This is a genomic window from Streptomyces sp. NPDC093510, from assembly GCF_040683555.1.
Taxonomy (GTDB): domain Bacteria; phylum Actinomycetota; class Actinomycetes; order Streptomycetales; family Streptomycetaceae; genus Streptomyces.
Map to the genome: position 1 here is coordinate 1 of NZ_JBFBEE010000015.1, position 57,039 is coordinate 57,039.

Annotated in this window: 49 protein-coding genes, 1 tRNA gene, 1 pseudogene and 1 riboswitch; of the genes and pseudogenes, 28 read left to right on the forward strand and 23 right to left on the reverse strand. The window is 70.2% G+C overall.

Going from position 1 to position 57,039, the window contains the following annotated elements:
- Window positions 1-81: 81 nt before the first annotated feature.
- A pseudogene (locus AB0N81_RS24160) lies at window positions 82-525 on the forward strand (hypothetical protein); the annotation flags it as partial.
- Window positions 526-576: 51 nt separating this feature from the next.
- Here the strand turns inward: AB0N81_RS24160 and AB0N81_RS24165 are convergent.
- From AB0N81_RS24165 to AB0N81_RS24175, 3 genes are all read right to left on the reverse strand, one after another.
- Window positions 577-855, reverse strand: a complete 279-nt coding sequence (locus tag AB0N81_RS24165) for a hypothetical protein (protein WP_365361632.1) — start codon at window positions 853-855, stop codon at window positions 577-579.
- 235 nt (window positions 856-1,090) lie between these two features.
- Window positions 1,091-1,175 (reverse strand) — tRNA-Ser (locus AB0N81_RS24170).
- A gap of 54 nt (window positions 1,176-1,229) precedes the next feature.
- The gene (locus tag AB0N81_RS24175) at window positions 1,230-2,804 is read right to left on the reverse strand and encodes a trypsin-like peptidase domain-containing protein (RefSeq protein ID WP_365361634.1); all 1,575 of its coding nucleotides are present in this window, start codon (window positions 2,802-2,804) and stop codon (window positions 1,230-1,232) included.
- Window positions 2,805-3,003: 199 nt separating this feature from the next.
- On the opposite strand from AB0N81_RS24175, the gene AB0N81_RS24180 reads away from it, so the two are divergent.
- The 3 genes from AB0N81_RS24180 to AB0N81_RS24190 all read left to right on the forward strand — a co-directional run bounded on the left by AB0N81_RS24180 (window position 3,004) and on the right by AB0N81_RS24190 (window position 5,604).
- A complete protein-coding gene (locus tag AB0N81_RS24180; protein ID WP_365361636.1) occupies window positions 3,004-3,840 on the forward strand; it encodes a glycerophosphodiester phosphodiesterase in 837 nt (278 codons plus the stop codon).
- Between the two features lie 53 nt (window positions 3,841-3,893).
- On the forward strand, window positions 3,894-4,511 hold the full coding sequence (locus AB0N81_RS24185; protein WP_365361638.1) for an ATP-binding protein: 618 nt from the start codon (window positions 3,894-3,896) through the stop codon (window positions 4,509-4,511).
- Window positions 4,512-4,623: 112 nt separating this feature from the next.
- Window positions 4,624-5,604, forward strand: coding sequence for a DUF5926 family protein (locus tag AB0N81_RS24190; protein ID WP_365361640.1), 981 nt, complete (start codon window positions 4,624-4,626; stop codon window positions 5,602-5,604).
- 240 nt (window positions 5,605-5,844) lie between these two features.
- Here AB0N81_RS24190 and AB0N81_RS24195 read toward each other — a convergent pair whose 3' ends face one another.
- Together AB0N81_RS24195 and AB0N81_RS24200 are read right to left on the reverse strand one after the other, a co-directional pair.
- A complete protein-coding gene (locus AB0N81_RS24195) occupies window positions 5,845-6,396 on the reverse strand; it encodes a hypothetical protein (RefSeq protein ID WP_365361642.1) in 552 nt (183 codons plus the stop codon).
- Window positions 6,397-6,451: 55 nt separating this feature from the next.
- Window positions 6,452-7,129 carry a bifunctional DNA primase/polymerase gene (locus tag AB0N81_RS24200; RefSeq protein WP_365361644.1) on the reverse strand — a complete coding sequence of 226 codons (678 nt, stop codon included), beginning with the start codon at window positions 7,127-7,129 and terminating at the stop codon, window positions 6,452-6,454.
- A 515-nt stretch (window positions 7,130-7,644) separates the two neighbouring features.
- Between AB0N81_RS24200 and AB0N81_RS24205 the strand changes: the two genes are divergently transcribed.
- Both AB0N81_RS24205 and AB0N81_RS24210 read left to right on the forward strand, forming a co-directional pair.
- Entirely contained in the window at window positions 7,645-9,117 is a 1,473-nt protein-coding gene (locus AB0N81_RS24205) for a PP2C family protein-serine/threonine phosphatase (protein WP_365361646.1), read from the forward strand.
- A gap of 100 nt (window positions 9,118-9,217) precedes the next feature.
- Window positions 9,218-10,681, forward strand: coding sequence for an aminopeptidase P family protein (locus AB0N81_RS24210; protein ID WP_365361648.1), 1,464 nt, complete (start codon window positions 9,218-9,220; stop codon window positions 10,679-10,681).
- A gap of 120 nt (window positions 10,682-10,801) precedes the next feature.
- On the opposite strand, the gene AB0N81_RS24215 is transcribed toward AB0N81_RS24210, so the two are convergent.
- Complete coding sequence (locus AB0N81_RS24215; RefSeq protein WP_365361650.1) at window positions 10,802-11,350, reverse strand: carboxymuconolactone decarboxylase family protein; 549 nt, start codon at window positions 11,348-11,350, stop codon at window positions 10,802-10,804.
- A gap of 41 nt (window positions 11,351-11,391) precedes the next feature.
- Here AB0N81_RS24215 and AB0N81_RS24220 point away from each other — a divergent pair, with 41 nt between their 5' ends.
- Window positions 11,392-12,873 (forward strand): PLP-dependent aminotransferase family protein, encoded by a 1,482-nt coding sequence (locus AB0N81_RS24220; protein ID WP_365361652.1) that lies wholly within the window; start codon window positions 11,392-11,394, stop codon window positions 12,871-12,873.
- 27 nt (window positions 12,874-12,900) lie between these two features.
- On the opposite strand, the gene AB0N81_RS24225 is transcribed toward AB0N81_RS24220, so the two are convergent.
- On the reverse strand, window positions 12,901-13,362 hold the full coding sequence (locus AB0N81_RS24225) for an ATP-binding protein (protein ID WP_365361654.1): 462 nt from the start codon (window positions 13,360-13,362) through the stop codon (window positions 12,901-12,903).
- Window positions 13,363-13,600: 238 nt separating this feature from the next.
- Between AB0N81_RS24225 and AB0N81_RS24230 the strand changes: the two genes are divergently transcribed.
- From AB0N81_RS24230 to AB0N81_RS24270, 9 genes are all read left to right on the forward strand, one after another.
- Entirely contained in the window at window positions 13,601-14,515 is a 915-nt protein-coding gene (locus AB0N81_RS24230) for a hypothetical protein (RefSeq protein WP_365361656.1), read from the forward strand.
- 141 nt (window positions 14,516-14,656) lie between these two features.
- A complete protein-coding gene (locus AB0N81_RS24235; protein WP_365361658.1) occupies window positions 14,657-15,379 on the forward strand; it encodes a YcnI family protein in 723 nt (240 codons plus the stop codon).
- Between the two features lie 90 nt (window positions 15,380-15,469).
- Window positions 15,470-16,156 carry an SCO family protein gene (locus AB0N81_RS24240; RefSeq protein ID WP_365361660.1) on the forward strand — a complete coding sequence of 229 codons (687 nt, stop codon included), beginning with the start codon at window positions 15,470-15,472 and terminating at the stop codon, window positions 16,154-16,156.
- Entirely contained in the window at window positions 16,153-16,650 is a 498-nt protein-coding gene (locus AB0N81_RS24245) for a copper chaperone PCu(A)C (RefSeq protein ID WP_365361662.1), read from the forward strand. Before AB0N81_RS24240 ends, AB0N81_RS24245 begins: the two co-directional genes overlap by 4 nt.
- A gap of 14 nt (window positions 16,651-16,664) precedes the next feature.
- Complete coding sequence (locus tag AB0N81_RS24250) at window positions 16,665-18,689, forward strand: copper resistance protein CopC (protein WP_365361664.1); 2,025 nt, start codon at window positions 16,665-16,667, stop codon at window positions 18,687-18,689.
- A gap of 14 nt (window positions 18,690-18,703) precedes the next feature.
- Entirely contained in the window at window positions 18,704-19,948 is a 1,245-nt protein-coding gene (efeB, locus tag AB0N81_RS24255; protein WP_365361667.1) for an iron uptake transporter deferrochelatase/peroxidase subunit, read from the forward strand.
- 75 nt (window positions 19,949-20,023) lie between these two features.
- The gene (gene pheA, locus AB0N81_RS24260) at window positions 20,024-20,959 is read left to right on the forward strand and encodes a prephenate dehydratase (protein WP_365361669.1); all 936 of its coding nucleotides are present in this window, start codon (window positions 20,024-20,026) and stop codon (window positions 20,957-20,959) included.
- A gap of 570 nt (window positions 20,960-21,529) precedes the next feature.
- Window positions 21,530-22,807 (forward strand): serine--tRNA ligase, encoded by a 1,278-nt coding sequence (gene serS / locus AB0N81_RS24265; protein WP_365361671.1) that lies wholly within the window; start codon window positions 21,530-21,532, stop codon window positions 22,805-22,807.
- Window positions 22,804-23,628 (forward strand): HAD family hydrolase, encoded by an 825-nt coding sequence (locus AB0N81_RS24270; protein WP_365361673.1) that lies wholly within the window; start codon window positions 22,804-22,806, stop codon window positions 23,626-23,628. The genes serS and AB0N81_RS24270 overlap by 4 nt, the downstream gene beginning before the upstream one ends.
- A 49-nt stretch (window positions 23,629-23,677) precedes the next feature.
- On the opposite strand, the gene AB0N81_RS24275 is transcribed toward AB0N81_RS24270, so the two are convergent.
- The 4 genes from AB0N81_RS24275 to AB0N81_RS24290 are packed head-to-tail and all read right to left on the reverse strand — an operon-like array spanning window position 23,678 to window position 27,219.
- Window positions 23,678-24,397, reverse strand: coding sequence for an ABC transporter permease (locus tag AB0N81_RS24275; protein WP_365361675.1), 720 nt, complete (start codon window positions 24,395-24,397; stop codon window positions 23,678-23,680).
- 11 nt (window positions 24,398-24,408) lie between these two features.
- Complete coding sequence (locus AB0N81_RS24280; protein ID WP_365361677.1) at window positions 24,409-25,320, reverse strand: ABC transporter ATP-binding protein; 912 nt, start codon at window positions 25,318-25,320, stop codon at window positions 24,409-24,411.
- The gene (locus AB0N81_RS24285; RefSeq protein ID WP_365361679.1) at window positions 25,317-26,216 is read right to left on the reverse strand and encodes an ABC transporter permease subunit; all 900 of its coding nucleotides are present in this window, start codon (window positions 26,214-26,216) and stop codon (window positions 25,317-25,319) included. Before AB0N81_RS24285 ends, AB0N81_RS24280 begins: the two co-directional genes overlap by 4 nt.
- Window positions 26,206-27,219, reverse strand: coding sequence for an ABC transporter ATP-binding protein (locus tag AB0N81_RS24290; protein WP_365362064.1), 1,014 nt, complete (start codon window positions 27,217-27,219; stop codon window positions 26,206-26,208). Before AB0N81_RS24290 ends, AB0N81_RS24285 begins: the two co-directional genes overlap by 11 nt.
- Window positions 27,220-27,478: 259 nt before the next feature.
- Here AB0N81_RS24290 and AB0N81_RS24295 point away from each other — a divergent pair, with 259 nt between their 5' ends.
- From AB0N81_RS24295 to AB0N81_RS24315, 5 genes are all read left to right on the forward strand, one after another.
- Window positions 27,479-28,330: a M24 family metallopeptidase gene (locus AB0N81_RS24295; RefSeq protein WP_365361681.1), complete on the forward strand. Its 852-nt coding sequence runs from the start codon at window positions 27,479-27,481 to the stop codon at window positions 28,328-28,330.
- Complete coding sequence (locus AB0N81_RS24300) at window positions 28,327-30,138, forward strand: SDR family oxidoreductase (RefSeq protein ID WP_365361683.1); 1,812 nt, start codon at window positions 28,327-28,329, stop codon at window positions 30,136-30,138. The genes AB0N81_RS24295 and AB0N81_RS24300 overlap by 4 nt, the downstream gene beginning before the upstream one ends.
- Window positions 30,135-31,046: a metal-dependent hydrolase gene (locus AB0N81_RS24305; protein ID WP_365361685.1), complete on the forward strand. Its 912-nt coding sequence runs from the start codon at window positions 30,135-30,137 to the stop codon at window positions 31,044-31,046. The genes AB0N81_RS24300 and AB0N81_RS24305 overlap by 4 nt, the downstream gene beginning before the upstream one ends.
- A 46-nt stretch (window positions 31,047-31,092) precedes the next feature.
- A complete protein-coding gene (locus tag AB0N81_RS24310) occupies window positions 31,093-32,025 on the forward strand; it encodes a MerR family transcriptional regulator (protein ID WP_365361687.1) in 933 nt (310 codons plus the stop codon).
- 141 nt (window positions 32,026-32,166) lie between these two features.
- On the forward strand, window positions 32,167-32,724 hold the full coding sequence (locus AB0N81_RS24315; RefSeq protein ID WP_365361689.1) for an RNA 2'-phosphotransferase: 558 nt from the start codon (window positions 32,167-32,169) through the stop codon (window positions 32,722-32,724).
- A 35-nt stretch (window positions 32,725-32,759) separates the two neighbouring features.
- On the opposite strand, the gene AB0N81_RS24320 is transcribed toward AB0N81_RS24315, so the two are convergent.
- Window positions 32,760-33,671 (reverse strand): LLM class flavin-dependent oxidoreductase, encoded by a 912-nt coding sequence (locus AB0N81_RS24320; RefSeq protein ID WP_365361691.1) that lies wholly within the window; start codon window positions 33,669-33,671, stop codon window positions 32,760-32,762.
- Window positions 33,672-33,778: 107 nt separating this feature from the next.
- On the opposite strand from AB0N81_RS24320, the gene AB0N81_RS24325 reads away from it, so the two are divergent.
- Window positions 33,779-34,795: a Cof-type HAD-IIB family hydrolase gene (locus AB0N81_RS24325; protein WP_365361693.1), complete on the forward strand. Its 1,017-nt coding sequence runs from the start codon at window positions 33,779-33,781 to the stop codon at window positions 34,793-34,795.
- A gap of 2 nt (window positions 34,796-34,797) precedes the next feature.
- On the opposite strand, the gene AB0N81_RS24330 is transcribed toward AB0N81_RS24325, so the two are convergent.
- From AB0N81_RS24330 to AB0N81_RS24350, 5 genes are all read right to left on the reverse strand, one after another.
- Entirely contained in the window at window positions 34,798-35,853 is a 1,056-nt protein-coding gene (locus AB0N81_RS24330) for a M23 family metallopeptidase (protein ID WP_365361695.1), read from the reverse strand.
- A gap of 186 nt (window positions 35,854-36,039) precedes the next feature.
- Window positions 36,040-37,776 (reverse strand): GAF domain-containing protein, encoded by a 1,737-nt coding sequence (locus AB0N81_RS24335; RefSeq protein ID WP_365361697.1) that lies wholly within the window; start codon window positions 37,774-37,776, stop codon window positions 36,040-36,042.
- Window positions 37,777-37,914: 138 nt separating this feature from the next.
- Window positions 37,915-41,424, reverse strand: coding sequence for a thiol reductant ABC exporter subunit CydD (cydD, locus tag AB0N81_RS24340; RefSeq protein WP_365361699.1), 3,510 nt, complete (start codon window positions 41,422-41,424; stop codon window positions 37,915-37,917).
- Window positions 41,425-41,472: 48 nt separating this feature from the next.
- On the reverse strand, window positions 41,473-42,477 hold the full coding sequence (gene cydB, locus AB0N81_RS24345; RefSeq protein WP_365361701.1) for a cytochrome d ubiquinol oxidase subunit II: 1,005 nt from the start codon (window positions 42,475-42,477) through the stop codon (window positions 41,473-41,475).
- Window positions 42,478-42,496: 19 nt separating this feature from the next.
- A complete protein-coding gene (locus tag AB0N81_RS24350) occupies window positions 42,497-44,047 on the reverse strand; it encodes a cytochrome ubiquinol oxidase subunit I (protein WP_365361703.1) in 1,551 nt (516 codons plus the stop codon).
- Window positions 44,048-44,301: 254 nt separating this feature from the next.
- Here AB0N81_RS24350 and AB0N81_RS24355 point away from each other — a divergent pair, with 254 nt between their 5' ends.
- Window positions 44,302-44,676 carry a cyclophilin-like fold protein gene (locus AB0N81_RS24355; RefSeq protein ID WP_365361705.1) on the forward strand — a complete coding sequence of 125 codons (375 nt, stop codon included), beginning with the start codon at window positions 44,302-44,304 and terminating at the stop codon, window positions 44,674-44,676.
- Between the two features lie 12 nt (window positions 44,677-44,688).
- Here the strand turns inward: AB0N81_RS24355 and hisC are convergent, their stop codons facing one another.
- Window positions 44,689-45,771 (reverse strand): histidinol-phosphate transaminase, encoded by a 1,083-nt coding sequence (hisC, locus tag AB0N81_RS24360; RefSeq protein ID WP_365361707.1) that lies wholly within the window; start codon window positions 45,769-45,771, stop codon window positions 44,689-44,691.
- A 471-nt stretch (window positions 45,772-46,242) separates the two neighbouring features.
- Between hisC and AB0N81_RS24365 the strand changes: the two genes are divergently transcribed.
- The 4 genes from AB0N81_RS24365 to AB0N81_RS24380 all read left to right on the forward strand — a co-directional run bounded on the left by AB0N81_RS24365 (window position 46,243) and on the right by AB0N81_RS24380 (window position 51,076).
- Entirely contained in the window at window positions 46,243-47,364 is a 1,122-nt protein-coding gene (locus AB0N81_RS24365) for a LacI family DNA-binding transcriptional regulator (protein WP_365361709.1), read from the forward strand.
- Window positions 47,365-47,605: 241 nt separating this feature from the next.
- On the forward strand, window positions 47,606-48,664 hold the full coding sequence (locus AB0N81_RS24370; RefSeq protein WP_365361711.1) for a metallophosphoesterase: 1,059 nt from the start codon (window positions 47,606-47,608) through the stop codon (window positions 48,662-48,664).
- A gap of 180 nt (window positions 48,665-48,844) precedes the next feature.
- Window positions 48,845-49,738 carry a hypothetical protein gene (locus tag AB0N81_RS24375; protein ID WP_365361713.1) on the forward strand — a complete coding sequence of 298 codons (894 nt, stop codon included), beginning with the start codon at window positions 48,845-48,847 and terminating at the stop codon, window positions 49,736-49,738.
- Between the two features lie 651 nt (window positions 49,739-50,389).
- The gene (locus AB0N81_RS24380; RefSeq protein ID WP_365361715.1) at window positions 50,390-51,076 is read left to right on the forward strand and encodes a DUF4234 domain-containing protein; all 687 of its coding nucleotides are present in this window, start codon (window positions 50,390-50,392) and stop codon (window positions 51,074-51,076) included.
- A 77-nt stretch (window positions 51,077-51,153) separates the two neighbouring features.
- Here the strand turns inward: AB0N81_RS24380 and thiC are convergent, their stop codons facing one another.
- The gene (thiC, locus tag AB0N81_RS24385; RefSeq protein WP_365361717.1) at window positions 51,154-52,953 is read right to left on the reverse strand and encodes a phosphomethylpyrimidine synthase ThiC; all 1,800 of its coding nucleotides are present in this window, start codon (window positions 52,951-52,953) and stop codon (window positions 51,154-51,156) included.
- Window positions 52,946-53,101, reverse strand: a riboswitch (TPP riboswitch). Its footprint overlaps the gene before it by 8 nt.
- Before the next feature lie 71 nt (window positions 53,102-53,172).
- On the opposite strand from thiC, the gene AB0N81_RS24390 reads away from it, so the two are divergent.
- Window positions 53,173-54,594, forward strand: a complete 1,422-nt coding sequence (locus tag AB0N81_RS24390; protein ID WP_365361719.1) for a YibE/F family protein — start codon at window positions 53,173-53,175, stop codon at window positions 54,592-54,594.
- 144 nt (window positions 54,595-54,738) lie between these two features.
- Here the strand turns inward: AB0N81_RS24390 and AB0N81_RS24395 are convergent, their stop codons facing one another.
- The 4 genes from AB0N81_RS24395 to AB0N81_RS24410 all read right to left on the reverse strand — a co-directional run bounded on the left by AB0N81_RS24395 (window position 54,739) and on the right by AB0N81_RS24410 (window position 56,978).
- Window positions 54,739-55,176 (reverse strand): SsgA family sporulation/cell division regulator, encoded by a 438-nt coding sequence (locus AB0N81_RS24395; protein WP_365361721.1) that lies wholly within the window; start codon window positions 55,174-55,176, stop codon window positions 54,739-54,741.
- A gap of 101 nt (window positions 55,177-55,277) precedes the next feature.
- On the reverse strand, window positions 55,278-56,069 hold the full coding sequence (locus AB0N81_RS24400) for a helix-turn-helix domain-containing protein (protein WP_365361723.1): 792 nt from the start codon (window positions 56,067-56,069) through the stop codon (window positions 55,278-55,280).
- A 180-nt stretch (window positions 56,070-56,249) separates the two neighbouring features.
- Window positions 56,250-56,471 (reverse strand): DUF5326 family protein, encoded by a 222-nt coding sequence (locus AB0N81_RS24405; protein WP_365362066.1) that lies wholly within the window; start codon window positions 56,469-56,471, stop codon window positions 56,250-56,252.
- A 189-nt stretch (window positions 56,472-56,660) separates the two neighbouring features.
- Complete coding sequence (locus AB0N81_RS24410; protein ID WP_365361725.1) at window positions 56,661-56,978, reverse strand: cupin domain-containing protein; 318 nt, start codon at window positions 56,976-56,978, stop codon at window positions 56,661-56,663.
- Window positions 56,979-57,039 lie beyond the last annotated feature (61 nt).

A 57,039-nucleotide genomic window follows, 5' to 3' on the forward strand; every position in this document is an offset into this window, starting at 1 on the left:
CTGCTTGAGCCGTGTGCCGCGACGAGTGGCACGCACGGTTCTGAGGGGGGCCTCGTCCCGAGAGGGACGGGGCCTACCCGACAGATGCGCCGCCATGCCGACGACATCCCCCGGAGTGAGCGGAGCCTTCTGACCGCCTACTGGGCACTGTCCGGCTATGGCCTGCGTGCCTCCCGGGCGTTGGGCTGGCTCGTCGCCGCCATGCTCCTCACCATCTTGCTCCTGATGGGCTTCGGACTCCCCAGCAACGCCCCGAAGCAGGTAGCCACCGGCACCGTGCCGCCCGGCGGTGGGAGAGTGACTTTCGAGATCGGCAAGGGCGATCCCCACCATCTCACCGGACAACGGGTCACCGGGGAGCGCTTCGAGAAGGCCCTGAACGTCACGCTCAACTCGGTCGTCTTCCGCTCCGCCGACCAGGACCTGACTACCACCGGCACCTACATTGAGATGACCTCCCGGCTGACCGAGCCCGTTCTTCTGGGCCTGGCCGTCCTCGCCGTCCGCAATCGCGTCAAACGCTGAATCCACTGAAACGATCGGTGCGCCCGAACCGACGCGGGCCAGCGCGCGGCTTTAGAACGGCGGAAGCCCGTCGACGGAAATAGGCAAAGAGGTGAACTCCTCTTCGGATTCGTGCGGGACGTCACGTGGCCAGATGGTGCGCTCTTGACCATCCGGCAGACGGATCCGACGATCATCGCTGTCATGGAGCGCATGAATCAGATGAGTCGGGACGTCGTGCAAGGTTCCGTCCCAGTGAGGATCATCGCGGCGGCCGTAAGCCCTTAGATGGGCCGATACCTCGATCAGTTGCTCACCCACAATGAGCGTGGCGTCGCCGTGGTAGGTCATGCCCCCAGGGTGCTCCTCGTACGCGGCAAGTCGCTACAGGCGTACCGACCGGTGGCCGGCACTTGGCTAAGCCCCTGATGACAGGCCGCCTATCAGCTCCATCGTGGTCCACGCCTGGTCCACACACCTTGATCAACAGCGCGACAGACCCGGATCAAGGTGAGACACGTCCCCACGAAAAAGGGTGCCCCTCAACGAGAGACACCCTTTGACCAGCACACACGCTGACCTGCTGCGGTGGGTGTGGGATTTGAACCCACGGTGGCGTGAACCACGACGGTTTTCAAGACCGTTCCCTTAGGCCGCTCGGGCAACCCACCCCGCGCCGTCCGCCGGAAACGGAATCAGGACCGCGCGGGGACAAGACTAGCGGGTCAGCTGTCTCCCTTGCGCTGGCCCAGGGTTACGTCGACCGTGTGTTCCTTGCCGCCGCGCTCGTAGGTGATCTTGACCTTGTCGCCGGGCTTGTGGGTCCAGATCTGGCCGATCAGGGTCGGACCGCTGTCGATCACCATGTCGTCCAGCTTCGTGATGACGTCGCCGGGCTTCAGGCCGGCCTTGTCCGCCGGGCCGTTCGGCGTGACCGGCTGTGAACCGCTCACGCCTTCCCGGGAGATCGTCGCGCCGTTCGCGCCCTCCTGCTGGAGGGAGACCGAGGCGCCGATCACGGGGTAGACGGGCTGTCCGGTCTTGATCAGCTGCTGGGCGACCTGCTTCGCCTGGTTGACCGGAATCGCGAAGCCCAGGCCGATGGAGCCGGACTGGCCGGAGCCGCCGAGGCCGCCGCCGCTCTCGGCGGGCTTGATCGCGGAGTTGATGCCGATGACCGCGCCGCGGGAGTCCAGCAGGGGGCCGCCGGAGTTGCCCGGGTTGATGGAGGCGTCGGTCTGCAGTGCGCTCATGTACGAGCTCTTGCCGCTCTGCCCGCCGTCGCTGGAGGTCACCGGGCGGTTCTTGGCGCTGATGATGCCGGTCGTCACGGTGTTCGAGAGGCCGAAGGGGGCGCCGATCGCGATGGTCGAGTCGCCGACGGCCACGCGGTCGGAGTTGCCGAGCTTGAGCGGCTGGAGGCCGTCGGGGGCGCTCTTGAGCTTTATGACCGCCACGTCGTACCCCTCGGCGCGGCCGACGACCTCGGCGGCGTACTTCTTGCCGTTCGAGAACGTCACCTGGAGCTTGCCGCCCTCGGCGGCCGACGCCACCACGTGGTTGTTGGTGAGGATGTGGCCCTGTGTGTCGTAGACGAAGCCGGTTCCCGTGCCGCCCTCGCCGCCGCCGCTCTGCGCCTCGATGGTGACGACGCTGGGCAGCGCCTTGTTCGCGGTGTCGGCGACCGAGCCGGGCTCGCGCTTGAGGTCGGCGGGGGTGTCGGGAGCGGCCACCGTGGTCGAGTTGGTGTCGCTGTCGTTCCGCTCGGCCGCCCAGTACCCGACGCCGCCGCCGATGCCGCCCGCGAGCAGGGCGGCCGCGAGCACCGCGGCGACCAGGCCGCCGCGCCGGCCGCCGGGCTTCGGCTCCTGCGGGTGGTACGAGGCGCCCCAGCCGGAACCGGAGCCGCCCCCCGTGGCGTACGACGGCATGGCGGGCGGCTGCGGAGGCGGCCAGTTCCCGACGCCGGAGGCACCCTGCCCGGCGCCGGGCGCGCTCTGTCCAGCGCCCTGTCCGGCGCCCTGCCCACCGCTTTGCGGAGCACCCTGCGGAGCGCCCGCGGCAGCATGAGCGGGAGCGTGCGGGGCGTGCGCGGGAGTGGCGTACGCCTCCTCGTGTCCCTGCGGACCGGCCGACCCGGCCGACCCAGCCGACCCGGCGGCACCGGCCGACCCGGCGGAACCGGCCGACCCGGCCGAACCGGCTGCATGGGAGTCGGCGGGAACAGCGGGAGCGTCCACCGGCGCGGGGGGCGCGGACGGGGCCTGGGGTACCTCGTTGCCCTCGTTCTCGGTGCTCACAGCTCTTCTCCTCGGTCCATGCTGTCGTTACGTGCGTTCTCGGTCACGGCCTGGGGGTGCCAACTGTGCACGGCATCTGTCTGCAGTCAGCTTTTCCCATGGGCTGTCAGGGCACCATAAGCCGATCCTGTGTGTCCGGCGCTCCGGCAGGGCGTCGTCCGGCGAGCCGCCGGGTACCCCGTGATGGCACCATGACGCGGTGACCCTCGCACGACAGCACCAGATTCAGGTCATCGCCCACCGCGGAGCCTCCGAGGATGCCCCCGAGCACACGCTGGCCGCCTACAAGAAGGCGGTCGAGGACGGTGCCGACGCCCTCGAATGCGATGTGCGGCTGACCGCGGACGGCCATCTCGTGTGCGTCCACGACCGCCGCGTCAACCGTACGTCGAACGGCCGGGGAGCCGTCTCCGCCCTCGAACTCGCCGACCTCGCCGCCCTGGACTTCGGCTCCTGGAAGAGACATCACGGCGAGGCCGAGGAGGACCCGGACTGGGAGGGCTCCGCAGGCGATGACACCTCCGTCCTGACCCTGGAGCGGCTGCTCGAGCTGGTGGCCGAAAGCAATGCCTCGGGGCGGCGGGTGCGGCTGGCCATCGAGACCAAGCACCCGACACGCTGGGCGGGCCAGGTGGAGGAGCGCCTGCTCCTGCTGCTCAAGCGCTTCGGCCTGGACACGCCGCCCGCGGAAGGCCCCTCCCCGGTACGGGTCATGAGCTTCTCGGCGCGTTCACTGCACCGTGTCCGGGCCGCCTCCCCGACGCTGCCGACCGTCTATCTGATGCAGTTCGTCTCCCCGCGCCACCGCGACGGCCGGCTCCCCCAGGGGGTACGCATCGCTGGTCCGGGCATGCGGATCGTGCGCAACCACCCGTCGTACGTGGCGAAGCTGAAGCGCGCGGGGCACGAGGTGCACGTCTGGACCGTGAACGAGCCGGAGGACGTCGAACTCTGTGCCGAACTGGGTGTCGACGCGATCATCACCAACCGCCCCAAGCAAGTTCTGACCCAACTGGACCGCCTGGGACTCCGGTAACTCCGGTTACAGGGAGTGCACCGGCGCGTTCGGTACGTATTAGATCGTCACGAGTGCGTCACCGGACGGGGATTGGCCGGTTTCCGGTCCAGTCCAATGGGGCATCCACACCGTGGCGTGGGGCGAAGGAGGTCTCGGGGGTGGCGTTGGTGGTGGCACGGGAGGTGCCCACGTCGTCGAGCATGGCCGTACCCCATGGCCCTGCGGGCGTGGGGGAAGCAAGGCACCGTATGCGCAATCAGCTGCGCATGAGCGGGGTGGCGGACACGGTCGTCGACGATGCCGTACTGATCCTGTCGGAGTTGCTCAGCAATGCCTGCCGGCACGGCAGGCCACTGGGCCGCGGGATGGTCGGCGACGGTGATGTGCGGGCGGCATGGCACGTCGACAAGGCGGGCCGGCTGACGGTCGAGGTGACGGACGGCGGCGGCCCGACCCGCCCGGTTCCGGCCACTCCGTCGGTCACGGCGCACGGCGGCCGCGGGCTGAACATCATCACCGCGCTCGCCGACGCCTGGGGCGTCCGGGACGACGTCCACGGCGAGGTCACCGTGTGGGCCGTCGTGCAGTCGGCGCACCACCACGAGGATTTCGCTACGCGCGTCGCCGCCCCGTCGGCGGCCGCGCTGTCCGAGCTGGCCTTCGTGGACCCTTTCGACGAACTGGACTGAGAGCCTGTGCCATGGCCCTGGCCCTGGCCGGGGCTGTGGCACGGGCTCCGAATGACCGAGCGGCTAGGCTCGCGCCCGTACGCAAGAGAGCCGTAGCCGGGAGACACCCAAGATGGCCAAGAAGCGCCCCCAGCCCAAGGGCAAGCAGCAGCCGCAGCTCCAGGGCGGGCCCGGAGGCGGGGAGATCCCCGTTGTCGGCGCCCGCGAACCCTGCCCCTGCGGTTCGGGCCGCCGCTACAAGGCCTGTCACGGCCGGGCCGCCGCGCACGCGGTGACCGAGCTGGTGCAGCGCCCCTTCGAAGGCCTGCCCGGCGAGTGCGACTGGGTCGCGCTGCGCGAGCTGGTGCCCGCCGCCACGGTCGAGCTGACGGTCAAGGGCGGTCTCCCCGAGGGCGTTCCCTCGGTCTCCCTCGCCACCGTGCTGCCGATGGCCTGGCCCGCGCTGCGCCGTGACGACGGTTCGGTCCTGCTCGGCCTGCAGAACGACACCGCGTCCGGCGACATCAGCCGCGACCTCGCCGACACCCTTCAGCGCGCCCTCGAGGCCGAGCCGGGTACGCCGGTGAAGGGCCGTCGTGCCCCGGCGGACGGTCCGCGTCTGCAGGATCTGCTCGACCCGGAGGGCACGTTCGAGCCGGTCGTGCACCCCGGCTTCGAGTTCTGGGTGCCGGACGCGGAGAACGCCACGCCGGAGGTGTCCGCGTCCCTGGAGCGGGCGAACGACGCCGCCATCCCGACGGCGAAGCTGACCGGTGTGGACGCCGCGTACTGGTGCGAGACCCCGGAGAAGAACCACCTGCGCTGGGTCATGCCGCACCCCGAGGAGAAGCTCCTGGACGCGCTGGCCCGGCTGCACGCGGCCGGTACGTCGAGCCTCGGCGAGGGCACGCGTCTGGTCGGTTCCTTCCGGGCGCACGGCCTGACCGTGCCGGTGTGGGACCTGCCGACCGGAGTCTCGGCCGCGGACGTCGAGAAGCCCGCGGCGGAGTTCGCGGAGCGGCTCGCGGCGGCGCTCGCGTCGGACGCCCCGCTCACCGCGGACGAGCGCCGGGCGCGCGGCGGTCTCACCAACCGCCAGGTGACGCTCAGCTGAGTCGGCCGCCCAGGTGACTCGTGTCGTACCGACTGACCCACCAGTCAGTCGGTACGGCCCGCGAGGGCCGAGTGACTCGTGTCACAACTCCCCGTGGTCACCGTCGAATCCATGTCCGGATAACTGGGATCGAATTTGCCAGGAGCCGATCTCTTGTTACCGTTCAGGTAGCCCGGTTGCTGGTGCATCCCCCGTCGCCAGCAACCGGGCGCTTTCATGCCCGGAAGACCGGTTCAGGTCTCAACTGCCCTGCGCAGAAGCCGAGTTGCTTCCCGAGCGCAGCAGCAGTCCGTCCGCCTCGCCCGCCGCGTACTCCGCCACGGCCGAGTACTCCGCCACGTCGCCCGCCGACCGCTCGCGCGGCGTCTCGCAGGCCGCGGGTTCGTCCCCCGCCCCCACCTCACAGTGCATCTGCACGGTGCGCGCGTCCGGGCCCATCAGGGTCAGCACCGCGGCCAGCTCCTCGCCGGTGGCATTGCGGTAATAGGTACGCGCCCACGTGTCGCGGCCCCGCGTGAGGACACAGGTCTGCGCCTCGACGCCGCCGGGCGAGGAGAGTTCGGGGCCGCACCGGGCGGCGGTCGTCGCGCCGAGACCCGCGAGCAGCGAGGGCCGCGAGCCCTTCTCCGCCGACCGGTTCTGCCCCGAAGAGACGTTCGAGCGGTCGGGGGAGGGAGAGGGGAGGGGCGACTTCGCGTCACCGTCGCCCACGGGCCCCGCGGACGCGCCGGCGAGCGGCAGGAGGGCCGTGACGGCCACAACGCCCAGGAGCACGAACAGGCGGGGTTGCATGAGCCGAAGATATCGACAGTGGGCGCGCGGCCCGCTCGCCGCGCGCCCGATTCCCCTACATCTCGGGCGCGCTCACACCCGTACGAGTGAGGGCGTCCACGACGGCGTCCACGACCGCTTCGACGTCCGGCACCCAGGGGGCGGCGGAGCCGGGAAGCGGGGCACGCTCCCAGCGCACCCGGCCCTGTCCCGTGTCGGAGGGGGGCAGGGCGATATAGCCGCCCTCGCCGTGAAAGCGGAGCGCGCCGGGCACGTAGTCCTTCGCGTAGAGGAGCTCGCCCAACTGGGCCATGGAGTACGGCGCGACGAGGAGATGGAGTCTGGCCTCGGTGGCGACCACCGGGCCGAGCCTGATGCCGGCCTCGTCGAGCGCGGCGAGGGCGCGCACGCCCGCGCCCACGGGGAGGCTCACGGCGCACGGGGCGCGACCTCCGGTGGCGAGTACGACGGGTGCGCCGGGTCGGTTGGTCCACCACCAGCGGACCATCCGCTCGTCGGTGGTGGCGGCAAGGAGACCGGGGTCGAGGGGATGCGCGCCCGGTACCGCGCAGTCGGGGTCGGGGCAGGAGCACCGGCTGCCGTCGCGCCGGTCGAGACCGACTCCTGGCAGTACGGGCCACCGCCATGCGGTCGCGAAGGTCAGAGCCGCGCCGAGCTGTCCGGCGCTCCGGCCGGGCTTCCTTCCGATTCGCCAGGACAGGAGCCTGCGTCGCCTTCCGAGGATCTCGCGCATGAGCGCTCGTTCCTTTCCGTTGCACGCCGGCGTTAGCCGGGGAGACTGCGGGCCACATCACACCATGTGTGGATCACTTCGCTGTACGTACGAGCTGGCACATCTGACCCCAGCCTGTGGCATGGGGAACCACTCTGAACCGAGCGTTGACGTGGCGTGGGGTGGCGGCGCCTGGCGTTTGCCGTCCCGCGATATTGCTTGCCGCCTCCGCCACGGGAGGATGGGGCACGGTCGTCGTGAGTTAGGACGTCCGGGTCCTTGGTCAGGTTCCGGACGGACCCCAACTGCCCCTGGTCATCACTGAGTACGTACCCAGCGCGACCACTGCAACGCTCTACCGAACAACGTCAGTCGACCCTAATATGCCCTAACCCGGCGCTGTTTTCAGCCAACTTAACAAGATCTTTTACAGTTCCCCGAAATACCACGGACACCAGGAATCCCAGCAGGACAATGCTGGACATCCCCTCACCAGTGCGTGTACATCTGGAGCATTGCTAGCGGCGCATAATGACATGGGGGTTTGCGATGCTATTGAGCATTACGCACCGGCCGGAAAGCCGTCAGCCATGAACGCCCCGCACCTTCCGAAAGTGGCCGGAATCGATTCCACAGTTCCGCCACCGGCACACACTGCCCCGCCCGCCGCGCAGACCGCGCCCGCCGCGTCACGCACAGAGGGCACTTCCGTACCGAGCGCACCCGGCGCCCTGATCCAGGACCGGCTCGCCGGCTGGGTCTCCGACCTCACCACGCTGCACGAACTCACCGAGCGGCTCGCCCGCACGGGCACCCTCGACGACGCGCTGCGGGAGCTCCTGCGCGCCGGTGCCGCCCTGGTGGGCGCCCGGCGCGGGCTCGCCGTCGTGGAACCCGCCGACGGGCTCGGCCCCGAGACCACCGTCGGCCTCGGCCTGGCCCGCGCCGACCTCGGCCACATCGAGACGGTGCCGCGCGCCGCCACCTCGTACGGCAGGATTCTGGACGCCCCCGAAGGTCTGCCCGACGCCGTGCCCGGGGAGATCGCGCAGCCCGATCTGCTCGCCGATGACGGCCTCGACCCGCTCCACCGCGAAGTCGCCTCCCGCCTCGGGTACGCCGCGAGCTACGCCCTGCCCCTCGCCACCGAGACGGCGGGCCGGGTCGGCGCCGCGGTCTGGCTGTACGACGAACCCGCCGAGCCGGACGAGCGCCGCCGCCACCTCGTCGGGCTCTACACGCGCCAGGCGACCGAGCACGTGGCGCGGCTGCTCGAACTGGACCGCGCCCGCACCACCGACGCCACCCTGCGCGAGGAGCTCATGCCCTCACGGCTGCCCCGGGTCGCCGGGGTACAGCTCGCCGCCCGGCACCGCACGGGCCCGCGCGGCGGCGGCGACTGGCACGACGCGCTGCCGCTGCCCGACGCGGCCCTCGGCCTCGCGGTCGGCTCCGTGACCGGGTCGGGGCCGAGCGCGGTGGCCGCGATGGGACGGCTGCGGGCCTCCCTGCGGGCGTACGCCGTGATGGAGGGCGAGGACCCCGTCGCCGTGCTCTCCGATCTGGAGCTGCTGCTGCGGCTGACGGAGCCCGCGCGGTCGGCGACCGCCCTCTTCGCGTACTGCGAGCCCGCCCTGCGCAAGATCGTGCTCGCCGGTGCCGGGCACAGTCCGCCGCTGATCGTCGGGGAGCGCCGCACGGAGTTCGTGGAGACGTCCCTGTCCGCGCCGCTCGGCATGCTCGCCTGCTGGGAGGCGCCGAGCGTGGAGATCAGCCCCGAGCCCGGAGAAACGGTGCTGCTCTACACCGACGGGCTTCTGCACCGCACCGGCGACCCGATGGACCGGGCCTTCGCGCGTCTGCACGCGGCCGCGGCGAGCGTGCCCAGAACCATCAGGGACGACCCCGGGGCGATCGCCGACCACGTGCTGCACGCCGTCCTGCCGGACGGGCTCGACGCCGTGGACAGCGAGGAGGACGTGGTGTTGCTCGCCGCCCGCTTCGAGTGAGGCCACGGACACTGTAGGTAAGTGGCCTTCCGGCCCTGGGACCCCTTCCGTACGCCCGTACGATGGAGGGCGGCCCAGTGTCGTACATAGGAGGCAGATCGTGTCGGAGGCGCTCAACCCGGCGAACCCGGAAGAGACCGAAGAAGAGCCGATCAAGCAGCGCAAGAACGGCCTGTACCCGGGCGTTTCCGACGAGCTCGCCGAGAACATGAAGTCCGGCTGGGCCGACACCGAGCTGCACGACCTGCAGCCGATCGCGCAGGCCGAGCACACCGCCGCCCGCCGTGCCGCGCTCTCCGCGCGCTTCCCGGGCGAGCGCCTGGTCATTCCGGCGGGCAACCTCAAGACCCGTTCGAACGACACCGAGTACGCCTTCCGCGCCTCTGTCGAGTACGCGTACCTGTCCGGCAACCAGACCGAGGACGGCGTCCTCGTCCTCGAGCCGAAGAACAGCGGCGGCCACGACGCGACCATCTACCTCCTGCCCCGCTCCGACCGCGAGAACGGCGAGTTCTGGCTGGACGGCCAGGGCGAGCTCTGGGTCGGCCGCCGGCACTCCCTCACCGAGGCCGAGAAGCTGTACGGCATCCCCGCCTCCGACGTGCGCGAGCTGGCCGGCGCGCTGCGCGAGGCGACCGGCCCCGTCCGTGTCGTGCGCGGCTACGACGCCGGCATCGAGGCGGCCCTGACCGACAAGGTCACCGCCGAGCGCGACGAGGAGCTGCGCGTCTTCCTCTCCGAGGCCCGGCTGGTCAAGGACGAGTTCGAGATCGGCGAGCTCCAGAAGGCCTGCGACTCGACCGCCCGCGGTTTCGAGGACGTCGTGAAGGTCCTCGACAAGGCCGAGGCCACCAGCGAGCGTTACATCGAAGGCACGTTCTTCCTACGCGCCCGCGTCGAGGGCAACGACATCGGCTACGGCTCCATCTGCGCCGCCGGCCCCCACGCCACCACCCTGCACTGGGTGCGCAACGACGGAGCTGTCCGCTCCGGAGAGCTGCTGCTGCTCGACGCCGGCGTGGAGACGCACACGTACTACACCGCGGACATCACGCGGACACTGCCGATCAACGGCCGCTTCGACGAGCTGCAGAAGAAGATCTACGACGCGGTGTACGAGGCCCAGGAGGCCGGCATCGCGGCGGTGAAGCCGGGCGCCAAGTACCGCGACTTCCACGACGCGGCGCAGCGCGTGCTCGCCGAGAAGCTCGTCGAGTGGGGCCTCGTCGAGGGCCCGGTCGAGCGCGTCCTGGAGCTCGGTCTGCAGCGCCGCTGGACGCTGCACGGCACCGGTCACATGCTCGGCATGGACGTCCACGACTGCGCCGCCGCGCGCACCGAGACGTATGTGGACGGCACGCTGGAGCCCGGCATGTGCCTGACGGTCGAGCCCGGTCTGTACTTCCAGGCCGACGACCTGACCGTGCCGGAGGAGTACCGGGGCATCGGCGTCCGGATCGAGGACGACATCCTCGTCACGGAGGACGGCAACAAGAACCTGTCGGCCGCTCTGCCGCGTACGTCCGAGGACGTCGAGGCGTGGATGGCGCAGCTCAAGGGCTGAGTCCCACCTGACATACAGCGAAGGGCCGGTTCCCCCGGAGGGGAGACCGGCCCTTCGTCGTTCAACTTCTTCATCGCTCCGGCTTGAGAGAGGTGGCCATCAGCTTGAGAGAGGTGGCCATCAGTCGGCCACTCGCTCGTCCTCGCCCGCGACCTTGGCGGTGCTCAGGGCGATGCGGTTCCAGGTGTTGATGGTGAAGATCAGGGCGAGCACGCGGGCCAGTTCGGGCTCGTCGAAGTGCCGGGTGGCCTCTACGTAGACGTCGTCCGGGATGCCACCCTGGGAGACGAGCGTGACCGACTCGGTCAGGGCGAGGGCCGCCTGCTCCTTCTCCGTGAAGAAGTTACGGGCCTCGCGCCACACGCCGATCATGTGCAGCCGCGCCTCGTCCTCACCGGCCTTGCGGGCGTCGGAGGTGTGCATGTGGAGGCAGTAGGCGCAGCCGTTGAGGAGCGAGGCGCGGATCTGGATCAGTTCGACCAGCGCGGGGTCGAGGCCGTCGCGGGCGGCGGCGTCGAAGCCGATCAGGGCTTTGAAGGCCTTGGGGGCGGCCTTGGCGAAGTTGAGGCGGGGGGCGGTGGATGCGGCGGAGGCGGAAGCAGCGGGGGCAGGGGCGGTGGCGGTGGTCTGCGTGTTGTTCGTGGTGTTCGTGTTGTTCGTCATGACCATGAATCTAGGGCCGGGAAAGACCTCGTATAGGGTGCATTTCCATGCCGGAATCATGGGTCAATTTGGCGGAGCGCATCGGCAGTGACCTGCATGTGGACCTGTCAGGTCCGGGCAGTCGCCGCGCCGTTCTGATCCGCGCGCTGCGGGACGCCGTACGCGACGGTCGCCTCGCCCCCGGCACCCGTCTGCCGCCCTACCGCTCGCTCGCCGCCGACCTCGGCCTGGCCCGCAACACGGTCGCCGACGCCTATGCGGAGCTGGTCGCCGAGGGCTGGCTGACGGCGCGCCAGGGGTCGGGTACGCGCGTCGCGGAGCGCGTGGCATCGCCCAAGCGCCCGCGCACGCCCAAGCCCGCCCCGGCGCGGCCCGCCGCACCCGCGTACAACCTGCGCCAGGGCACGCCGGACGCCGCCTCGTTCCCCCGTACGGCCTGGCTCGCGGCGGCCCGGCGCGCGCTGGGCGCCGCACCCAACGAGGCCTTCGGGCCCGGCGATCCACGCGGTCGCGTCGAGCTGCGCCGGGCGCTCGCCGACTATCTGACGCGGGCCCGCGGAGTACGCGCAGACCCCGAACGGATCGTGGTCTGCTCCGGGTTCGCGCACGCGCTGCGGCTGCTGTTCGCGGGGTCGCGCGGCGCGGGCGGCGGGGTGCTGCGGGGCCCCTTCGCCATGGAGTCGTACGGGCTCGGGTTCCACCGCGAGATCCTGGAGAGCTCCGGTGTGCGGACCGTGCCTCTGGGCCTTGACGAACAAGGCGCCAGAATCGAGGAGTTGGCGCGGGGCCTGAAGGTCCGTGGCGTACTGCTCACGCCCGCGCACCAGTTCCCGACCGGTGGACCGCTGCATCCCTCACGGCGCGCCGCGGTCGTCGACTGGGCCCGTGCCGGCGGCGGCCTGGTCCTGGAGGACGACTACGACGGGGAGTTCCGCTACGACCGTGAGCCGGTCGGCGCCGTACAGGGCCTGGGCCCCGAACGGGTCGTCTACCTCGGGTCGGTCAGCAAGAGCCTGTCCCCCGCGGTCCGCATCGGCTGGATGGTGCTGCCCGAGCACCTCGTCGACGACGTGCTCGCCGCCAAGGGGGAGCGGGAGGCGTGGGCGAGCGTCCTCGACCAGCTCACGCTCGCCGACTTCATCGCCTCCGGGCAGTACGACCGGCACATCCGCCGGATGCGGCAGCGCTACCGGAACCGTCGCGACCGGCTCGTCACCGCCCTCGCCGAACGCGCCCCGCACATCACGGCCACCGGCATCGCGGCGGGCCTGCACGCGGTGCTGCGGCTGCCGCCGGGGACGGAGGCGTCCGCGGTCAAGGCGGCGGCCTGGCAGGGGATCGCGCTGGACGGGCTCGCCGCGTTCCGCCACCCGGGGGCGGTGATGCCGGCCGGGGACGGTCTCGTCGTCGGGTACTCGACGCCGTCGGAACACGCGTACGGGGCGGCGGTGGAGGCACTGCTCCGCGCGCTGCCGCCTTCCGACGGGGAAGCAGGCCCGGCCGATGGGGAGACAGGTCCGGATCATTGACGCCGGCCCAGTCGGCGCGGCGCGTCCTCACGCCGTCATCAGCGGCGCGTCCTCACGCCACTTGAGGATCTTGTCGAAGCTGATCACCGCGCCACTCCTGCCCGGCTTGTTGCCGAGGTGGACATGGTCGGCGAGTTCTCTGATGAGGCACAGGCCGCGGCCGTGCTCGTCCGTGTCGGCGGCGCGCGGCCGGGGCGCGGGACAGCCACGCGACGTACCGGGGAAGCCGGGCCCGGAGTCGTCCACCTCGATGCGGCACTTCTCGCCGTCGAGGTAGGCGGTGACCCGGTACCCGCCCGTCACGCCCCCGGGCACGCCCGCGCCGCCGTGCTCGACGGCGTTGGCGCACGCCTCGCTGAGGGCGACCGACAGGTCGTAGGAGATGTCCGGGTCCACGCCCGCCGTCTCCATCGTGCCGATCAGCAGACGGCGGGCGAGCGGAACGCTCGCGGCCTCGCGCCGCAAATGGAGAGACCACCAGATGCTCATGCTCCAGCCTCCTGGCTGCGGCTCGACATACCGATACGTATTGCCGGGTGCGCCCCCGAATAAGCGCCCGAAGGACGTGATGCCGCCCATACGGCGGACGCGCGGCCCCCGTCGGGCGGTGTAGGACACCCTGTGTACGGACCCCCTCAGGTCGGCCAGACCGCACCCATCGCCCGGAACAGGACCTTCCGGACCTGCCGTATGCGCCGGGTGGCCCCAGTGCGATGATGACCCCGCCATGACTGCCCCCCACCAGCGCCGACCGCGCGCCGGAGCCGACCTCCGGCTGCTGAGGGCCGCGACGTTCGCCGCGGTCTGCGTCGTGCTGTCCGCCGGGGGCCATGTGCTCGCTTCCTGCGTCGCCGTTCCGCTGTGGACGCTGGGCGTGGGCTTTCTCGTCGTCCTCGCGGTCGCGCTGCCGCTCGCCGGGCGGGCCCGCTCGCTGCCCGGCATCGCCGCGCTGCTCGCGGTGGGACAGCTCGGTCTGCACGCCCTGTTCGGCCTCGGCCAGCACGGTTCGGCCGCGGTGAACGCAGCGACCGCGACAAACAGTGACGCCTCCCTGGTGGAGCGGGCCGCTCGACTGGTCTGCGGTGCGGGCGCCGCGACGATCACGCCCGCCCAGGCCCACCGGATCCTCACCACCGCCGGGCTCGGCCCCGGCGGCGCGGGCGCTTCCGGGGCCGGTCGGTCCGGCGGGCACCGGCACGGCGGGTCCGCCGCCGCTGCCGCGGACACCGCGCTCGACTCGGTCTCGTCGGCCGCGACCGGCGGGCCGCATGCCGGGAGCATGGGGTCGATGGGTGCCATGGCGCTCGTACCGTCCCTGCCCATGCTGCTCGCCCATGTCCTCGCCGCCGTCGCCGCCGGCTGGCTGCTCCGCCGCGGCGACCTCGCGCTGCTCCGCCTCATCCGGCTCGCCGACGGGGCGCACGGAGTCGCGGAAGGGGCGCTCGTACGTTCGCTGCGCTCGGCCCTCACCCTCGTACGCGCCCTGCGGGCAGGTCTGCCCGGCGCGCCCGAGACGACCGGGCCGCGGGCTCCGCGCACCGCGCTGCTCGCGCCGCCGAAGCCGCGCACGGTCGCGCTCGAGGACGCGGTGATCAGGCGCGGTCCCCCGGCCGGTCCCCGAGACGTCGAACTCGCCGCCTGACGCGACACACTCCACGCCGCAGTACGGAGAGCACTCCAGACCGCAGTACGGAGGGGTCGCTCGGCGCGCGCACGCGCGTGCCCGCTCGGCCGCGCTCACCCACGTACTGATCACCACTGACGAAAGTGGAGTGTTCCTGTCATGAAGATGTCCCGTATCGCCGCCGCCGGCACTGTCGCCGCCGCCACCGTCATCGTGCTTTCGGCGCCCGCGTTCGCGCACGTCAGCGTCTCGCCGGAGGGCCAGGCCGCCAAGGGCGGATACGCCACGGTCAACTTCAAGGTGCCGAACGAGATGGACGACGCCTCGACCAACAAGCTCGAGGTCTCCTTCCCCGCCGACCACCCGCTCGCCTCCGTGATGACGCAGCCCGTCCCCGGCTGGACCGCGAAGGTCACCAAGTCCAAGCTCGACAAGCCGCTGGAGATCCACGGCGAGAAGATCGACGAGGCCGTCTCCAAGGTCACCTGGACCGCCGACGGCAAGGGCATCCAGCCCGGCACCTTCCAGAAGTTCCCCGTCTCCATGGGCCAGCTGCCCGAGGACGCCGACGAACTCGTCTTCAAGGCCGTCCAGACGTACGACAACAAGGAAGTCGTCCGCTGGATCGAGCCGCAGCAGAAGGGCCAGGAGGAGCCGGAGCACCCGGCGCCCGCCCTCCCGCTGAGCGCCGCCACCGACGGCCACGGCGCCGCGGCCGACGACACCAAGTCGGACGGCAAGCACGCCGAGACCGAGAACGCGTCGTCCGACTCCGACAGCAGCGACACCACCGCCCGCGTGCTCGGCATCGTCGGCATCGTCGTCGGTGCGGCGGGTGTCGCCTTCGGCCTGGTCGCGAGCCGTCGTCGCGTCGCCGGCTGACCCACCGGCCGAGCCACCCTCGGGGTGCGCCGACGCGGCACACAGCCGCCCCGGTGCACCCCGGCCCCCTCACATCTGGGACATTTTCGTATGCGCACCAAGAGCTCGAAGAGCTACGCGAAGAGCACCGACAAGAAGCTCGCCGCCGCTGCCCTGCTGGCCGTGGCCGCCCTCACCCTGACCGCCTGCGGCAGCGGTGACGACAACAAGAAGCCGGTCGCCGAGGTCTCCGTGGAGACCGACTCGGGCAAGGCCGCCACGGTCCTGGACAAGCCGTACAAGAAGCCGAACCTCGTCCTCACCGACACCCACGGCAAGAAGTACGACCTGCGCGAGGAGACCAAGGGCAAGCCGACGCTCATCTACTTCGGCTACACGCACTGCCCCGACGTCTGCCCGCTGACGATGAACAACATCGCGGTCGCCAAGAAGGCCCTGCCCAAGGCCGACCAGGACAAGCTCAAGGTCGTCTTCGTCACCACCGACCCCGACCGCGACACCCCCGCCGAGCTCGGCAAGTGGCTCAAGGGCGTGGACTCCGACTTCGTCGGCCTGACGGGCGACTTCGACACCATCCAGGCAGGTGCCCGCCAGCTCGCCATCAGCATCGAGCCCTCCAAGAAGGACAAGAAGGGCAAGATCGTCTCGATGCACGGCACGCAGGTCTTCGCCTTCTCCCCGAAGAACGACGCGGGATACGTCCTGTACAGCGACAAGGCCACCGCAGGCGACTACACCAAGGACCTGCCCAAGATCGTCAAGGGACAGACCCCGTGAACCACCGCACCACCAAGCACCGCGTGCTCGCCACCGGCGCCCTGGCGCTGACCGCCGCGCTGGCCCTCGCGGGCTGCGGCGGCGACTCGGACTCCGGTTCCGGGGACGCCGAGAAGAAGCCCGAGCTGAAGGTCAGCGGGGCCTACATCCCCGAACCCACCATGGACGACATGGCGGCGGGCTTCTTCAAGCTGACGAACAAGGGCGGCGCCGACAAGCTCACCTCCGCCACCAGCGACATCGCGGGCTCCGTCACGCTGCACAGCACCAAGGGCGGCGCGATGAAGGAGGAGAAGTCCTTCGACGTGCCCGCGAACGGCGAACTCGACTTCGCGAGCGGCGGCAACCACCTGATGCTCGAGAAGCTCGAGCGCAAGCCGAAGCAGGGCGAGAAGATCGCCATGACCCTGCACTTCCAGAAGTCGGACCCGATCACCGTCGAGGTCCCGGTCAAGGAAGCGACGTACAGCCCCGAGCAGCACAAGTCGCACTGAGGGACGGATCGTTGATGCAGACCATCGCTCCCCGCTCCAGGGTCGTTTCCCGGACCGGTACAGCCCCCCGCCTCTGGCGGCTCCTTCTGGTGCTTCTCGCCGCGACCGGCGCCTTCCTCGCCGGTGCCGCGCCCACGTCCGCGCACGCCGCGCTGACCGGCAGCGACCCGAAGCAGGGAGCGGTGGTCGACAAGGCCCCCGACCAGGTCAAGCTCACCTTCTCCGAGAAGGTCGCCATGTCGGACGGCTCGGTCCGGGTCCTCGATCCGTCCGGCAAGCGGGCCGACACCAAGAAGACGACCGACCTGGGCGCCAACACGTACGGCGTGAAGCTGCGCCCCGGCCTGCCCGACGGCACCTTCACCGTCGCCTACCAAGTGGTCTCCGCCGACAGCCACCCGGTCGCCGGCGCCTTCACCTTCTCCATCGGCGCACCCTCCGACACCAAGGTCGTGCTGCCCGACCAGGAGGCCGGCGGCGGCCTGGTCGGCCTGCTCTACGACATCGCGCGCTACTTCTCGTACGCCGGGTTCATCCTGCTCGTCGGCGGTGCCGCCTTCGTCCTGGGCTGCTGGCCGCGGGGAGCCGGTGAACAGTCCGTGCAGCGGCTCGTGACCTCGGGCTGGGTGACGCTGGCCGCCTCCACCCTCGTCCTCCTGCTCCTACGCGCCCCCTACACCGGCTCCGGGAAGCTCGCCGACGCCTTCGACATGGCCAAGCTCGGCGACGTGCTCAACACCAAGACGGGCGCGGCGCTGGTCTCCCGGCTGCTGCTGCTCGCCGCCGCCGCGCTGTTCATCGCGGTGCTCTTCGGCGCGTACGTGAAGCGCGAGGGGCCCGATCAGGCCGCCGAGAAGAAGGACCTCACGTTCGGGCTCGCCATCGGCGGCACCGTGGTGTCCATCGGCATCGCGGCGACGTGGGCGATGGCCGAGCACGCCTCGACCGGCATCCAGGCGGGCATCGCGATGCCCGTCGACGTGCTGCATCTGCTGGCCGCCGCCACCTGGCTCGGCGGGCTCGCGTCGCTGCTCGTCGCGCTCTTCCGGACGACCGCGGTGGACGCGTCGGCCGTGCGGCGGTTCTCGGCCGTGGCGTTCACCAGCGTCGTCGTGCTGGTCGCGACCGGCACCTACCAGTCGTGGCGGCAGGTCGGTTCGTGGTCGGCGCTGACCGGCACGTCGTACGGGCAGCTGCTCCTCGTCAAGATCGGCCTGGTCGTCGTCCTGGTGGGCGTCGCCTCCGTCTCGCGGCGGTGGACCGGGCGGATCGCCGCCGAGGCGGGCGGCATGGCTCCGGAGACCGCGGCCGCCGTGGTCGTCGAGCAGCGCGAGAAGCAGTCGGTGAAGCAGGCGACGAAGCAGACCTCGAAGCAGCCGGCGAATCAGTCGGCGAATCAGCCTTCGAAGAAGCCGCAGCAGAAGCCGGTGACCGTACCGGCCTCCTCCGGAGACACGGTCGAGGACCCCAAGCGCTCCGCCCAGCTGGCCCGCCAGCGGGCCGCCATGGACAACGCCCGCGAGAAGCGCGTCCGCGACGCCGACCCGCACCGGTCGGGCCTGCGCCGCTCGGTGCTCACCGAGGCCGGTGTCGCCGTCGTCGTGCTGGCCGTGACGACGATCCTCACCACCACCGAGCCGGGCCGCACCGAGGAGGAGGCCGCCAACGCCACCTCCGCGGCGGCGGCGCAGCGTTCGGGACCGCTCCAGCTGAAGGTGCCCTTCGACACGGGCGGCACCGACGGCAAGGGCACCGTGCAGCTGGATCTCGACCCCGGCCGCAGCGGCAGCAACACCCTGCACGTGTACGCGAAGCGTCCCAACGGCAGCGCCTTCGACGTCCCCGAGGTGAAGGTCTCCTTCACCCTCGAGTCACAGGACGTCGGCCCGCTGCCCGTCGCCCCGGACCACATCGCCACCGGACACTGGAGCGCGAACGGCGTGCAGGTTCCGATGGCAGGCAATTGGAAGATCGCGGTGACGGTGCGGACATCCGACATCGACCAGGTCACCGTGAAGAAGAACGCGCAGATCGGCTGAACGGAACAACCACCATGGCGGACAACGGGATTTCCAGGCGGCGACTGCTCGGCACCGCCGGTGCGACGGGTCTCGCGCTCGGCGCGGCGGGCAGCGCCGTCGGGTACGCGGCGGCCCCGGACGCCTCGGCGGACTCCGCGGGATCGTCCAGGACGGAGCTCGCGTCCCTGGGCGCCGAACAGGTGATGTTTCACGGGAAACATCAGCCCGGCATCACCACGCCCCTCCAGTCCCGCGGCCACCTGGTCGCCTTCGATCTGGCGGCGGGTGCGGGCCGCAAGGAGGCGGCGGCCCTGCTGCGCCGCTGGTCGGCGGCTGCCGAGCGGCTGATGGCGGGCGAGCCCGTAGGCGGCGAGGACACTGCGGTCGCCCGGGACGCGGGACCGTCCTCGCTCTCCGTCACCTTCGGCTTCGGTGCCTCCTTCTTCTCCCGCACGGGGCTGGAGAAGCAGCGCCCGGCGGCCCTGGACCCGCTGCCCGACTTCTCGTCGGACCACCTCGACAAGGCCCGCAGCAACGGCGACCTGTGGGTGCAGATCGGTGCGAACGACCCGCTCGTCGCCTTCCACGCCCTGCGCGCGATCCAGAAGGAGGCGGCCGGGACCGCGCGCGTCCGCTGGCAGATGAACGGCTTCAACCGCTCGCCGGGAGCCACCGCGCGGCCCATGACGACCCGCAACCTGATGGGGCAGGTCGACGGCACGAACAACCCCAAGCCGACGGAGAAGGACTTCGACGAGCGGATCTTCGTGCCGGGCGACGGCGACCCCTCCTGGATGGCGGGCGGCTCCTACGTAGTCGTACGCCGTATCCGCATGCTCCTTGACGACTGGGAGAAGCTCGGTGTGAAGGCGCAGGAGGCGGTCATCGGGCGGCACAAGTCGGACGGCTCCCCGCTCACCGGCGGCACGGAGACGACCGAGCCGAAGCTGGACAAGGCGGGCCCGGACGGCAAGGTCGTCATCCCCCTCGACGCACACGCCCGCATCACCCGGCCCGACCAGAACGGGGGCGCCGCGATGCTGCGCCGCCCGTTCTCGTACCACGACGGCTTCGACGCCAAGGGTGACCCGGACGCCGGGCTGCTCTTCGTCTGCTGGCAGGCGGACCCGATGCGCGGCTTCATCCCGGTGCAGCGCAAGCTCGACCGGGGCGATGCCCTGTCGGAGTTCATCCGGCACGAGGCGAGCGGGCTCTTCGCGGTGCCGGGCGGGGCGGCGAAGGGCGGATACGTGGGGCAGGGGTTGCTGGAGGGGTAATAGCTGCCCGAGGGGCAGGGTGCCGGTCTGTGAGACGCGTGAGCCGCGCCACGTCGGGCCCATTAGGGTGACGGTATGTCGGCGACGCGCTATACGTACCTGGGCCCCGAAGGCACCTTCACCGAGGCCGCTCTCCGCACGCTGCCGGAGGCGGCCGCCCGGGAGCTCGTTCCGATGGTCTCCGTGCCGGCCGCGCTGGACGCGGTCCGCGGCGGCGAGGCGGCGGCCGCGCTGGTGCCGATCGAGAACTCCGTCGAGGGCGGCGTCACCACCACCGTCGACGAACTCGCCAAGGGCGAGCCGCTGATGATCTACCGCGAGGTCGTCCTGCCGATCGCCTTCGCCCTCCTCGTACGGCCCGGCACGCAGCTCAAGGACATCAAGACGGTGACCGGCCACCCGGTGGCCCAGCCGCAGGTCCGCAACTGGCTGGCCGCGCAGCTGCCCGACGCCCTGTGGGAGTCGGCGGCCTCGAACGCGGACGGGGCCCGGCTGGTCCAGGAGGGCCGTTTCGACGCGGCCTTCGCGGGCGAGTTCGCTGCGGCGACGTACGGTCTCGAACCGCTGGTCAGCGAGATCCACGACGCGGCGAACGCCGAGACCCGCTTCGTGCTGGTCGGCCGCCCGGCCCGTCCCGCCGCGCCGACGGGGGCCGACAAGACGTCCGTCGTCATCTGGCTGGGCGACGACCACCCCGGCGCGCTGCTCGAACTGCTCCAGGAATTCGCCGTACGCGGCGTCAACCTCATGCGCATCGAGTCGCGCCCGACGGGCCAGGGCATCGGCAACTACTGCTTCTCGGTGGACGCCGAGGGGCACATCACGGACCGCCGCGTCGGCGAGGCCCTGATGGGGCTCAAGCGGATCTGCCCGCAGGTCCGCTTCCTCGGCTCGTACCCGCGGGCCGGGGTGTCCACGGAGGACGTCCGGGCGCCGCGGCCCGGCACGACGGACGGCGAGTTCATCGCCGCGTCGGACTGGCTGGCGCACTGCCAGGACGGCCGTTTCTAGTCCTACCTGCAGATTTACGTTGTCCACAGAAGTTATCCACAGGCACGCGTCTCGACCTGGGGACAAGTCGACAACGAAGCGCGACATGGTCGACAAATCGGCCCACAGCCCCCAAGTCCGTCCACAGCCCCGCACGTCACCCCTCGTCCACTCTTTTCTATTGATCAACTCTTTGGAGCGAGTCATTTCCACTCGAAAGTGGGTGTGCGGGTGGTTTGGGAAGGGATTCCACGGACGCGTGAGAGGCATTCGGAACGGCCTCCTCCGGCATCCACAGATCTTTCGCACACCCTGTGGATAACCGTCCGGAGGCACTGATTCCTGTGGACAACCACAGTGGACAGGCACCCCAAGTCCCGCTTCCCACAAGGGGTTCCGGTCAAGGCCACAGGCACGCTCTGCCCCCTTTCGGGGAATAGTGCCCTTTTCATTGACCGAAGACCGAGGCGTTCGGAGATGAGCTTTTCCGGCCGTTCCGAGTCAGGAATTCACATTCCGGCAAACCGGGCATAACGTACACAATGGAATATCGAGTCGTGGGCCGGAAGCGCGCGACGGTAGCCTTGAGGGGTGATTGACCTTCGCCTGCTCCGTGAGGACCCCGACCGTGTTCGCGCCTCCCAGCGCGCCCGTGGAGAGGACGTCGCGCTCGTCGACGCCCTGCTCTCCGCCGACGAGCGGCGCAGGTCGTCCGGCCTCCGCTTCGACGAACTCCGCTCCGAGCAGAAGGCGCTCGGCAAGCTGATCCCCAAGGCCGCGCCGGAGGAGAAGCAGGAGCTCCTGAAGAAGGCGGGCGAGCTCTCCGCCGCCGTCAAGGCGGCCGACGCCGCTCAGGACGAGGCCGAGGACGAGACCAAGAGCCTCCTGCAGAAGCTGGGCAACCTCGTCCACCCGGACGTCCCGGTCGGCGGCGAGGAGGACTTCGTCGTCCTCGACACGATCGGCACCCCGCGCGACTTCGCGGCCGAGGGCTTCGAGCCGAAGGACCACCTGGAGCTCGGCGAGGCGCTCGGCGCCATCGACGTCGAGCGCGGCGCGAAGGTCTCCGGCTCGCGCTTCTACTACCTCACCGGTGTCGGCGCCCTGCTGGAGCTCGCCCTGGTGAACGCCGCGATCGCGCAGGCCACCGAGGCCGGGTTCATCCCGATGCTGACGCCCGCGCTCGTCCGCCCGCGCGCCATGGAGGGCACCGGCTTCCTCGGCCAGGCCGCCGAGAACGTGTACCACCTGGAGAAGGACGACTACTACCTGGTCGGCACCTCCGAGGTCGCACTCGCCGGTTACCACATGGACGAGATCATCGACGCCGACAAGCTGCCCCTGCGGTACGCGGGCTTCTCGCCCTGCTTCCGCCGTGAGGCCGGCACGTACGGCAAGGACACCCGCGGCATCTTCCGCGTCCACCAGTTCGACAAGGTCGAGATGTTCTCGTACGTCGACCCGGACGACGCGGAGAACGAGCACAAGCGCCTCCTGGAGTGGGAGAAGCAGTGGCTCACCGGCCTCGGCCTGCCCTTCCAGGTGATCGACGTGGCGACGGGTGACCTCGGCTCCTCGGCCTCCCGCAAGTTCGACTGCGAGGCGTGGATCCCCACCCAGGGCAAGTACCGCGAGCTGACCTCGGCCTCGAACTGCGACGGCTTCCAGGCCCGCCGCCTGTCGATCCGCATGCGCGACGGCAAGAAGATCCAGCCGCTGGCGACGCTGAACGGCACCCTGTGCGCCGTCCCGCGCACGATCGTGGCCATCCTGGAGAACCACCAGCAGGCCGACGGCTCCGTAGTGGTGCCCGAGATGCTGCGTCCGTACCTCGGGGGACGAGAGATTCTGGAGCCCATCGCCAAGTGAGCCACCCTGCTCCAGTCACGCCCTCCTTCCCGTACAAGCTGGTCGCGACCGACCTCGACGGGACGCTGCTGCGCCCCGACGACACGGTTTCGGAACGTACGCGCCAGGCGCTCACCGCGGCCACCGCGGCGGGCGCGGCGCACATCATCGTCACCGGCCGTGCGGTGCCCTGGACCCGCCACGTCCTCGACGACCTCGGCTACGACGGTCTCGCGGTGTGCGGCCAGGGCGCGCAGGTCTACCACGCGGGGGAGCACCGCCTGCTCACCTCCGTGACGCTCGACCGCCAGCTGGCCGGTCTGGCGCTCGCGAAGATCGAGGCGGAGATCGGGCCGCTCGCCCTCGCGGCGAGCCGCGACGGCCTCGACGGCGAGGTCATCATCGGTCCGGGATACGCGGTCCAGGGCGGCCCGCTCCGGGCCGTCCCCTTCACGGACGTCGCCGACCTGTGGGCCGCCCCGCTGAACAAGGTCTACATCCAGCATCCCGGCCTGAGCGACGACGCTCTCGCGGAGGTGGCGCGCAAGGTCGCGGGCGACCTGGTCGGCGTGACCATGGCGGGCGAGGGCATAGTCGAACTCCTGCCGCTCGGCCTCTCCAAGGCCACGGGCCTCTCCCTGGCGGCGCGCCGACTGGGTGCGAAGGCCGTGGACACGATCGCTTTCGGCGACATGCCGAACGACATCCCGATGTTCGCCTGGGCCGCACACGGCGTAGCCATGGCCAACGCCCACGACGAGCTCAAGGCCGTCGCGGACGAGGTGACGACGTCGAACGAGGCGGACGGCATCGCGGTGGTGCTGGAGCGCCTCCTCGCCTGACCGAGGCACGCGACCGCGCCCCGGGTCCCGCCCGGGGCGCCTGCCCTGCCTACTCCTCCCCGGCCAGCGTCAGCGACCGCAGCTTCTGTCCCGCGTACCAGGTGGCGAGCGCGGTGACCGCGACCAGCAGGACCGTCGCGGCCGGCAGGCCGACGTCCGAGGTGATCAGGTCGCCCTCGCCGACCTTCTGGGCCACGGCGAGGGACCACTGCTGCACGCTGAGCGTGCGGGCCCCGGAGACCAGCGATCCGAAGAGGGCCTCCCACACCAGGGCGTAGACGAGGCCGAAGACCACGGCGTGCCGGGTGATCGTGCCGAGGAGCAGGAAGATCGCGGCGTACGTGATGGAGGCGACCAGCGCCGCGATGGTGTAGGCGATGGCGATCTGCTGGCCGTTGCCGTTCAGGATCATCCCCGAGACGAAGGTGGGGATCGCCGAGAAGGCCATGGTCACCGCTATGGCGACGATCAGCTTGGTGAAGATGATCGTGGGGCGCTTGACCGGTTTGGAGAGCAGGTAGACGACCGAGCCGTCGTCGATCTCCGGGCCGATGGCGCCGGTGCCCGCGATGACGCCGATGATCGGCACCATCGTGGCGAGCGCGAAACCGCCGAGGACGTCGACGGCCACTTGGTCGTCGGCGCCGCTGAAGCCGCGTACCGCCGCGGAGATGGCGATCAGCAGGACGGGCAGGGCGAAGAGGATGAGTGCCCGGCGGCGGCCGAGCAGGGCCCGGTAGGTGAGCCGGGCGACAGTGGGGTCGTACACGATGGCTCCCTTCAGGCCGCGACGAGGTAGGAGAAGACCGACTCGAGGGACTCGTCCGAGGGCGAGACCGTCAGGAGCCGGATGCCGTGCTCGCGGGCGACCCGGGGCAGCAGCGTCGTGAACCGGCCGAAGTCGACCGCCTGAATGCGCAACGCGCCCTCCTTGAGGTCGACTTCGATACCGGCTGTGGAGGGGTCGGCGATCAGTGCGGCGGCCAGGGCGCGGTCGTCGCTGGAGCGGATCAGATAGCGGTGGGGCCGGTCGGTCATCAGCCGGCGGATCTTACGGAAGTCGCCGCTCGCCGCGTGCCGTCCGGCGACGATCACCTCGATGTGCGAGGCCAGTTGCTCGACCTCTTCGAGGATGTGTGAGGAGAACAGGACCGTGCGGCCCTCGTCCCCCATGGTCCGCAGGAGGTCCATCAGCTGCATGCGCTGACGCGGGTCCATGCCGTTGAAGGGCTCGTCGAGCAGCAGCACGGCCGGGTCGTGGACGAGGGCGGAGGCCATCTTCACGCGCTGGCGCATGCCCTTGGAGTACGTGGAGATCTTCCGGTCCTGCGCGTACTCCATCTCGACCGTGGCCAGCGCCTTCTTCGCGGCCCGTTCGTCCAGGCCGTGCAACTCGGCGTTGGCGACGACGAATTCGCGGCCCGTGAGGAAGTCGTACATGCCCTCGCGCTCGGGGACGATGCCGATGTCCTTGTAGATGCGCTCGTTACGCCAGATCGGCTTGGCGTCGAGGGTGACGCTGCCCGTGGAGGGGGCGAGGAAGCCGCCCATCATGTTGATGAGGGTCGACTTGCCCGCGCCGTTCGGACCGAGGAGCCCTGTGACGCCGGGGCCGATGTTCATGGTGATGTCGTTGACCGCCACCACGTTCCCGAACCAGCGGGAGGTGTGGTCGATGTTGATCGTGCTCACAGCCCGACCTTTCGGTAGCGGCGCATCAGTGCGCCGTAGCAGCCCGCGATGAGGCCGAGGACGACCAGTACGTAGACGACGCCGACGCCGGACGAGGGGCCTTCCCCTCCGGGGAAGGCGGAGGTCGCGCCGAGGAACGCGGTCTGCACGCCGTCGATGAGGGTGATCGGCGAGAAGAGCCCGAGCCAGGCGATGGCGTCGGTGCTGCCCTGTTCGTAGGCGATCGCCTGGACGGTGGACACCGCTCCGTAGGTGATGGTCAGGACGGCGATGACGGCGGCGATGCCGAAGCCGCGGCGGGGTGTGATCGCCGAGATGACGAGCGCGATGCCGGAGAAGAGCAGGGAGAGGACCGTCACTGAGACCAGCCCTTGGCCGAAGCCCTTCGTCTGGTCGGCGAAGTCGAGCTTGGCGAGCAGCGCTCCTACGTAGAGCACGAGGAGGGGAGCGGCCGTGAGGACGAAGAGGGCGGAGGTCATCGCGGCGAACTTCGCCACTACGTAGTCACCGCGCTCGATGGGCCGTGAGAAGTAGAGCGGCACGGTCTTGAAGCGCAGGTCGCGGGAGACGGTCTGCGGGGCCTGGGCCGCCAGGAAGAGGCTGATGACGGCCTGCAGCACGATCGCGTAGCGCGTGTAGTCCAGGGGGAGGTCCTTGGCCTTGGTGGCCACGGCGACCGCCACCATGATCGCCGCGGGCAGGCACATCACCGCGAAGAGGATCATCGGCAGGACCTTGGACTTGGCGGAGCGCCCGAGACCGTACGCCCCGCGCAGGCTCTGGGAGAAGAGCGAGCGGCGGGCGTAGGCACGGCCGAGGCGCGGGCCGTCGTAGTTCCGGTAGCCGATGTTGTGGATCTGGGTGGACTCGGGGATCCGGGTGGCTTCAGTGCTCATCGCGCCGGCCTCCTGTCTGCTGTGCGGCGGCGGTGGCCGCCCGGGCGGCCACGCGCTCGGAGACGGGCTCCTGGTGCGGCTCGTCCTTGAAGACCTCCGCGATGTGGTGCCTGCGCTGTTCCATCCGGACCAGGCCGAGACCGAGGTCGGCGACGAGGTCGCGCACGATGTCGTACGTCTCCTCGCCCTCCGCGGTGAGCAGGATCGTGTGTCCCGCGCCGGGCAGCTCACCGCCGGTCTCCGTGCCGATGTCGCGCGCCCGCAGCGCGTCGCGCAACGCCCGGGTGCCGTCCGGGTGTTCGTCGCTGTCCGTGACCTCGACGGCGAGTGTCGTGGTGGTCTGGGTGAAGTCGGTGGTGGAGCTGGAGCGCAGGAGTTTGCCGCCGTCGACGACCACGACGTGGTCGCAGGTGCGCTCCAGCTCGCCGAGGAGGTGCGAGGTGACCAGGACCGAGATGCCGAAGTCGGTGTGGACGCGGCGGATCAGGCCGAGCATCTCGTCGCGTCCGACCGGGTCGAGGCCGTTCGTCGGCTCGTCCAGGAAGACCAGGCGGGGGTCGTGGACGAGGGCCTGGGCGAGCTTCACGCGCTGCTTCATGCCGGTCGAGTAGCCGCCCATGGGGCGGTACCGCTCTTCGTAGAGCCCGACGTGGCGCAGGGTGTCCGCGGTGCGCTCCCGGGCCGCCGTGGGCGGGAGGCCCGACATGCGCGCCATGTGGACGACGAACTCGGTGGCCGAGACGTCGGGCGGCAGGCAGTCGTGCTCGGGCATGTACCCGACGCGCTCGCGGATCTCGCCGCCCTGGGTGGCGACGTCGAGGCCGAGCACGGCGGCGCGGCCCTCCGTGGCGGGGGACAGACCCAGCAGGATCTTGATCAGAGTGGACTTGCCGGCTCCGTTGGCCCCGACGAGTCCGGTCACGCCGGGCCCGATATCCATGGAGAGCCGGTCAAGCGCGGTCACCCTCGGGAACCGCTTGCTCAGGCTTTCGGTCACGATCACAGTCACGTTTCGACGGTAGTGGCGCAGACCACACCGCGCGTCAGACCAAGGGCCTGCCCTGCCCTCACTCTGGAGTATTACGGGCCCGTAGGGGTCGTCCGGAAGTCGCCCCCTGGGGGATCTCCCGGACCTGTCCCGCAGGGTCGGGCAGAACTATTGACGTAGCCGCCGGGCATTGTCACATTCATCAGTGTCAAGTTACGACCGCGTACGGCGATGGACCGGACACGGGTGGACCGGACTCGGGACGGACGGTGGCATGACTTCAGCAGTGGCAGGTGAACTCTCCGCGGAACTGCGGGGGTTCAGGGAAGTGCAGACCCTCGCGTACGCGTGCGCGGAGGCGGTCGCGGCCCAGCTCAAGCCCGGTGTGACGGAGCGTGAGGCCGCCCGGATGCAGCGCGAGTGGCTGCGCGAGCGAGGTGTGCGGGACTGGTTCCACCTGCCGTTCGCCTGGTTCGGGGACCGCACGGCGTTCGTGAACTTCCGGGTCCCGCTGCAGTTCTTCCCGACCAACCGCAGGCTGGAGCCGGGGATGCCCTTCATCCTCGACATGGCTCCGATTCACAAAGGGTTCACGGCCGACATCGGCTATTCCGGCTGTCTCGGTCTGAACCCCGTGCACGACCGGCTCCTCGCCGACCTGGAGGCGCACCGGGAGCTGATCCTGCGCGAGGTGCGCGAGCGCCGGCCCCTGCGGGAGATCTACGAGAACGTGGACCGGCTCATGGTCCGCCAGGGCTATGCCAACCGTCACCGCGCCTATCCGTTCGGCGTGATCGCGCACAAGGTCGACCGCGTCAAGGAGCGCCGACTGACCCCGCATCTCTTCGGGTTCGGCACGCAGTCGCTGAAGGGCCTGGCGAGCGACGCCCTCCGCGGCCACCGGGACGGCTGGTCGCCGCTGTGGTCCCCGTACAAATTCTCCGACCACCCGCCCCGTAAGGGGCTCTGGGCGGTCGAACCGCACCTCGGTTTCCGGGGTACGGGCGCGAAGTTCGAGGAGATCCTGGTGGTCACCGACTCCAAGGACCCCGAACAGAGCGCGTTCTGGCTGGACGACGACCTGCCGCATGTGCGGCGCTGGGCTGAGGAGAGGGCCGCCGCATGACGACCGGAGACAGCACCGAGAGCACCGAGGGCGCGGAGGGTATCGGTAAGAGCCTGCGGGACGCGCGCGAGCGCTGGGTGCGCACGGGCGGGGTGGAGCTGTGCGTCGCCGAGCTCGGCGACCCCGAGCGGCCCACGGTCGTGCTGGTGCACGGCTATCCGGACTCCAAGGAGGTGTGGTCCGAGGTGGCCGAGCGCCTCGCGGACCGCTTCCACGTCGTGCTGTACGACGTCCGTGGGCACGGCAGGTCGACGGCGCCGCGGCCGCTGCGCGGGGGCTTCACCCTGGAGAAGCTGACCGACGACTTCGTGGCGGTCATCGACGCGGTCAGCCCGGCCGAGCCGGTGCACGTGGTCGGGCACGACTGGGGCTCGGTGCAGTCCTGGGAGTTCGTCACCGTCAAGCGGACGGAGGGCCGCATCGCGTCCTTCACGTCGATGTCGGGGCCCTCACTCGACCACTTCGGCCACTGGATCAAGAACCGCATGTCCCGGCCCACGCCCCGCAAGGTCGGCCAGCTCCTCGGCCAGGGCGCCAAGTCCTGGTACGTGTACATGCTGCACACCCCCGTGCTCCCCGAGCTCGCCTGGCGCGGCCCCCTCGGCAAGCAGTGGCCGAAGATCCTCCAGCGCGTCGAGAAGGTCCCCGCGGGCGACTACCCGACGGCGTCGCTGCCCCAGGACGCAGCGCACGGCGCCTGGCTCTACCGCGACAACATCCGCGCGAGGCTGCGCAGGCCGCGCCCCGACGCGTACGCGCACGTGCCCGTGCAGCTCATCACGCCCTCCGGAGACATCTTCCTCTCCGAGCGGCTCTACGACGAGCTTGAGCTGTGGGCACCCCGGCTCGTGCGCCGCACCCTGCCCGCCAAGCACTGGGTTCCGCGTACGCGGCCCGATCAACTGTCGGCGTGGATCAGCGAGTTCGTCACGTCGAACGAGGACGGTCTCCCCGCCAGGGACAGTGGCGCCACCGGGAAGCACGCCGACCGGTTCGGTGGCCAGCTCGTCCTGATCACCGGGGCGGGCAGCGGCATCGGACGGGCCACGGCCTTCGCGTTCGCCGAGGCGGGCGCACGCGTGGTGGCCGTCGACCGGGACGCGGAGAGCGCGGCCCGCACGGCGGAGATGGCCCGCCTGATAGGCGCCCCGGACGCCTGGGGCGAGACGGTCGACGTCTCCGACGAGCAGGCCATGGAGAAGCTCGCCGAGCGGGTCGCCACGGAGTACGGCGTGGTGGACGTCCTGGTGAACAACGCCGGCATAGGACTCGCCGGCTCCTTCCTCGACACCACGGGTGAGGACTGGAAGAAGGTCCTCGACGTCAATCTGTGGGGTGTGATCCACGGCTGCCGGCTCTTCGGCAAGCAGATGGCCGAGCGCGGCCAGGGCGGCCACATCGTCAACACCGCGTCGGCGGCTGCGTACCAGCCCTCCAAGACCCTGCCCGCCTACAGCACCTCCAAGGCGGCGGTCCTGATGCTCAGCGAGTGCCTGCGCGCGGAGCTCGCGGACCAGGGCATCGGTGTCTCCGCGATCTGCCCGGGCTTCGTGAACACGAACATCACGACGACGTCCCGTTTCGTCGGGGTCGGGGCCGACGAGGAGAAGCGCCGCCAGAAGAAGTCCGCCCGGCTGTACGGCTTGCGCAACTACCCGCCGGAGAAGGTCGCCGACGCGATCCTGCACGCCGTCGTCAAGAACCAGGCGGTGGTCCCGGTCACCCCTGAGGCCCGCGGGGCTCGCTTCATGGCCCGCCTCAGCCCCAAGGCCCTGCGGGCGATCGCCCGATTGGAGCCGCCGTTGTGAGCACGGAGGAGAGCCACTACGCGATCGTTCCGCGCCGGGTCTCGTTCGACTGGGACAGGACGCCGCTGCACTGGATACCGGACGAGCCGACGGCCACCCACGTCATCAACGTCCTGCATCTCCTTCTCCCGGCGGGGGAGCGGTGGTTCGTGAAGGTCTTCAAGGAGGGCCTGCCGCTGATCACCGACCCGGTGCTGCGGGGGGACGTGAAGGGGTTCATGGGACAGGAGGCCACGCACAGCGTGCAGCACGCGCACGTGCTCGACCACCTGGCGGCGCAGCGCCTGGACACCGTGGCCTACACCAAGTACGTCGACTTCCTCTTCGAGACGCTCCTCGGCGAGAAGCCGCCGTTGGGCGTGCCGGTGCCTACGCAGGAGTGGCTGCGCTTCCGGCTGTCGATCATCGCCGCGATCGAGCAGTTCACGGCGGTCCTGGGGAACTGGGTGCTGGACGCCGAGGGCCTCGACCGCGCGGGGGCCGACGAGGTGATGCTCGACCTGCTGCGCTGGCACGGCGCGGAGGAGGTCGAGCACCGCGCGGTCGCCTTCGACATGTTCCAGCACTGCGGCGGCCGGGGCCTTCCGCGGTACGCCCGCCGGGTCGCGGGCATGACGGTCACGGCGCCCGTGATGCTGTACCTGTGGATCTGGGGAACGGCCTATCTGATCCGCCACGACCCCCAACTCGCGGGCCGTCTGCGGTACTCACTGGCCGAGCACAACAGAGCGGTCCGCAAGGGCCTGCTGCCCACCTGGCGCGAGATCGGCACGGCCATACCCCGATACCTGCGGCGGTCGTACCATCCCTCGCAGGAAGGCTCGTTGCGCAAGGCCGTCGAGTACCTGGCGCAGTCGCCCGCCGCGCGGGCGGCGGCGGGCGCGATCGGCAGGGCAGCCACCGCCTAGAGGCTCCCGACAGCCCTGGCACGAGTCATCACAAAGGACGGGCAGCGTGGAGTACCGCATCGAGGATCTGGCGCACCACAGCGGCGCGACGGTCCGCACGATCCGCGCCTATCAGGACCGCGGGCTGCTCCCCCGCCCGGAGCGGCGCGGCCGGTCCAATGTGTACGGGGACGCGCACCTGGCACGGCTGCGGCAGATCGCCGACCTGCTCGACCGGGGTTACACCCTGGCCTCCATCAAGGAGCTCCTGGAGGCCTGGGACGCCGGCCGGGGCCTCGGCGGGGTGCTGGGACTGGCCGCGGAGGTCGACGGGCCGTGGACGGACGAGAAGGCTGACCGGATCACCCGCACGGAGCTCGACGCGGCCTTCGGCGGCACTCCGGACGAGGCCGCGGTGGCCGACGCGATCGCCCTCGGCGTGCTGGAGCCGATACCGGGGCGCGAGGGCGAATTCCTGGTGCCGAGCCCACAGGAACTGTCTGTAGCTGTCGAGTTGTACGCGGCCGGGGTGCCGCTGCCCGCCATATCAGGCCATTTGCGGGAGCTGAGGGGGCAGGTCGAGCACATAGCTTCCCGTTTCCTGGAGTTCACGACGGAGCACGTCTTCGCTCGTTACCTCGGCCATCACCCGCCGACCGAGACGGACGCGGCCGAAGCGGCGGACCTCGTCCGCAGACTCAGGCCGCTCGCCCAGCAGTCCGTCGACGCCGAACTCGCCCGCGCCATGCGCCTGTTCGCTACCCAGCATCTACGCAGACATCTCGACCCCGTCGAAGCGCCGCGGCAGTCGAATGAGCCGCAATATGTCGCGCTGCCTGCATCGACAATGCGCGCTGTACAGGCTCTGGTTGGTGAACACAACGCTGCCGCCTTCATCGCGGCGGCGGCTGAAAGGGAGGTACAGACAAGGACATTGGACGCACTGACAACAAACCAGCATGAGGCAGGGCAAGTTGCTCAAATGCCGCCTATTGCCTGAGAGTTGTCCACAGAATTGCCAACTGGCCTGTGGATAACTTGACTTGGCTGTGGATCAAACCTTTGAGGCCAAATTCGTCGATGAAAACCCGGTGGACAAAAATCGAGTGCGCGGGAAACTGATCACCGAGACGCTGAAGGCATGAAAGAAAGACCACCCGCGGCAGGCGAGCAGCGCACCGTGAAGGTGTCCAAGTACCTGTCGAAGCACCTTCGCCACAGCCCCGACCGGATCGGACTCACCCTCGACGCGAACGGCTGGGTCGAGATCGACGCACTCCTCGCCGCGGCCGCCGCCCACCGCTTCCCCATCACCCGGGCCGAGCTCGACCACGTGGTGGCCGTCAACGACAAGCAGCGCTTCGCCGTCCAGGACGGCAGGATCCGCGCCAGCCAGGGCCACTCCGTCGACGTCGACCTCGATCTGCCGCCCGCGGCCCCGCCCGCGTACCTCTTCCACGGCACTGTCGCCGCCCACCTGGCCGCGATCCGCGCCGAAGGGCTGCGTCCCATGAACCGGCATGCCGTGCACCTCTCGCCCGACCGCGAGACGGCGACGCGCGTCGGCGCCCGCCGCGGCCGGCCCGTCGTCCTGTCCGTCGCCTCGGGGGCGATGCACCGGGACGGCCACGTCTTCCAGGTCAGCGCCAACGGCGTCTGGCTCACGGCTGCCGTGCCGCCCGGCTATATCAAGGAGTGAGAGGAGTGAGAGGAGTGAAGAGAGATCGCTTTCGGTCAGCCGAGCTGGCGGACCGCCTCCGTGGCGATCTGCTCGAACACCGTCTGGTCCGCGGCGAAGTCCGAGCCGGGGATGGGCCAGTGGATCGCGATCTCCGTGAAGCCCAGCTCCCGGTGGCGCCCGGCGAAGTCCACGAACGCGTCGAGGGACTCCAGCGGACGGCCGCGGTCCGGGGTGAAGCCGGTCAGCAGGATCTTGTCCAGCTCGGCCACGTCCCGGCCGATGTCCGCACAGGCCTTGCCGAGCTTGTCGACCTGGTTGCGGATCGCCTCGCGGGACTGCTCGGGCGTGCCCGCCTCGTAGAGCTTCGGGTCCCCCGTAGTCACCCACGCCTGTCCGTGCCGGGCCGCGAGCTTCAGGCCGCGCGGGCCGGTGGCCGCGACGGCGAAGGGCAGCCTCGGACGCTGCACGCAGCCCGGGATGTTGCGCGCCTCGAGCGCCGAGTAGAAGGCCCCCTCGTACGTCACCGAGTCCTCGGTGAGCAGCCGGTCGAGCAGCGGTACGAACTCCCCGAACCTGTCGGCGCGCTCGCGCGGGGTCCAGGGCTCCTCGCCGCTCCTCAGCAGCGTCGTGGCGTCGAATCCGTTGCCACCGGCGCCGATGCCGAGGGTGATCCTGCCGCCGGAGATGTCGTCGAGCGAGATGAGTTCCTTGGCGAGCGTCACCGGGTGCCGGAAGTTGGGCGACGTGACGAGCGTCCCCAGCCGCAGCCGGTCGGTGGCCGTCGCGGCGGCGGTCAGCGTGGGCACCGCGCCGAACCACGGGCCGTCCCGGAAGGTGCGCCAGGCCAGGTGGTCGTACGTGTACGCCGTGTGGAAGCCGAGCTCCTCGGCCCGCAGCCACTGGTCGCGGCCGCCCTCCTGCCAGCGGCGTACGGGAAGAATCACAGTGCTCAGGCGCAGACTCATGCCTCAGAGCTTACGGCTGTGCCGCGGGCGGGGCCCGGGCCGCCCGGACCACTCAAATGTGCGCCCCAGCACACGGTCGTGCACGCAGGTGCGGGACAATCGATGGCGTGACCTCAGCTACCCCAGGGCCCAGGCCCCCGGCCTCCACCGCACCGGCAGCCAGCGCCCCGGACGGCCCGCGACCACTGCCCCGGCTGATCGCGACCGACCTGGACGGCACCCTGCTGCGCGACGACAAGACGGTCTCCGACCGCACGGTCGCCGCGCTCGCGGCCGCCGAGGAGGCGGGCATCGAGGTCTTCTTCGTGACCGGCCGGCCGGCCCGCTGGATGGACGTCGTCAGCGCCCACGTCCACGGTCATGGCCTCGCCATCTGCGGAAACGGCGCCGCGGTGGTCGACCTGCACGGCGGCCCCGGCACCCACAGCTTCGTCAAGATCCGCGAGCTGGCGCGGGAGCGCGCCCTCGACGTCGTCCGCAGGCTGCGCGTGGCGGCGCCGGGCACGTCCTTCGCGATCGAGCGGACCGGGGGGCTCCACCACGAGGAGACGTACCCGCCGCTGCACATGGAGCCCGGCGAGAGCGTCGCCCCCGCCGAGAAACTGCTCGCCGAGACGCTGGCGGACTCCGCCGTCGCCGAGCAGCCCGTCCTGAAGGTTCTCGCCTTCCACCCGGGGCTGGCACCGGACGACTTCCTGGTGCTCGCCCGCGCGGCCATCGGCGACCGGGCCACGGTCACGCGGTCGAGCCCCAGCGCCCTCCTGGAGATCAGCGGCCCCGGCGTCTCCAAGGCCAGCACCCTGGAGCTGTGCTGCGCCGAGCGCGGCATCACCCCGGCCGAAGTCGTCGCCTTCGGAGACATGCCGAACGACATCGAGATGCTCGCCTGGGCGGGCACGTCGTACGCGATGGGCAACGCCCACCCGGACGTCATCGCCGCCGCCTCCGGGCACACCGTCGCCAACAACGACGACGGCGTCGCGGTCGTGATCGAGCGGATCCTCGCGGACCGCCGCGCCGCCGAAGTCCGCCGAGCCGCCGAGCGCAGCGACTCCGAAGGGCACGACTCCGAAGGACGCGGCTCCGAGCGACGCGACTCCGAGGGACGCGGCTCCGAAGGCTGACGTCAGAGCGTGACGCCCCGCTCGGCCAGCCATTTGCGTGGGTCGACCTCCGACCCCAGGTCCGGCGTGAGCCGCGCCTCGAAGTGCAGGTGGGGTCCGGTCGAGTTGCCGGTCGTGCCGGCCTGCCCGACCCACTGACCGGGGCGCACCCGCTCGCCCTGGTCGACGGTGACGGACGCGAGGTGCGCGTACTGCGTGTAGTACCCGCCCTTGTGCCGCACCACGACCTCGATGCCGAAGCTCCCGCCGCACGACACGCTCTCCACCCGGCCCGCGCCGACCGACCGCACGGGCGCCCCGATGCCGACCGCGAAGTCCTGCCCGGTGTGCCGGCCTGCCCAGCGCCCGCCGGCTCGGTCGAACCCCGCCGACAGCTCGTACGACTCCACGGGCGTCACCCACGCGCGCGTGACGTGCGTCCGCTGCTGGTGCAGGCGTACGGCGCCGCGGCACTTCCCCGCGGCGACCGACCGGTCGGCCTCGCCCTGAAGGGTCCACTGGGCTGTCTCCAGCTTCCGTTCGATGCCGCGCTTCAGCTTCGCCAGGCGTGCGGTGCTCCGGTCCAGGGAGCGCTTGGCGCGGCCTGCCCTGTCCTTGGCGGCGGCGAGACCGGCCACCGCCCGCCGGGTCTTGGTGACAGCGCTGTTGACGGCCAGGTCCGCCAGCCACAGGGCCCGCCTGCCTCGTATGACGGCGTCCGGGCTGTCGGCGAGAAGCAGCTGCGCGGTGTAGGGAAGGCCGCCGCCGGTGCGGTACTGGGCTCTGGCCATCCTCCCCAGGTCGCTGTGCAGCACGGCGACGTGGCGTCGCTTTCCGGCGAGGAGTCGGTCCAGTTTCCGGACCTTCCTCTTCTGGATGCGGGCCTCTCGACGGCCCTCTTCGTAGCGGGCGGTCGCGGCGGAGGCCTCTTCGTAGAGCCGTGCCACGTCGGCGCTCGCGCCCGGCCCCTCGGAGGCCGTGGTCGCAGGCGCGGGCCAGAGCAGCGCGCACAGCAGCACCGGCACACCGAGAACCCGCACGCGGCGGGACGGATTCGGATGGCGGCGGCTCGGACACATGTCACGGATCGTTGCCCGCCGCGGCGGCGCGGGTCCCGTACGACTCGTGCGCCCGGGGTGTGCGGTGCCCCGTACGGCTCAGACGCATACCGCCGAACAGGGGCCTTCTTCCAAGCCCCGCTCCTCCCCTCCTCCCCTCCTCCCCTCCGCTCCTCAGCTCCACAGCTGCTCCGCTGCTCCGCGCGGTCAGTACGGTGCCTCCCACACCACCGTCGTGCCGCCGCCGTCCTCGCCGATCCCGGGCCCGTACCAGCTGTCCCCGCCCAGCGACTCGGCGCGCCGCTTGAGGTTCTTCAGACCGCTGCGCCGACCGCCCTCCGCGATGCCCACACCGTCGTCGGCGACGGTCAGGCGCACGCCCTGCTGCCCGTCCGGGAGGACCACGGTCGCGTCGACCACGACGTCGATGCGGGCGGCCTGCGCGTGCCTGAAGGCGTTGGACAGCGCTTCTCGCAGCGCCGCGATGAGGTTCTTTCCCGTCAGTTCGCCGACCACTGTGTCGACGGGCCCCACGAAGTGGTGCGTCGGCTTGAAGCCCAGGGGGACGGCGGCCATGTTGATCTCGCGCAGGACGCGGGTGCGCAGCCCCGACGGGGCCTCGGCGGGTCCTTGCTGGAGGGCGAAGATCGCCGTGCGGATCTCCTGGATCGTCACGTCCAGTTCGTCGACCGCCCGGCCGACACCGACCTGTACCTCAGGGACGACCGACCTGCGCTGGGCGCTCTCCAGCATCATACCGGTGGCGAACAGGCGCTGGATGACGAGGTCGTGCAGGTCCCTGGCGATCCGGTCGCGGTCCTCGTACACCGCGAGCCGCTCCCGGTCCCGCTGGGCCTCGGCCATCATCAGGGCGAGCGCTGCCTGTGAGGCGAACTGGGTGGCGAGGGTCCGCTCCGCCTCGGTGAAAGGGCGTGCCCCACGCGCGCGGGGCGTCACGAGGGTCCCGAGGACCCGGCCGTCGCTCTGTAGCGGCAGCATCATGACGGGGCCGTAGGAGCGGGCGAGCTCGGTCAGGGTGCGCGGGTCGCTCGCCGCGTCGTCGATGAACACGGGCTCGCCTTCGAGGAGTTCGGCGACGATGCGGCTCTCCGGAGGGACGACCATGCCGAGCGCCCCGGTGGGTTCGTCCGAGGAGACCGCGACGATCTCCATGCCGCCCTCCTCGTCGGGCAGCAGCACGATGCCCGCGGCCGAGTCCGCGAGGTGCCTGGCCTGTTCGGCGACGACCGCGAGCGCCTCCTCCGCGTCGCTTCCGGCCAGCAGTGCCGTGGTGACCGCCACGGAGCCGTCGATCCAGCGTTCGCGTTGTGTGGCGGCTTCGTAGAGGCGGGCGTTCCCGATGGCGATGCCGGCCTCTGTCGCGAGCACGCGGACCATGTGCACGTCGTAGTCGTTGAACTCGGCGCCGTCCCGCTTCTCGGTCAGATAGAGGTTGCCGAAGATCTCGCCCTGGACGCGGATGGGGACGCCGAGGAAGCTCCGCATCGGTGGGTGGTGGGGCGGGAATCCGCAGGAGCGCGGATCGGTCGCGAGGTCGTCGAGCCGCAGCGTCCTCGGCTGGTGGATGAGGGCGCCGAGCAGCCCTCGGTGGCCGTCGGGCAGCCGCCCGATCCGCTGCGCCGTGGCTTCGTCGATGCCGTGGTAGACGAAGTCGGAGAGGCCCTCGCCGTCCTCGGCGACGACGCCGATGGCTGCGTAGCGGGCGTCCGCCAGTTCGGCGGCGGTCTCGCAGATGCGGTCCAGGGTGGTGTGCAGTTCGAGCCCGGTGCCGACCGACCGCATGGCTTCGAGGAGCTGCGGGACCCGCGAGGTCAGCTCGGGCGAGAGCCCTTGGAGGCTGTGGGTCGCCCGCGCCGCCGCCTCCACCGAGTCCGGTGGGCCGTCGGGGAGCGGGGAGTCGGCGGAGGCCGAGGGTACTGGCATGCCTTTGAGCCTAGTTAGTCCTATTTGCAGGGGAAAGTCGAAGCCTCGCGGCCGACCGCGGGCCGACGGGGGCCCTGTTCCGCGCCATGTTCCGCGCCATGTTCCGCGTCATGCTCCGAGCCCAGTTCCGGGCCGCCCTCATCCCGCGACCAGCAGATCCGCCGCCCGCTCCACCTCCAGCATCCGCCGCAGCGGCCCCTCCTCCGCCGCGAGCTCCGCGTACGTGCCGCGCTGCGCCACCCTCCCGGCGTCCAGGACGAGCACCTCGTCCACCGCGTCGAGCCCGGCCAGCCGGTGCGTGATGAGCAGCGTCGTGCGGCCCTCGGTCGCGGCCAGCAGGTCGGCGGTCAGGGCGTCGGCGGTCGGCAGGTCCAGGTGTTCGGCGGGCTCGTCGAGTACGAGGACGGGGAAGTCGGCGAGCAGGGCGCGGGCCAGCGCGAGGCGCTGCCGCTGTCCTCCGGAGAGGCGTGCCCCGTGCTCGCCGACGAGCGTGTCGAGCCCGTCGGGCAGCGAGTCGGCCCAGCCGTCGAGCCGCGCCCGCTCCAGGGCGTCGCGCAGTTCCGCCTCCGTGGCGTCCTTCTTGGCGAGCAGCAGGTTCTCCCGCACCGAACTGTCGAAGATGTGGGCGTCCTGGGCGCACAGCCCGACCATGCCGCGCACCGTGTCACCGTCCAGCGAGGCCGCGTCCGTGCCGCCGAGCGTGTACGTCCCCTCGGACGCCCCGAGGAACCGCAGCAGCACCTGCGCGAGCGTCGTCTTGCCGGACCCGGAAGGACCGACCACGGCGATCCGGCGGCCCCGCTCCAGCGTCAGGCCGACGCCCGCGAGCGCCGGCGCATGGGGGGACTGGCCTTCGTAGCGGGCGCTCAGCCCTTCGACCCGCAGCGGGAAAGGCGTACGAGGGGCCTGTGCGGGCTCGGCGGGCTCGGGGACGGGCACGGGCGCGTCGAGGACCTCGTAGACGCGCTCGGCGCTCTTCCTGACCCGCTGGCGGTACTGCACGGCGAGCGGCAGCCCCGTCACCGCCTCGAAGGCCGCGAGCGGCGTGAGCACGACCGCGGCGAGGGCCACGCCGCTGAGCCGCCCGTCGTGGACCGCCTGCACGCCGACACACGCGGCCGCGGCCACGGTGAGCCCGGTGACGAGGGCGCCGAGGCCGTCGCCGAGCGCGGTCGCGGTGGCGCCCCGGGAGGCGATCCGGGTCAGCTCGGCGTCGGCCTCCCCGGCCTTGGCCGTACGTCGCCGCAGCGCCCCTGCGACCGTCAATTCGGCGGTCCCGGTGAGCAGGTCGGCGACACGCGTGGCGAGCACCCCGCGCGCGGGGGCCAGTTTCCGTTCCGCGTGGCGGGCCACGGCGCCGCTCACCAGCGGCACGCCGACACCCGCCGCAAGCAGTCCGGCGGCGAGCACGGCGCCCGCCTCGGGCAGCAGCCAGCCGGTGAAGCCGACGGCTCCCGCGCCGACGACGGCCGCGGCGGAGGCGGGGAGCAGCCAGCGCAGCCAGTAGTCCTGAAGGGCGTCGACGTCGGTGACCAGACGGGAGAGGAGATCGCCGCGCCGGGCCCCGCGCAGTCCTGCCGGGGCGAGCCGCTCCAGGCGCCGGTAGACGGCGACCCGGGTGTCGGCGAGCATCCGCAGCACGGCGTCGTGCGAGACGAGGCGCTCGGCGTACCGGAAGACGGCGCGGCCGATGCCGAAGGCGCGGGTCGCCGTCACCGCGATCATGAGGTGCATCACCGGGGGCTGCTCCGAGGCCCGCGAGATCAGCCACCCGGATGTGGCCATGAGGCCGACGGCGCTCGCGAGCGCGAGGCTCCCCAGGAGCAGCGCCAGCGCCAACTGGCCGCGCCTGGCCTGCGCGGCGTCGCGGACCCTGGCCAGCACCCCGGCCTGGGGCCGGACCGCGTCCCTGGGGCTCGGCACCACCGCGTCACGGGTTGTGTCGCCCTCAGTGGGGGCGGCCGGACCGCTCCTCCTGTGGGTGGATGCCGGGTGCGCCTCCGGGTGCCGGAGCGTTTCGACGGCGTCCAGCCGTACGACCCGGTCGGCGACGGCCAGCAGAGCCGGCCTGTGCACGACCAGCAGCACGGTCCGCCCGACGGCCAGCCGGCGGACCGCCTCGACCACGCCCGCCTCGGTCCCGCCGTCCAGTGCCGCCGTCGGCTCGTCGAGCAGCACCACGGGCCGGTCGGCGAGGAACGCCCGGGCCAGCGCGAGCCGTTGCCGCTGCCCTGCGGAGAGCCCGGCACCGTCCTCCCCCAGCACGGTCTCCGCCCCGGCGGGCAACGCGTCCACGAACTCCAGGGCACCCGCGTCCCGCAGGGCCTCCCTCACCTGCGCGCCGTCCGCCTCCGGCCGCGCCAGCCGCACGTTCTCCGCGATGGTCCCGGCGAAGAGGTGCGGCCGCTGCGGCACCCACGCGATCCGCTCACGCCACCGCTCGGGCGAGACCTCGGCCAGGTCGACGCCCCCGACGCACACCCGCCCCTCGGCGGGCCGCACGAATCCGAGCACCACGTTCAGCAGCGTCGACTTGCCCACCCCGCTGGGCCCGACGAGCGCCACGGTCTCGCCGGGCGCCACCTCGAAGGAGACTCCGGAGACCGCGTCCGACGTCCGCCCCGGATACCGGACCGCCACGCCCTCCACGCTCAGCACGCCCGAAGGCGCCGCCCCGTCCCCGGCGTCCGGTACCGGCGTCTCCAGGACCTCGAAGATCTCCTCGGCGGCCGACAGCCCCTCCGCCGCCGCGTGGTACTGCGCGCCGACCTGACGCAGCGGAAGGTAGGCCTCAGGGGCGAGAACGAGGACGACGAGCCCGTCGTACAGCTCCATCTCGCCGTGGACGAGCCGCATGCCGATGGTCACCGCGACCAGCGCGACCGAGATCGTCGCGAGCAACTCCAGGGCGAACGACGACAGGAAGGCGATGCGCAGCGTCCGCATCGTGGCCTGCCGGTACTCGCCGGTGATCTTGCGGATCGACTCGGCCTGCGCCTTGGCGCGGCCGAACACCTTCAGGGTCGGCAGCCCCGCCACGACGTCGAGGAAGTGGCCCGAGAGCCGTGACAGCAGCCGCCATTGACGGTCCATGCGGTTCTGCGTGGCCCAGCCGATCAGGATCATGAAGACCGGGATCAGAGGCAGCGTCACGACGATGATCGCCGCCGACACCCAGTCCTCGGTGACGATGCGGGCGAGCACCGCGACGGGGACCACCACCGCGAGGCCCAGCTGCGGCAGGTAGCGCGAGAAGTAGTCGTCCAGCGCGTCCACGCCTCGGGTCGCGAGGGAGATCAGCGACCCCGTTCGCTGACCTCCGAGCCACCCGGGCCCGAGTGCGCCCGCACGCTCCAGCAGTCGGCCCCGCAGCTCCGACTTGACCGCCGCGCTCGCCCGGTGCGCGGCGAGCTCGGTCAGCCAGGAGACCAGGCCCCGTCCCACCGCGACCACGGCGAGCAGCACCAGCGGGGTGCCGAGGTCACCTACAGAGTGGCCCTTTTGGAAGGCGCCCACCACGATCTCGGCGATGAGCATCGCCTGACCGACGACCAGCCCCGCCCCGGCCAGCCCGAGCACCACGACCGCGATAAGGAAGAAGCGAGTCGCGCGGGCGTACCGAAGCAGGCGCGGGTCGATCGGTTTCACGTGAAACACACCCTCCGGAGGACCGAGGACAGGACGGTCGTGACGAATTCAGTGCGCGGCATCCGCTATGTGCTGCGTGCCGATCCGCTTGCGGAACACCCAGTACGTCCACGACTGGTAGAGCAGCACGACGGGCGTCGCGATGCCCGCGCACCACGTCATGATCTTCAGGGTGTACGGACTCGACGAGGCGTTGGTGACCGTGAGGCTCCACTCCTCGTTCAGCGACGACGGCATGACGTTCGGGAAGAGCGTCAGGAAGAGCATCGCGACGGCCGCCGCGATCGTGATCCCCGACAGCGCGAACGACCAGCCCTCGCGCCCGATCTTGATCGCCACGATGGCGCCGACCAGGGCGACCACGGCCACGACCATCGCGACCAGGCTCTTGCCGTCGCCCTTGTCGGCCTGCGTCCAGAGCAGGAACCCGAGCGCGAGCACGGCCGTGATCAGCCCCAGACCGAGCGCCGTCTTCCGCGCCCGGACCCGGATGTCGCCCACCGTCTTGAGCGAGGCGAACACCGCGCCGTGGAAGGTGAAGAGCGTCAGGGTGACCAGGCCGCCGAGGAGTGCGTACGGGTTGAGCAGGTCTCCGAAGCTGCCCACGTACTCCTTGTGGGCGTCGATCTTCACGCCGCGCACGATGTTGCCGAAGGCGATGCCCCACAGCAGTGCCGGGATCAACGAGGTCCAGAAGATCGCGTGTTCCCAGTTGGTCTGCCAGCGCTCCTCGGGCCGCTTGGCGCGGTACTCGAAGGCGACGCCTCGGACGATGAGGCAGATCAGGATGAGCAGCAGCGGCAGGTAGAAGCCGGAGAAGAGCGTCGCATACCACTCGGGGAAGGCGGCGAAGGTCGCGCCGCCCGCCGTGAGCAGCCACACTTCGTTGCCGTCCCAGACGGGACCGATGGTGTTGATGAGAACCCGCTTCTCGACCCGGTCGCGGGCGAGCAGCTTGGTCAGAACGCCTATCCCGAAGTCGAAGCCCTCCAGGAAGAAGTAGCCGATCCACAGGACGGCGATCAGTACGAACCAGACGTCGTGAAGTTCCATGTCCTCGTCGCTCCTTCCTTCAGTAAGAGAAGGCCATGGGCCGGTCGGCATCGGAATCAGCGTCGGAATCGGAGCCGGAGCCCTTGTCCGGCCCGGGTCCGCCGATCTTGGTGGGCGGATTGAGGTCCGCCTCGGTCAGCTCGGGCGGACCCGACCTGACGTACTTGAGCAGCAGCTTCACTTCGATGACGGCGAGGATCGCGTAGATCAGCGTGAATCCGATCAGTGAGGTGAGCACCTCGCCCTGCGAGACCCCGGGCGAGACCGCGTCCTTCGTGCGCAGGACTCCGTAGACCACCCAGGGCTGTCGCCCCGTCTCGGTGAAGATCCAGCCCCAGGCGGTGCCGATGAGGGGGAAGATCAGCGTCCACTGCGAGAGCCGCCACCACCACGTGCCGAGCTTCGGCGCGAGCTCCTTGTTCTTGGTGAGCATCAGCTTGGGGATGTCGTCCGCGCCGGTGCGGTGCTCCGGAGCGAGCCAGAACTTCTTCCGCGTCAGCCACAGGCCCGCGGTGCACAGCGCCATCGAGACCCCGCCGAAGCCGATCATCCAGCGGTACGACCAGTAGGCGGTGGGGATGTTGGGCCGGTAGTCACCGGGCCCGTACTTCTCCTGCGCCTCCTTGTTGAGGTCGTTGATGCCGGGGATCTCGGCGTCGAAGTTGTTCTTGGCGAGGAAGGACAGGACTCCTGGTACCTCGATGGCGACGTGGTTGTGGCCCTTGGCGACATCGCCGTACGCGAAGAGCGAGAACGGTGCCGGCCTCTCGGTCTCCCACAGCGCCTCGGCGGCCGACATCTTCATCGGCTGCTGCTCGTACATGACCTTGCCGAGGGTGTCGGCGCTGACCACGGTGAGCAGTGTGCCGACGAACGCGGTGACCAGGCCGAGCCGCATCGACATCCGCATGGTGCGGATGTGCTGCTTCTTTCGCAGGTGGAAGATGGCGATGCCGGTCATGAAGGCGCCGCCGACCAGGATGGCCGCCGAGATGACGTGGAAGAAGTTGACGAGCGTCGTCTCCTGGAAGAGCACCTTCGAGAAGTCGGTGAGCTCCGCGCGCTTGGTGCCGTCGCGTTCCACGATCTTGTAGCCGACCGGGTGCTGCATAAAGGCGTTGGCGGCGATGATGAAGTACGCCGACAGGACCGTGCCGATGGAGACGATCCAGATCGTGGCGCAGTGCAGCTTCTTCGGCAGCTTGTCCCAGCCGAAGATCCACAGGCCGATGAAGGTCGACTCGAAGAAGAAGGCGATCAGCGCCTCGAAGGCGAGCGGCGCCCCGAAGACGTCACCGACGAAGCGCGAGTAGTCGGACCAGTTCATGCCGAACTGGAACTCCTGGACGATGCCGGTGACGACGCCCATCGCGATGTTGATCAGGAACAGCTTTCCCCAGAACTTGGTCGCTCTGAGGTAGTGCTCCTTGCCCGTCCGCACCCAGGCCGTCTCGAGGATCGCCGTGAGGGCGGCGAGGGAGATCGTGAGGGGGACGAACAGGAAGTGGTAGACGGTCGTGATGCCGAACTGCCATCGCGCCAGGGTTTCCGGCGCCAGAGCCAGGTCCACTGCGTCTCTCCTTACTCACCGTGCCCACAGCGGCAGGTTGCCCCTTTTGTCACGCCGATCTCCGGACGAAACGGGGCACGCTTGTGAACGCGTTCACATTCACAAGCATTATGTCGTACTGGCTGCCGAAACCCGAAAGGGGGGTCCCCCTTACCGGCGGGAACGTGCCCCCTCCCCGAAGGGGGCACAAGGAAAGGCCCCGGGCACCGCCCGAGGCCTTCCCAAGAACTTCAACATATTGTTGAATCCGCGCCATGCAGACACGGATTCGGATCTCCTGGCCCGCGGGCCACCTCACCGCGACCCTCGACGAGACCCCGACCAGCCAGGCGCTCGCCACGGTCCTGCCGCTCTCCGCCACCGCCCACACCTGGGGCGAAGAGGTCTACTTCGACACGGGCGTGAGCGTCCCGCGCGAGCCGGGCGCCCAACAGGTCGTCGAACCCGGCACGGTCGCCTTCTGGACCGACGGCGACGCCCTCGCGCTCCCCTACGGGCCGACACCGATCTCGCGGGGCGACGAGTGCCGCCTCGCGAGCCCGTGCAACCTCCTGGGACGGATCGACGGCGACCCGCGCCTGCTGGCCACCGTCCGCTCCGGAGACCCCGTCCGCGTCGAACTCGTCTGAGGCTCCCGGGCCTCAGAGCTCCTTGCGGAAGGCCTCCGCCGCCTGCAGGAAGATGTCGTTGGCCTCGGTCTCGCCGATCGTGGCCCGCATCCCCTCACCCGCGAACGGCCGCACGACCACGCCGGCCTTCTCGCACGCCGCCGCGAAGTCCGCCGTACGGTCGCCGAGCCGCAGCCACACGAAGTTCGCCTGCGTCTCGGGCACCGTCCAGCCCTGCCCGCGCAACGCCTCGACCACGCGCGTGCGCTCGCCGACCAGCGAACCGACCCGGCCCATCAGCTCGTCCTCGGCCCGCAGCGACGCCACCGCCGCGTCCTGCGCGAGCTGGCTCACCCCGAAGGGCACCGCCGTCTTGCGCAGTGCGGCAGCCACCGGCTCATGGGCGACCGCGAAGCCGACGCGAAGGCCCGCCAGGCCGTACGCCTTGGAGAACGTGCGCAGGACACAGACGTTCGGGCGGTCGCGGTAGATCTCGATGCCGTCAGGCACCTCGGGATCGCGGATGAACTCGCGGTACGCCTCGTCGAGGACGACCAGGACGTCGCTCGGCACCCGGTCGAGGAACCGCTCCAGCTCGGCCCTGCGGACGACGGTGCCCGTGGGGTTGTTGGGGTTGCAGACGAAGATGAGGCGGGTGCGGTCGGTGATGGCGTCGGCCAACGCGTCGAGGTCGTGCACCTCGCCGTCCGTCAGCGGGACCCGCACCGACGTGGCACCGCTCACCTGCGTGATGATCGGGTACGCCTCGAAGGACCGCCACGCGTAGATCACCTCGTCACCCGGGCCCGAGGTGGACTGCAGCAGCTGCTGGGCGACGCCGACGGAACCGGTGCCGGTGGCGATGTGCGAGGCGGGCACCCCGAAGCGGTCGGCCAGCTCGCTCATCAGCGCCGTGCATGCCATGTCGGGGTAGCGGTTGAAGGACCCGGCGGCGGCGAGCGCGCTCTCCATGACACCCGGGAGCGGCGGGTAGGGGTTCTCGTTCGAGGAGAGCTTGTAGGCCGCGGGACCGTCGGCCGCCGCCGCGGGCTTGCCCGGCTTGTAGGTGGGGATGCCCTCCAGCTCGGCGCGCAGCCTCGGGTTCGTCTCGCTCACCGCAGTCCTCCTCGTAGCCAGTCACACCAGTTCGAATACTGCTCACCCTATGAGGATTCGGCGGCGCTGCGAATGGCCTTCCTTCATCGGCGTACGAACGGCACCGCACCGCACCGCACGGCCCGGCACCGCCCGGCTCCGGCACCGCCCTGCACCGCCCTGCACCGCCCTGCATCGCCCTGCACCGCCTCACGCAGGCGTGCGGAGCGGGGGGAGCGCCCCATGCCGCGCTTCGCGCCGGTGGCTCGCTCCGTGGCGCGCGTCACCCGTGAAGGTGAGTTGAGACCTCTTCGAGACCTGGACCATTTGGCAGGCCCGCGCGGGACGATCACGTGCAGCAACCCGCCGCCCCACCCAACTCCCGCGCATTCCAAGGTCATTGGCGGCACCACGCCATGCAGAAACGTGCCTGTCAACGCGTGCATATGCGCCCCTGCTACCCACCCCCATGAGCCCTACTATCGGCTCGCCATGACAGCAGCAGGGAAGCACCAGGTGAGCCGAGCGGAGACCGCGCGCCGGGGCAACCGGCAGAGTCGAGCGGGGATCAGAGACGTCGCCGCCGCCGCCGGTGTCTCCATCACGACTGTCTCCGACGCCCTCAACGGCAAGGGTCGGCTCCCCGACGCCACCCGACGCCATGTCCGCGAAGTCGCAGAGCGGCTGGGCTATCGCCCGTCCGCGGCGGCCCGCACCCTCCGTACCGGCAAGTCCGGCCTCATCGGCCTGACCGTGACGACGTACGGGGATGAACCTTTCACCTTCACCGAGTTCGCCTATTTCGCCGAGATGGCCAGAGCCGCCACCTCGGCCGCCCTCGCCAGGGGATACGCCCTGGTCATCCTGCCCGCCACCTCGCGCCGCAGCCCCGTCGACGTGTGGTCGAACGTCGCACTCGACGGCACCGTCGTCGTCGACCCCTCCGACCACGACCCCGTGGTCAGCGAGCTGGTCCGGCAGGGCCTGCCGGTGGTCTCCGACGGCCGCCCGGCGGGCTCGCTCCCGGTCACCGCCTGGGTCGACAACGACCACGAGGCCGCGGTCCTGGAGATCCTCGACCACCTCGCGGCCGCCGGCGCCCGCCGGATCGGCCTCCTCACCGGCACCACCACGGACACGTACACCCACCTGTCCACCACCGCCTACCTGCGCTGGTGCGAACGCATCGGACAGGACCCCGTCTACGAGTCCTACCCCGCCCACGACCCGTGCGCGGGCGCCGTCGCCGCCGACCGGCTGCTCGCCAGACCCGACCGGCCCGACGCCGTCTACGGCCTCTTCGACCCCAACGGCACCGACCTGCTCGCCGCCGCCCGGCGGTACGGCCTGCGCGTCCCCGACGACCTGCTGCTCGTCTGCTGCAGCGAGTCCACCGTGTACGCCACCACGGAACCGCCCATCACCACACTCTCCCTCAAACCGCGGCGCATCGGCACCGCCGTCGTACAGCTCCTCATCGACGCCATCGAGGGCCTCGACTCCGGCCGGCCCATCGAGCAGGTGATACCGACCGAACTGATCGTGCGCACCTCGTCCGAGCGACGTCCGCCGCGCACGACGGTCAGCCCGCCGCGCTCGTCCGGCTCCGGCTGATCGCTTCCGCCCTCGTCCACCGACAGGGCAGAGGTCGGCTTCCTCCCCGCCTCCAGCGGGGAAACCTCTGCCCAATTCGGGAGAAATCCGCGATGAACCGGGGTCCGGCACCGATTCACCACCCCTGGTGCACCACACAGCGGGAGCCGCATTCCTATGATGGGCGGACGACACCGCGGGCCGCAGCGACCAAGCAGTCCGATCTCGGTGCAGATGCGGCGCAATGGTGGTGGAGGGGTCGATGACTCAGGGGGCCGGTCAGGGACCCGATGTGCGGACGGCGACGCTGCGCGACTTCCGCGTACCCGCGTACATCCATGAGACGACCGGTCCCGCTCCGGCGAGCTCCGGAGCGCCCGGGGAGGCACCGCCGGACGAGGGGTACACCCCGACCCAGCGCGACCTGCCCGTCATCAACCGCGGCGACACGGTCCAGGTGCAGGTCATGCCGGAGCCCCCGCAGCCACGGGCGAGCGACGAGCACGGCCCCCTGTACGTCGTCGGGGATGTGCACGGCTATCTGGACGAGCTCGTCGCGGCCCTCCAGGAGCAGGGCCTCCTCGACGCCGAGGGCAACTGGTCCGCGGGGAACGCGCGCCTGTGGTTCCTCGGCGACTTCACCGACCGCGGGCCCGACGGCATCGGCGTCATCGACCTCGTGATGCGGCTGTCCGCCGAGGCCGCAGCCGCCGGCGGCTACTGCAAGGCGCTCATGGGCAACCACGAGCTGCTCCTGCTGGGCGCCAAACGCTTCGGCGACACCCCCGTGAACTCCGGCGCGGGCACCGCCACCTTCCAGGCCGCCTGGCTGCTGAACGGCGGGCAGAAGAACGACATGGAGCGCCTGGAGGACCACCACCTGCAGTGGATGGCCCGCCTCGACGCGATGGAGGAGGCCGACGGCCACCTGCTCGTGCACTCCGACACAACCGCCTATCTGGATTACGGTGACTCGATCGAGGCGGTGAACGACACCATCCGGGAGACCCTCACGCGCAACGACGCCGACGAGTGCTGGGACCTCTTCCGCAAGTTCACCAAGCGCTTCGCCTTCCGTGACGAGTCGGGCCCCTCGGCCGTGCGCGAACTTCTCGACATGTACGGCGGCACACGCATCGTCCACGGTCACAGCCCCATCCCCTACCTCCTGGGCGACGTCGGCTCCGAGGACGAGTCGGACGGCGGCGGTCCGGTCATCGAGGGCCCGCACGTCTACGCCGACGGCCTGGCCATCGCCATGGACGGCGGAGTGACCATGGCCGGAAAGCTACTGGTCTGCCAACTTCCCCTGCCTGTCTGAACGTTCCGCGGGCAGGCGCTCCTCTACACGATCACGCTGACCAGGGGGGCAATTTCCGGAAACCCCCTGTCACCGCGTGCCGTCACGGCTCTACCATCGGCTTATCCGTAGCAGGCTCCCCTCCGTTTCTGCCCAACGGCTCGCAGCCATGCGAGCCTCAGCCCTACGGAGCATCGGGGGATGCACATGAACAGCGCTCCACACCTGCTCAATGAGGACCGCCCCGAATACGAGCGGATCCTTGATGAGGCGCTGCGCACCGCACCTGACCGTCCTGAACTCGCCGCCGTGGGCCAGCGGCTCAACACCGAACAACTGCGCACCATGGCCCTGAACGCGACAGCACTGATCACGGCCGCAGCCGCGGCCGAGTACGCGCACTACGTGCAGGTTCGCGAGGAGTTGCGCGAACCTCGACCGTCGTCCACGTCGATCCGCGAAGGGAATGGACAGAGCGCCGCGGAGTCGGGCTCCGGCGGCGTCAGCCTCGCCACCACGATGGGCGAGGTCGCCGAACCAGCGGCAGCGGGAGCCGGGGCGATCGCCGTCGTCGCGGTCCTCGCACCCGTCCTCGCGGGGACGGCCGCCGCGATATTCCTGCTCGTCGGTTACATCCTGAAGATGCTCAACCCCGAGCCCGCCTTCGCGGACACCCTGCTCACCGCGGGGTGGCTGTTCGGCGCGCTCACCGCCGGGGGCATCCTGGTCGCCGCGGTCGGTCTGCTTCTGACCGCCCTGCGCAACGGCTCCACCTCGCTCCAGGCAGGACTGCACGGCGAACAGCACGAGGAGGTGTCCCGCGCCAGGGAAGACTGGGGCCGGGCGCTCCTCGAGCGGGGCGTCGTCCCGTTCCTGCGGGAGGCTCTGAGGGAACCGGGCGGGGCCCCCGCGGCCCGCACGCCGTCGGCGAACGCGGGTGGTTCCGGGGCACACGGCCGTATGCCCCAACTCGGCTATCACAGGCCGGGGTTCAGCAGCCCGGACGGCGGTCCCACCGCGGGGCCGCGTCCGAGCTTCTCGAGCCCCGACTTCTCGAGCCCCGATTTCGGCGGCCCCGACCACAAGCCGGAGTAGCGGCACCGGGGCTGGGCCGGGCGGGGCCAGGCCATGGGGCTCAACACCGCCTCGACGCGCCGCTGCCGGCGAGCGGCGGCGCAAGCCGGAGGCGTACCGACAGGTGGGTGGGACCGACACGTCCGCGACCGCCTTGTCCACACGGACGGGGCCACCCACGACGACAACCGAGAAACAGGGCACGCGCGAGAGCAGGGCAGTGCCCGGCCGAAAGCCGGCACACGGCCTTGCTCCCGCGCGAAGGCGCGACATCCCCGAAGGCCCGACGACCCGAAATCCCGTAGGCGTGACGCCGGACGGCCCGAGCGGGTCGGTCTCTGAGCCCCGGGTGCAGGATCTTTGGCGATCAGTGCCCATTCCCACTGCCATCTACACGTCGAACTGGCACTCCCATGCGCCGCCGCAAGCCAATCCGGTAGCCCTCTGTCTGACCCACCACAGGACTGCTCAGCAAATTGGGCAGCCCCCGAATAACAGAGCCGCACAACAGGGTCTTTTGCACCGCGCCAGGCATACGCTGGGCAAAGAGAGTGCGATCGCTGGACGTGCTGAGGACGGGCAACCCGTCTCCGTGGGATTGAGCCGCTGATGTCTCCCCAGAAGAAGATCACACCCGACACCGACGAGGGCTGATCAAAACTGGGGGCCCACATGGAACAGATCCAAGCAGTGCAGCAAGTTGACCGCTACGTGCACGAGAGGCGCTCGACGGACCAGATATTCGTCGGGTGGGGCATCTACTTCTTTCTTCTGTCGTGGGTGACGCTAGGAATCTATGGAGTCGTGCTGTTCTATCGCCGACTCAACCGTGCTGACCTCTTCAGAGGTCGCCGCATGCACTACTACAATGCGGTCATCGATGCCTCAAAGCAGTACGCCGAGGAGCATGGCCAGTACGGTCCCAGCCAAGATGAGCTGGACGACCTGCAGCGCTTCGTAAAAGAACGTTTCGAGGACGAGCACAAACCGATCAAAGCTGGACTCTCGCTCTTCCTGTCCTTCATCACGCTAGGGATCTACGGCTACATCGCCGTCTATCGGTCGATGCGCTTCTGGTGGCAGATCCAGCTCACGGAACAGGACTTCGACGACAAGCTCAGCGTCGCCTGGGTAAAGCTCGGGATTGTCCGGTACCCACTGACCTTCAAACCCGTCCAGATCCTGAACCGCAGTTTCGGTATGCACTTCCTCCTCTCGTTCGTCACGTTCGGGATCTACGGCATCGTGTGGGACTACCGACTTCACACCGACCCCGAGAAGCTCTACCCCGAGGTGCACTCCACCGAGGACGCCGTCCTCAACGCCCTGCGGGTCGCCGAACCGGTCCTCCCTCACTAGACATCCGCTGCTGTTCGCCGCACGAGGAAGCGCCGCCCCGGAAGTCGAAATCTCCCGGAACGGCGCTTACCTGCTCGTCAGTCCGCCAACGGCAGGTACACCCGATTACCGCTCGCCGCGAACTCCTTCGACTTCTGCTCCATGCCCGCCGCGATCTCCTCCGAGTCCAGATCACCGCCGTGCTGTCGACGGATGTCCTGCGAGATCTTCATGCTGCAGAACTTCGGCCCGCACATCGAGCAGAAGTGCGCCGTCTTCGCGGGCTCGGCCGGCAGCGTCTCGTCGTGGAACTCCCGTGCCGTGACCGGGTCGAGCGCCAGGTTGAACTGGTCCTCCCAGCGGAACTCGAAGCGTGCGTCCGAGAGCGCGTCGTCCCAGTCCTGTGCGCCCGGGTGCCCCTTGGCGAGGTCCGCCGCGTGCGCCGCGATCTTGTACGTGATGACACCGGTCTTCACGTCGTCGCGGTTGGGCAGACCCAGGTGCTCCTTGGGCGTGACGTAGCAGAGCATGGCCGTGCCCCACCAGCCGATCATCGCGGCGCCGATGCCGGAGGTGATGTGGTCGTAGGCGGGGGCGATGTCGGTGGTCAGCGGGCCGAGCGTGTAGAACGGCGCCTCCTCGCAGATCTCCTGCTGGAGGTCGATGTTCTCCTTGATCTTGTGCATCGGGACGTGACCGGGGCCCTCGATCATCGTCTGTACGTTGTGACGCTTGGCGATCGTGTTGAGTTCCCCGAGCGTCCTCAACTCGGCGAACTGCGCTTCGTCGTTGGCGTCCGCGATCGAACCGGGCCGCAGGCCGTCGCCGAGCGAGTACGTCACGTCGTACGCCGCGAGGATCTCGCAGAGCTCCTCGAAGTGCTCGTAGAGGAAGCTCTCCTTGTGGTGCGCGAGACACCAGGCGGCCATGATCGAACCGCCGCGCGAGACGATGCCGGTCTTGCGGCGCGCGGTGAGCGGGACGTACGGGAGGCGCACTCCCGCGTGGACCGTCATGTAGTCCACGCCCTGTTCGGCCTGCTCGATGACCGTGTCCTTGTAGATCTCCCAGGTCAGCTCCTCAGCCTTGCCGTCGACCTTCTCCAGGGCCTGGTAGAGGGGGACGGTGCCGATCGGGACGGGGGAGTTGCGCAGGACCCACTCGCGGGTGGTGTGGATGTTGCGGCCGGTGGACAGGTCCATGACCGTGTCCGCGCCCCACTGGGTCGCCCAGGTCATCTTGTCCACCTCCTCCTCGATGGAGGAAGTGACCGCGGAGTTGCCGATGTTGGCGTTCACCTTCACCAGGAACTTCTTGCCGATGATCATCGGCTCGATCTCCGGGTGGTTCACGTTGGCGGGGATCACCGCACGGCCCGCGGCGACCTCCGCCCGCACGATCTCGGGGTCCATGTTCTCGCGGATCCCGATGAACTCCATCTCGGGCGTGATCTCGCCGCGGCGGGCGTACGCGAGCTGCGTCACCGCCTGCCCCGCGCGGCCGCGGCGCGGCTGGCGGGGACGGCCGGGGAAGACCGCGTCCAGGTTCTTGAGCCCGCCGCGCGGCGAGGTGTGCTTGATGCCGTCGTCCTCGGGACGGGGCGGACGGCCCACGTACTCCTCGGTGTCGCCGCGGGCGATGATCCAGTTCTCCCGCAGCGGCGGCAGGCCGCGGCGTACGTCGGTCTCGGCCGACGGGTCGGTGTACGGGCCCGAAGTGTCGTACAGGGTGACGGCCTTGCCGTTGGTGAGGTGCACCTGGCGGACCGGCACGCGCAGGTCGGGGCGTGAACCCTCGACATACGCCTTGTGCCAGCCGATGGACTTCCCGGCCCCGTCAGCTGCGGTGGTGCTGTCGTCGCTGCTGGAGGCAGGCGTGCGTGCGTCCGATGTGGTCATGAGACCTACTCCCTACGCCGGCATTACCCGGTAACAGGTTCGGCGGTCGACGCAGCGGATCCCGTACGGTTCGTGCACTCCTGGTGCAGTTTCGTACGGAGGTCAGCGCCCTCTCAGCCCGGTGCTCCGAGCTCCCGCGATTGCAAAGGTGGCTCCACGCTAGCGTCATGTCGGCCGCGCTGAACAGAGGGCCCCCTCCGTTCTTGCGATGATCGGGCAGTGACCACCACAGAGCCGCCGCCCCCGCCGCCCTCGCAGCCGCCTGCCTCCGGGACGCCTCCGGAGGGGCACGGACACGGACATTCCCACAGCCACGGACCGGCCGCGCCCGTCTCCGAACACCTGCGCAAGGTCATCGCCGCGGTGCTGATTCCCTTCGCCACCGCGGTCGTCGTGGGGCTCGTGGTGCTCTGGCCCGGCGGCACACCCTCGCACGAGCGGACCGGTGTCGGTTTCGACCGGCAGACGCAGTCGGCCAAGGTGACGAAGGTGCAGGAGCTGCCCTGCAAGGACCTCAGCCCCTCGCAGCCCCCGCCGAACGGTGACACGTCCACCGCCGAGGGCCAGTCCGCCCAGTCCCGGGCCGCGGGCACCTGCAAGAAGGCGACGATCGAGGTGAGCAGCGGCAAGGACAGGGGCCGCACCTTCGTCGAGATCATCCAGCCGGACTCGCCCCGGCAACTGCGCCAGGGCCAAGAGGTGGTGGTCGCCTACGAGCCCAAGGCGCCCGAGGGGCTGCAGTACTCGGTCACCGATGTGAACCGAAAGATCCCGATGGCGCTGCTCGCCGGCATCTTCGCGCTCGCCGTCGTCGTGGTGGGACGGCTGCGCGGTGTGATGGCCCTGGTCGCGCTCGCCATCAGCTTCATGGTGCTCACGTTCTTCATCCTGCCGGCCATCCTTCAGGGCTCGAACCCGCTGGTCGTGGCGGTGATCGGGGCGAGCGCCATCATGCTGATCGCGCTCTATCTCTGCCATGGCCTCACCGCCCGCACCTCGGTCGCGGTACTCGGCACGCTCATCTCCCTCCTCCTCATCGGCCTGCTCGGCTCGCTCTTCATCGGCTGGGCCGCGCTCACCGGCAACACGGACGACAACACAGGCCTCATTCATGGCCTGTACCCGTCCATCGACATGAGCGGCCTGCTGCTCGCGGGCGTCATCATCGGCTCGCTCGGCGTCCTCGACGACGTGACCGTCACCCAGACCTCGGCGGTCTGGGAGCTGCATCAGGCCAATCCGACGATGGGCTGGCGTGGCCTGTACCGCGCGGGCATCCGCATCGGCCGCGACCACATCGCCTCGGTCGTCAACACCCTCGTCCTCGCCTACGCGGGTGCCGCACTGCCCCTGTTGCTGCTCTTCTCGATCGCGCAGTCCAGCGTGGGCACGGTCGCCAACAGCGAGTTGGTCGCCGAGGAGATCGTGCGCACTCTGATCGGCTCGATCGGTCTGGTCGCCTCTGTCCCGGTGACGACCGCGCTGGCCGCCCTGGTCGTTTCGGCGGACCGCACCCCCGCGGGCGGAGCGGGTGCCGTCGCCGGTTCGGGAGCTGCCGTCGGCTCAGGAGCTTCCGCCGGTGGCACCGGGAGCGGGGCTCGCTCCTTGCGGGGCGGTACGGGGCGACGCCGCAAGCGGTGACCGCGGCGGGGTGCCGCCCGTACGGACCACCACCGGCGCATCGCCGATGTACGGGCGGTGCACGAGCGGTGCGCTACCGGCCCGCCACCGGTCCCCTGAAATGCACCAAAATGCCTTCGCCGCACCTCCGTTGACGCCGGTAGGTCAGCCCGCGTTCTGCTCCTCGGCGAGGATGCGGTCGAGCGCCTCGTCGAGATGCGCCTCGAAGTCAGCGAGCGCCCGCTCCTGCCCGAGCGGCACCAACTTGTCCGTACGGTCGAGGAAGGCGAGCAGTGGCGGAATGCCCACCCGGAACAGCGCCCGGTCCCCGCCGACCTGCAGCCTGATCAGAGCCTCGTCGAACAGGTCGGGGCCGGTGGGCTCGACGCGGACATCACCGTCCCCGCACGGCCTACCCACCCCGTCGATCAGCAGCTCCCGCCCGAACGCCCAGGTCACCGGCGTGTCCCCCGGGAGATGGAACGTCAGCCGCACGGCATAGGGATCACCGATCTCGTAGCGCAGCTCCACCGGGATACGGAACGACAGCTCCTCGGAAACGAGGAAGCTCATCATGACCTCTGCCTGCACCGTCTCGCCCATCCGCCCTACCCCGTCACTTATCCCTCGGAGGCCAGGAACCAACTCCCCAGCACCTCTGGCATCTTGCTTAACGTGCCCAGCAGATCACAAGGAGTGAGTTTTCAGATGCTGATAGAGAAAGCGAGTGTTCCTAGTAGCTTTCCGATCTCCCGTTGCAACTGACGGGCAGCGGGCAGCAGCCGGTCTGCTTGGCTGGAGGGAACAGAAATGGCCATGGTCGCCGCGGTGTCACCGGCTGTGATCGGAATCGCCGCGCAGACCGTCCCGAGTGCGTACTCCTGACGCTCCACGACGGGACGCATCCGCTCCATCGAGTCGAGCCGCCGCATGAACGTGCGGTCGTCCCGGACCGAATAGCGCGTGATCGACTGGACCGGATAGCGGTCGAGGTGGTCCTGTCGGGCCTCGTCGTCGAGCTGGCCGAGGAGACACTGGCCGATCGCGTGGGCATGTCCCGTCTCCCGGAAATCCGCCCACTCCTCGACGGCGGGATTGCCGGGGGTGTCCGCGACGGCCACGAGTTCGATCTCGCCCTCGCGGTAGACGGCGAAGTAGACGGGGACGCCGAGGGTGTCGCGCCAGTGCGCCAGGGAATCGTCGATCCTTCCGCGTCGGCTCTGCTGTGCTCCGCTGCTGCTCAGCCGCTCGGCGGCCTCGCCGAGCACGAACAATCCTCTCTCCCTGCGCAGATAACCCTCGTGGGTCAGAGTCCGCAGCAAGTGATACGCGGTGGGGAGCGCGAGCCCCGCCTCACGTGCCAACTGCTTGGCGGGGGCGCCGCTTTGGTGTGAGGCGGCGGCCTCCAGCAGGCGCATCGCTCGCTGCACAGAGCCGATGAGGGTCGGCCCGGTGGAGTCGTCAACCGGTGAGGTGGTGCTTTCGACCGCGGCCAAGGTTCACTCCCGAAGGGCGTGGAGGGTCCTCCCGTACGGAGTATCTGGAGAGGGGCGGTGCGCGTGCGCCCGTCCGCGGGGATCGACCCCCACGTCGGATTCCGGACTCTAATCCTCGGTCATCGCCCTATGCCGCCCCACCGGGAAACTTCCCCCTGCCGGGGGAACCGTTGGCGAAAGTCACCAGTCGGCGCGCGACGAAGAGGAGCCGGATATGAACTTCCGTACGACATAGATGAGTCCACCGACCAAGGCTACGAATATCAGCGCCTTGAAGAGCAGGCCGACCACGAATCCGACGACGGTCGCTATCACGCCGCCGAACACGACGAGTGCGATGACCGGCACGGCCACCCACTTCACCCACCACGGCATTCCCGCAAAGATCTCCTTCGCTGCCATCGTCCTGACCTCTCTCCGCTCTGTCCGCACTTCCGCGCTGTTCGCATCGGTGCGGTTCCTGAATCTCTGCAGGTTCCTGACTTCCTGCATTCGATGCTAGGGCGCCGAAGGGCTCCGCGGGGGCCTCGGAGCCCTTGTCCTCCCCTGATCCGACCCTTAGGGAACCCCGAGGTCGCAGCCCTGAACAGGTCAGGACTCAGGGGGAGAGAAGACGACGAGCACGCGCAGGTCCTCGCTGATGTGGTGGAACTTGTGGGCGACACCGGCCGGCACATAGACGACGCTGCCCCGCGCCACCTGCGTGGTCTCCATGCCGACGGTGATCGAGGCCCGGCCGCTGACGACCATGTACACCTCGTCCTGCCCGTGCGGCTGCTGCGGGTCGGACTCCCCCGCGTTGAGCGCGTACAGCCCGACCGACATGTTCCGCTCACGCAGGAACTGCAGATACGCGCCGTCGTTGGCGGCACGCTCCGCCTCGAGCTCGTCCAGCCGGAATGCCTTCATCGCCCTGGTACACCCCTCGCTTGTGAGCCGACCGTTCCCGGCCCATGTCTGCCACGATCAG

Excerpts from the sequence above, each read along its gene's own strand:
- AB0N81_RS24165 (WP_365361632.1), bottom strand. The coding sequence starts at position 855 with ATGACCTACCACGGCGACGCCACGCTCATTGTGGGTGAGCAACTGATC.
- AB0N81_RS24190 (WP_365361640.1), top strand. The coding sequence starts at position 4,624 with ATGGCCAAGAAGCGCCCCCAGCCCAAGGGCAAGCAGCAGCCGCAGCTC.
- AB0N81_RS24195 (WP_365361642.1), bottom strand. The coding sequence starts at position 6,396 with ATGCAACCCCGCCTGTTCGTGCTCCTGGGCGTTGTGGCCGTCACGGCC.
- AB0N81_RS24200 (WP_365361644.1), bottom strand. The coding sequence starts at position 7,129 with ATGCGCGAGATCCTCGGAAGGCGACGCAGGCTCCTGTCCTGGCGAATC.
- AB0N81_RS24205 (WP_365361646.1), top strand. The coding sequence starts at position 7,645 with ATGGGGGTTTGCGATGCTATTGAGCATTACGCACCGGCCGGAAAGCCG.
- AB0N81_RS24215 (WP_365361650.1), bottom strand. The coding sequence starts at position 11,350 with ATGGTCATGACGAACAACACGAACACCACGAACAACACGCAGACCACC.
- AB0N81_RS24220 (WP_365361652.1), top strand. The coding sequence starts at position 11,392 with ATGCCGGAATCATGGGTCAATTTGGCGGAGCGCATCGGCAGTGACCTG.
- AB0N81_RS24225 (WP_365361654.1), bottom strand. The coding sequence starts at position 13,362 with ATGAGCATCTGGTGGTCTCTCCATTTGCGGCGCGAGGCCGCGAGCGTT.
- AB0N81_RS24230 (WP_365361656.1), top strand. The coding sequence starts at position 13,601 with ATGACTGCCCCCCACCAGCGCCGACCGCGCGCCGGAGCCGACCTCCGG.
- AB0N81_RS24235 (WP_365361658.1), top strand. The coding sequence starts at position 14,657 with ATGAAGATGTCCCGTATCGCCGCCGCCGGCACTGTCGCCGCCGCCACC.
- AB0N81_RS24240 (WP_365361660.1), top strand. The coding sequence starts at position 15,470 with ATGCGCACCAAGAGCTCGAAGAGCTACGCGAAGAGCACCGACAAGAAG.
- AB0N81_RS24250 (WP_365361664.1), top strand. The coding sequence starts at position 16,665 with ATGCAGACCATCGCTCCCCGCTCCAGGGTCGTTTCCCGGACCGGTACA.
- efeB (WP_365361667.1), top strand. The coding sequence starts at position 18,704 with ATGGCGGACAACGGGATTTCCAGGCGGCGACTGCTCGGCACCGCCGGT.
- pheA (WP_365361669.1), top strand. The coding sequence starts at position 20,024 with ATGTCGGCGACGCGCTATACGTACCTGGGCCCCGAAGGCACCTTCACC.
- AB0N81_RS24285 (WP_365361679.1), bottom strand. The coding sequence starts at position 26,216 with ATGAGCACTGAAGCCACCCGGATCCCCGAGTCCACCCAGATCCACAAC.
- AB0N81_RS24295 (WP_365361681.1), top strand. The coding sequence starts at position 27,479 with ATGACTTCAGCAGTGGCAGGTGAACTCTCCGCGGAACTGCGGGGGTTC.
- AB0N81_RS24300 (WP_365361683.1), top strand. The coding sequence starts at position 28,327 with ATGACGACCGGAGACAGCACCGAGAGCACCGAGGGCGCGGAGGGTATC.
- AB0N81_RS24315 (WP_365361689.1), top strand. The coding sequence starts at position 32,167 with ATGAAAGAAAGACCACCCGCGGCAGGCGAGCAGCGCACCGTGAAGGTG.
- AB0N81_RS24320 (WP_365361691.1), bottom strand. The coding sequence starts at position 33,671 with ATGAGTCTGCGCCTGAGCACTGTGATTCTTCCCGTACGCCGCTGGCAG.
- AB0N81_RS24330 (WP_365361695.1), bottom strand. The coding sequence starts at position 35,853 with ATGTGTCCGAGCCGCCGCCATCCGAATCCGTCCCGCCGCGTGCGGGTT.
- AB0N81_RS24335 (WP_365361697.1), bottom strand. The coding sequence starts at position 37,776 with ATGCCAGTACCCTCGGCCTCCGCCGACTCCCCGCTCCCCGACGGCCCA.
- cydB (WP_365361701.1), bottom strand. The coding sequence starts at position 42,477 with ATGGAACTTCACGACGTCTGGTTCGTACTGATCGCCGTCCTGTGGATC.
- AB0N81_RS24355 (WP_365361705.1), top strand. The coding sequence starts at position 44,302 with ATGCAGACACGGATTCGGATCTCCTGGCCCGCGGGCCACCTCACCGCG.
- AB0N81_RS24365 (WP_365361709.1), top strand. The coding sequence starts at position 46,243 with ATGACAGCAGCAGGGAAGCACCAGGTGAGCCGAGCGGAGACCGCGCGC.
- AB0N81_RS24370 (WP_365361711.1), top strand. The coding sequence starts at position 47,606 with ATGACTCAGGGGGCCGGTCAGGGACCCGATGTGCGGACGGCGACGCTG.
- AB0N81_RS24375 (WP_365361713.1), top strand. The coding sequence starts at position 48,845 with ATGCACATGAACAGCGCTCCACACCTGCTCAATGAGGACCGCCCCGAA.
- AB0N81_RS24380 (WP_365361715.1), top strand. The coding sequence starts at position 50,390 with ATGGAACAGATCCAAGCAGTGCAGCAAGTTGACCGCTACGTGCACGAG.
- thiC (WP_365361717.1), bottom strand. The coding sequence starts at position 52,953 with ATGACCACATCGGACGCACGCACGCCTGCCTCCAGCAGCGACGACAGC.
- AB0N81_RS24395 (WP_365361721.1), bottom strand. The coding sequence starts at position 55,176 with ATGGGCGAGACGGTGCAGGCAGAGGTCATGATGAGCTTCCTCGTTTCC.
- AB0N81_RS24405 (WP_365362066.1), bottom strand. The coding sequence starts at position 56,471 with ATGGCAGCGAAGGAGATCTTTGCGGGAATGCCGTGGTGGGTGAAGTGG.
- AB0N81_RS24410 (WP_365361725.1), bottom strand. The coding sequence starts at position 56,978 with ATGAAGGCATTCCGGCTGGACGAGCTCGAGGCGGAGCGTGCCGCCAAC.